The sequence below is a fragment of the Arthrobacter sp. GMC3 genome (assembly GCF_002929305.1).
Taxonomy (GTDB): Bacteria; Actinomycetota; Actinomycetes; order Actinomycetales; family Micrococcaceae; genus Specibacter.
The window spans coordinates 57,672-115,342 of sequence record NZ_PJIO01000005.1; the positions used below are offsets into that span (position 1 = coordinate 57,672).

The following is a 57,671-nucleotide window of genomic DNA, read 5'->3' on the forward strand; positions in this document are numbered from 1 at the left end:
CACCTGGCCGTGGTTTCTCGGCTCTTCGTCGAGGGCCCATTGGGCATCTTCAAGCGTCAGCCCTTCATGACCGGCCACCAGGTCAAACCAGTACCAACCGCCGTCGCCGAAGGGCTTCAGGGTTAGGTCGAAAATCGACGTGGTTGTGCCATCTACGCGAATACTCTCCACCAGTTGAATGGATCCACGGGCATTGGACTTGTGGACCGCCACCGTGCCCCCGCCGGAGGTGTTGACTTCAAGTTTCACCGAACGAACATCGGTCCAGCGGCGCCAATAGCTTGCTGGGAATGCGTTGAAGTAAGTTCCAAAGGAGACTTGCTCACCCGCACGCACGTTCATGGAGCGACGAGAGATAACGTCGTCGAAGTGTACTGTTGGCCCCCCTGAGCTTGTGAGCTGCAGCTTATCCTCTGGGAGCTTAGGAGCACGGGCCAGCTCATCGTTTTCCCGGAGTCTAATGCCGCTAGCGGATCCGGCGTCTACATACAACGGAAGGGTATCGACCTGCGAATCTGCAGGCAGAATCACCCGCTGAAGTACTGCCAATCCGGTCGTCGCTTCAACTACGCTCACGCGTCAACTCCTCCGCTTTGCAGCTTCGCTCCGCCAGTGAAGTGGGGCTTGATCTTGTTGTCGTACATGTTCAGTGCCGAGCCAATGGCCATGTGCATATCAAGGTACTTGTAGGTACCCAAACGGCCGCCGAACAGCACGTTGTTCTCGCCGTTCGCCAGGTCGCGGTAGGCAAGCAACTTCTTTCGGTCCTCGCCGGTGTTGACCGGGTAGTAGGGCTCGTCGCCCTTTTCAGCAAAACGCGAGAATTCGCGCATGATGACCGTGGCGTCCTTGGTGTAGTCGCGCTCAGGGTGGAAGTGGCGGAACTCGTGGATGCGCGTGAACTTCTGCTCTTCGTCCGGGTAGTTCATGACGGCACAGCCCTGGTAATCCTCGATCGGCAGCACTTCTTGTTCAAGATCGATGGTGCGCCAGGACAAATCGCCCTCTGCGTAGTCGAAGTAGCGGTCAACCGGTCCGGTGTAGATGACCGGGACCTGACCGGTGACAGCATTGCGGGAGTATTCGCCGTCGTCGAAGAAGTCCGTGTTCAGCACAACCTCGATGTTCGGGTGGTCCGCCATGCGCTCGATCCACGCGGTGTAGCCCTCAACAGGCAGGCCCTCATGGGTGTCGTTGAAGTAGCGGTTGTCGTAGTTGTAGCGCACGGGGAGGCGGGAAATGATCGACGCGGGCAGGTCCTTGGGATCGGTCTGCCACTGTTTGCCCGTGTAGTGCTTGATGAAAGCCTCGTACAGGGGACGCCCGATCAGCTGGATGCCCTTGTCGTTGAGGTTGGCCGGATCGGTGCCAGCCAGCTCGCCCGCCTGCTCCTGGATGAGCGCGCGCGCCTCAGCAGGGCCCATGGCGGAACGGAAGAATTGGTTGATGGTGCCCAGGTTAATCGGCATCTGGTAGACCTCACCCTTGTGGGCGGTGTACACCTTGTGCTGGTAGTCGGTGAACTTTGTGAAACGGTTCACGTACTCCCAAACACGTTCGTTGGAGGTGTGGAACAGGTGCGCTCCGTAGCGGTGCACCTCGATGCCTGTCTGTGCCTCGTTCTCGCTGTAGGCGTTCCCACCAATGTGGTGGCGGCGGTCAATGACGGCCACCTTTAGGCCCAATTCGGTGGCGGCACGTTCTGCAATGGTTAGGCCAAAGAAACCCGAACCGACGACGACTAGGTCAGCGTTCACAAACTCTCCTGATATTCCTTGCGTAGCGTTTTACAGGCACAGCGGTGCCACATCTACCTCTCTAGGTTACCCGAACGTTATCCATTTATTTCCGCGTAGAAGCTATGAGCCAAGGCACGTTGTCTGCTTCCGCAGTCATGAATGTTGCCAATGATTCCTCCACAGCCAAGGCTCCCACGGCACTTGTGGACATCAAACGACGACGCCATTTGCGGACGATTCTTCCTCCCCTAGGCTCGGGATTGGGGCTAGCGAAAGGTCGAACATGCGATTGGAAATCACTGCTGTTGCAGGGACCGGCGTTGGGCCATTTCAGCCTGTCGAGTTAAGTGTTTCGCTTCCATTGACTGTTTCGACGGAGGATTCCTCCAGCGTGGGGAGCCTTCTCTACCAGGTGCTTGCTGGCCGCTGGCCGGGCTGTTCCTTCACCGTTGCCAGCCGTGACGTTCAAGGGCTGCACCCGGGGCAACGCCCGCTCACGGACGGGGCAATAGTCGTAGTGCATGATGCTGAAGGTAGACGTCAGGGCCCAGCCCAGACCTCAACACGGGAGACGACTGAACCCTTTCATGCCTTACTGGCCGTTCGATCGGGGCCGGGTGCGGGTGCAGTCTTCCCACTTCGCCGTGGCAGCTACAAGATTGGCCGCGGCAACTGCGAGATTTCCATAGCAGACCCGGAGCTTTCCCGCCATCACGGCACCCTTGAGGTCGGTAGGCAGTCAATGTCGTTGACCCCCGCACCGGGATCTTCTGGTTTCTCCTTGCTGCGCGGCTGGCAAGAAAGGCCAACTGCGAGCCTTACAAACGTCAAGGTAACGACAACAATTGAAGTGGGCGATCTCATTAGGTGCGGCCGGTCGAGCTGTTCCATCGTGCTGGAAACACCGGGGGCAGACCCCTCTCTTCTGGCCTGGCCTGACTTGGGCCGCACCGCTGGTCTTTTGGACGTGTCCGCCTTGGAGCCCTTACCTGTGCCTCATTCAAGAGGGCCTGCGAGGGGCCGCTGGGCCATGCTGGCGGCTGGTCTGCTCCCCCTGATGATCGGGGTTCTATTTGCCTGGCTGACTGGCTCATGGATGTTTCTTGCGTTTGCCGGGATGGGAGCCGTGACCGTGCTCTTACCGCTACTCGGTGGATCCGCAAGGCGTCGGAGCTTTAGAGTGGCCATCGAAGAAGCAACTGGCCGGGATGCTGCCCGTCGCTTTGCCGCATTCCCCGGCGCGGACGAATTTGTAGTGCTGGCGCACAACTCCCACCTCTATAAAACCCCGAGTGCTGAGGGCCGAAATTTCAACCACGGAAGCGCTCCGGGGCAATCGCTGGCCTTGCGCGTTGGCACAGCAAACCAGCCCGCATTGCTGGCCCTTTCCCCTGCCATAGGCGGGTATGTTCCTCCCAACGTCGGAGAATTGCCCGTGACTGTGCCTCTGTCCGCGGGGGTTTTGGAGGTCGAAGGTCCGGGCACGGCGCGGGAGGAACTGCTGAACTACGTGCTGATGCAACTCGATGCCGCGTCCATTCCAGTGGTCGTAGTGGGGGCAGTCCCTGATTTGCCGTTGTCGGCCCGCTTCCTGCCGCTTACAGTCCTCACCGCTTCCATTCCTGCTGCCATCGCGGCAGTCGACGCCTTCATTCAGACCGGGGATGGTCCCGACCGCGCAGGGGTTTTGTCTTGTGTGTTGGTGTCGATCAACGAGACTCCTGACGTGGTCACCAGGGCTTTTCCGAACCTGCGTGTCATCCATTTCGCCCCAAGCGAGGTAGACGGGTTGAACCCGACCTACAAGAACCATGTCCAGCTCGGCGTCCGAGCAAACGGTGTCGCGGGTCGATTCCAAGGCCTGACCTTTATCCCCGATGGTGTTCCGGCAGCGGTCTTCAGCAAATACGCCAGGGATCGTGGCCCATCCGCGCACGCCGTATCACTCGATATGGCACCACACGGCATTCCCGATCCGGGGAAAAGTACCGTTGAAGGCGTCTGCGCGACTTGGCGATCGAACACGAATATGCCCCTGAGACCTGTCCCCATTGGACATTCGCAGCGTGGAGAGGAACTCTTCAACTTCTCCCATGACGGTCCACACTTATTGGTGGGAGGCACCACCGGATCCGGAAAATCTGAATTCCTGCGCACACTGGTGGGCAGCCTGGCTGCGGCGCACTCCCCCGCGGATCTGCAGTTTGTTCTGCTTGACTTCAAGGGCGGAGCCGGCCTTGCACCCTTGCAAAGGTTCCCCCACACCACCTCGATAATAACGGACCTCAACGGCTACGGGATGGAGCGCACGCTCGCCTCCTTGCGGGCGGAGATTCACCATAGGGAGGCAGTCTTGGGCCTCGCAGATGCAGCTGACGCCGACGCCGACGCCTACCGGGCCAGGATAGCCGAGACGATAGTGCCCGAACGCTCAGTGGCCGTGGAGGGAAGCGTCATCACCGGGCACGACCGACCAGGCATTGGGAGCATGGCACATCTAGTGATTGTCGTCGACGAATTCAGGGTGCTCGTAGATCAATTCCCCGACGCGATGGCGGAGCTGATGCGTATAGCCGCCGTCGGAAGGTCCTTGGGCATTCACCTAGTTATGGCGACGCAGCGCCCCCAGGGCGCCCTCAATGCGGACATCCGGGCCAACGTCACCAGTTCTGTATGCCTACGCGTGCAAACGAGCTTTGACTCCCAAGACGTCATTGGTTCAGGCGTGGCAGCGGAGATCAGTGTGGACACCCCCGGCCGGGCCTTCATTCGCCGGGCCGGAACTCCGCCCGTTGAGTTTCAATGCGGCACTCTACGTATGCCAAATTCAAACCCGGCCGAGGAACCCACCTTGGAACTGACCACCGTGGTTCTCGCCACCCAAGATGGAACGGCCCTGGCGCCGCGAGAGCATCCGGATCAACAGACTTCGGGCCGGCAGATAGAAAGCAGTGATGTGGCCTCAGTGGCCGCCATGCTGACAGATGCCTGGCACAAGCTCGCAGGCCAGGATGCGGTAGTCTCCGTGGCACCACCTATCGTTGCCGCGGAACTCCCTCCTGACCTGGACAGCAAAGGGACAGACTTCGCACTTGAGAGAATCGATCGCGAATCCATCTATATCGGGCTGGTGGATGTGCCTGAACGCCAATCGTTGGTGCCGCTCCTGTGGCGGCCGGAACAGCACTCGCATATGGCACTTATTGGCAGACCCTCCGCCACCTCACCCGTTGTGGGTCTCTTGACGGAACAATTGTTCGCGGCAAATTCCCTGCGGGACGAAGATCGGCAGCGTTTCCTTTACCTACTGGACGGCGATGGATCACTTGAGTCTTGGTCCTCTCATCCGCAAGTGGGCGGCTATGCAGCTCCGCACCACTTGCGCACAGCTGTCCGGCTGCTCTCCCGACTCACAGAGGTTGCCAGTTCCACGACATCCGATCTGGTGCTGTGCATCAGTGATTGGGGCCGTTGGGTGGGATCGCTTCGTCCTAGTCCTTGGCCATGGGCCGAAGACGCTCTTGCGGCGTTGCTCCGCCAAGGCCCGGTGACGGTTGCCATTGGCGGCGAGAGGGAATTACTCAACGCTTCATTTATGGCGGCAATCCCGAATCGGATCTTCCTGCCGCACGGGTCAAGTGCCGAATCAAGATTGCTGTGGCCCAAGATGCCACGATTCACCACGAGCCCCGGAAGAGCTGTCATCTTTGGCCCCGTCAACGCCACGGCCGCCCACGGTCCGGCAGATTCAGCCCATATCGCGCAACTTGCCCGCCTCGATCCTTCCAGTCCAGGCAATAGGCCACACGGTCGGTCAGCGTCGCCGAAGTCAGCGCCACTTCCCCTGATGATCGCTGACCTGTCGGATAATCTCTCGTTGGCTGATGCCAGGGTAGCGGTGACCACCGTTGGCGTCAAGGACACCGCTGGAGAACGGCGTCGAGAAGCCGCTTCCATTGTTGTCGGCCTGGGCGGCGATGGCTCAACGCCTATTTCCGTCGAATTCACGGCAGGAATGGTGTTGCCCGTCCTAGGCGGCCCCGGATCTGGAAAATCCACCTTTATCGAAGCCGTCAAGGCACTTAACAGCCTTCCCTTAGGCGGCAAAACAGTTGGGAGTGGCGGCCCCAACGCAATTCTCTGGGTTGACGATCCAGCGACCCTGTCCACTGCACAGCAGTGGGAGCTCACCCAGGCGTTGACGGAAGGAAAATCGCTGGTCATTGCCCTGCCCAATCATCTGCCGTCTCTGGCACGATTCCCTATGGAATGGGGCCTGCGCAACGCCGAACAGGGGGTTGTGCTTCGCCCGAGTAGGGCACAGGACGGGGAGTTGTTCGGGGCGCGCCTTGACACTGACGGTTCGGAACCGCCTGGGCGTGCAGTACTACTGGAGCGTGGCCGCTGCGTATGGTTCCAGTTTCCTCATTAGAGGACGGGGTGATCGCCGCCGGCCCTCAAGGAGAACGCCACGACTTTGGGCGTAAACAAGTAGTAGGCGGCAGCCAATGCCGGAATCAGAAGGACCAGGCCAGTCAATGTGGCCCCGCTCAACAAAGCTGGCATCGCTATCGCTACCATCAGCAATTGCCACACAAAGGCCGCAGATCGGGTCCACCGGAACCCCTTGAAGGCGTTGAAAGCCACGGCGGCCAATCCGACGGCCAAGGCGAAAACCAGCACGATCAGGAACACGGCACTGGCCACAGAATGTGGGGTCTGCGTGAATGCGCCAACCGTCAGCCCGATGCCAGCGGCGGCCAGCCCGAGGGCCTCGAGCCCAAGCACTGCGGCAATGACAAAGACCCCCAGGGGGCGGGTCGGGCGCTGTACCGACGTATGCGGGTGCTCGGCGTCGTTTGGTTGCGGTTCCGGCCGTCCCAGCGGGTTATTTGAAGGTCTTGACACAAGTGCACCTTACCCGAGATAGTCAGGGAACGCCCCATGCACACCAAAGTTGCTGTGACGTATCGCTCACGCCCTATGACGAACTAATGCACCGAAACCCCTTGTTTACAAAGAGTTAACATGACACGCTTAACTCAATGACCTAAAGGGGCCTACAAGGCCCTTTTCTTATGTGGCCAAACGTGAAATTTTTCACAAGCAGCCTCCCGTTTAATAAGGAGTGAGTGATCAGCATGGACTGGCGTAGTCGCGCAGCCTGCCTCGACAAAGACCCGGAATTGTTTTTCCCCGTGGGAAACACCGGACCGGCTTTGTTGCAGATCGAGGAAGCAAAGAGCGTGTGCCGTCGTTGCCCAGTCATCGACACCTGCTTGAAGTGGGCCATCGAGTCTGGCCAGGACGCTGGAGTTTGGGGCGGCTTGAGTGAAGACGAGCGTCGCGCCATGAAGCGCCGCGCAGCTCGCGCCCGCCGCGCCAGCTAGCCGCACACATCACTTACAACTAAGTGGCAGTGACTACCGAAACGACTTGCTTCACGCAGGTCAAACCGGTAGCCACTGCCACTTAGCTGTTTAACGTCCCTTTTTTTGGCGCCCGTTTGCTTAGTGCCGGCGGATGAGGGCCATGTCCAGTTTCACCACGGTGCCGCCGCCTTCGCGTGGCGTCCACTCGATGGTGCCGCCAAGCTCGCTGGTGACAAGCGTGCGCACAATTTGCAGGCCCAGCCCTTCGGCAATATTTCCCGATGGCAGCCCCACTCCGTCGTCGGCGATCGTCACCACCAAGGCGTCGTCACCGGCGTCATTCTTGTAGCGTTTGGCAGTCAACCATACGGTGCCTTCACGGTCCTGCAGCCCGTGTTCGACGGCGTTGGTCACCAATTCGTTAATCACCAGGGCCAGCGGCGTTGCGAAATCGCTGGGCAATTCGCCAAAGACGCCCTCCCGCTCGGTGCTCACCTTTTGCGAAGGGGAAGCGACCTCTGCGGAGAGCCGGAACTGGCGGTCAATGAGTTCGTCAAAGTCAACGCTTTGGGCCAGACCCTGTGACAGGGTCTCATGCACCAGCGCAATAGTGGAGACGCGGCGCATGGCCTGTTCAAGACCTTGCTTGCCCTCTTCGCTGTGCATGCGCCGGGACTGCATACGCAACAAGGCCGCCACCGTCTGCAGGTTGTTCTTCACCCGGTGATGAATCTCCCGGATGGTGGCATCCTTGGTGACAAGTTCCTGCTCACGGCGGCGCAGTTCGGAGACGTCGCGACACAGCACCAGGGCGCCAAAGCGTTCGGTGGCATCCCGCAGGGGAATGGCCCGCAGCGAGAGGCTGACACCGCGGGACTCGATCTCCGTCCGCCACGGCATGCGCCCAGTCACCACCAACGGCAGCGTCTCATCCACCATTCGCCTGTCCTTCAACAAGCCTGTGGTGACCTCCGCCAAAGACCGGCCTTCCAAGGCCTCCCCGTCACCGAGACGGCGGAAGGCCGAGACACCGTTGGGGCTGGCGTACTGAACAATGCCGTCCACATCCAGCCGGAGAACACCGTCCCCCACACGCGGGGCTCCTCTACGTGACCCTGTGGGTGAGGCAAAGTCGGGCCACAGGCCCAACGTTCCCATCTTCAACAGGTCATAGGCACACTGGCGGTACGTCAGCTCAAGCCGGGACGGCATACGGGAGCTGGAAAGGTCCATGTGGGTGCTGATGACGGCCAACGTCCGGCCGTTGCGCACCATGGGGATCGCCTCGACCCGCATGGCCATGTCCGGGCTCCAAATGTTTGTCTCATTGGAGCGTTCAATATTCTGACTGCGCCACGCCGTGCTGACCAACGGTTCAAGCTCGGGCTGGATTGACTCGCCCACAAAATCCGTATGGAACATCGTGTGGCTGGTGGATGGTCGCACGTGTGCCAGGGCCACGTACCCCTTCTCGGCGTCCGGAAACCACAGCACCAAGTCGGCAAAGGAAAGATCGGCAATGAGCTGCCAGTCCCCCACCAAGAGGTGCAGCCATTCGGCGTCTCCTGGCCCAAAATCAGCGCCTTCCCTGATCATGTCGGCGAAGATGGCCACGTGTGGCTCCTTAGGTGTTGGGGTGATGGTGCCCGGCGACTCGAAGAAGCCGGGCACCACCGAAAGGTTTGTTGCTAGCGTCGAACAATCGAACGCAGGAGCCTCAATGCTACCGACAATGACGCCATGTCGTCTTGTTCTAGCTCGTTGACCTCGGCAAACATCTTGGTTGCCCGGGTGAGCTGCTCCTTGTTCGCCGACTCCCACCCCTCGATGCGTTCCATGGTTCCGTCACCGTGCTGTGTGCCCGCGATGACGTTGCGGGTCATATCCGCCGTGGTGGCATACAGATCATCGCGCAAGGCCGCGCGGGCCAGCGCCTGCCAGCGGTCATTGCGAGGCAGCGCCGTAATCCGCTCCAGCAGCGCATCCACCCCGTAGCGGTTGTACAGTGCGTAGTAGACGCTCGCCACCTCGTCGACAGGTTCATCGACGTGCTCGCTGACCTTGGCAATATCCAGCAGCGGGAATGTTTCAAACAGCTCAGCCCACTGCCGTCCCAAGGCATCTGGCATGCCAAAGGACTCGGCGCGCTCATACAATGAGGCCACGCGTTTGACGTCTTCGCCTTGGAAGAACCCTTCCACTCGCTGGCCCAACGAGGACACCACGGGCTTGAATTGGGCGATGACCTCGGCAACGGTGCGATGGCCGGTTCCCTCATTGACCAGCCACCGCACGGCACGGTCAAGAAGGCGTCGCATGTCCAGCTGTACCGCACACCACTGCTCAGTAGAGAACGACGGCGGCAAGTCGCGAATCGCGCTCGTCATGACGTCAAAGTCATAGATCTCATGCAACGCCACAAACGCCTTGGCGATGACCACTTCGTCGGCTGAGGACTCTTCCATGGCACGGAATGCAAACGTGATGCCGCCCAGGTTCACCATGTCGTTGGCAACCACCGTGGCTATGATTTCCCGACGCAGCGGGTGTGTGTCAAGCTCCGCGTCAAAGCGTTCTGCCACGCGCGCCGGGAAGTACCGGCGCAGGGTTTTCTTGAACCACGGGTCATCCGCCAGATTGCTGGCACTGAGCGCCTTGGCCAGTTCCATCTTGGCGTAGGCGGCCAGCACGGCGAGTTCCGGAGAGGTCAGTCCCTGGCCACCTTGCAGGCGTTCCTGCAATTCGGCGTTGCTGGGCAGCGCCTCAATTTCCCGGTCCAGGTCCCCATTGACTTCCAGCCAGTCCATGAACCTTTCATAGCTCGGGCTCCACTCCACCACACGCTGACGGTCATTGAGCAGCAGAATGTTTTGGTCAATGTTGTCTTCAAGCACCAGACGCCCGATTTCATCTGTCATCGACATCAGAAATTCGGTGCGTTCAGCCGGTTCAAGCTTGCCGGCAGCCACCATGCGGTCAACAAAGATCTTGATGTTCACCTCATGGTCGGAGCAATCCACTCCGGCAGAGTTGTCAATGGCATCGGTATTCAAGATGACACCATGCAGCGCAGCCTCGACGCGTCCGCGCTGGGTCATGCCCAAGTTCCCGCCCTCACCAATGACCTTCACACGCAGATCCCGCCCGTCAACGCGGATACCGTCATTGGCCTTGTCACCGGCGTCGGCATGGCTTTCGGTGCTCGCCTTGATGTAGGTCCCGATGCCTCCGTTGTACAACAGATCGGTGGGTGCCAGCAGGACGGCCCGCAACAGTTCCGGCGGGCTCATTCTCACCGTGCCCTCGGGCAGGCCAAGGACCACACGCACCTGCTCGGAGATCGGGATCGACTTGAGCGTGCGCGAATACACGCCGCCGCCGGCACTGATCAGATCCGTGTTGTAGTCCTGCCATGACGACCGGGGAAGGTCGTACAGTCGCTGGCGTTCGTCAAAGGCGACACCCGGCTGCGGATTCGGGTCAAGGAAGATGTCGCGGTGATCGAACGCTGCCACCAGCGCAACATGCCGCGTCCGCAAAAGCCCGTTACCGAAGACGTCGCCTGACATGTCCCCCACACCAACGGCGGTGAACTCTTCCGTCTGGGTGTCGACGTCGAACTCGCTAAAGTGCCGCTTGACGGATTCCCAGGCGCCACGGGCCGTGATACCCATGGCCTTGTGATCGTAGCCAACCGAGCCTCCGGAGGCGAAGGCATCACCCAGCCAGAAGCCGTACTCGGCCGAGATGGCGTTGGCGGTATCGGAGAACGACGCGGTCCCCTTGTCGGCAGCAACCACAAGGTAGGTGTCATCGGTGTCGTGGCGCACCACATTCTCTGGCGGCACAACCACCTGACCGGCATCGGTGGTCACCAGATTGTCGGTAACATCGAGCAGTCCGCGGATGAACGTCTTGTAGCTTTCCTTGCCCTCCGTCATCCATGCGCCGCGGTCGAGCGCCGGATTGGGCAACTGCTTGGCGAAGAAACCACCCTTGGCGCCGGTGGGCACGATGACAGCGTTCTTGACTGTTTGTGCCTTCACCAGGCCCAAAACTTCGGTGCGGAAGTCCTCCCGCCGGTCGGACCAGCGCAGCCCGCCGCGGGCCACCTTGCCAAAGCGCAGGTGCACACCTTCGACGCGCGGGGAGTAAACCCAGATCTCGTACATGGGGCGAGGGAACGGCAAACCGTTGATCGCGGACGGATCCAGTTTCAGGCTGAGGTAGTCCCGGCCCCGGTAGTAATTGGTCCGCAAGGTGGCGTCAACCAAGTTGGCGATGGTACGCAAAACCCTGTCGGCGTCCAAGGTGGGGACACCCTCAAGCGCCGCGTTCAGGCGCGCCCGGACCTCCTCTACCCTGGCCGCACGGGTGGCGTCATCACCTCGAGGATCGAAGCGTGCCTCAAAGAGTTCAATCAAGGTGCGGGTGACAGTGACGTTGTGCAGGAGAGTATCGGCGATGAACCCAAAGGAGTTGGTATTCCCCATTTGGCGCAGGTACTTGGCGTAGGCACGCAGGATAATGATCTGGCGCCAGTCCATGCCCTCGGTCAGTACCAGCCGGTCAAAGAGGTCCGATTCGCTGGCTCCGGTGTTGGCGGCCCCAAAGGCGTCACGCAGCAGCGATGCAGTCGCCAGGGGGTCCACCCCGGCCGGGTATTTCAGGCCAAGGTCGTATAGGAAGAAATCTCGTTTATCCGCCGTGCCAATCTCAAACGGGCGTTCGTCAATGACTTCGATGCCCAGATTGTGGAAGTACGGCAGGATCTTGCTCAGGCTCTGGGGGTGCGCCATGTAGAGCTTGACGCGGGCGTCTTCTTGCAGCAGGTCTCCGGCACCGGTGGGCAGGTAGACGTGCATGCCCGGCGCGCATTTATCGGCACTGAGCCCGGCACCAAGTACCTGCTTGTAGCTGGTGTCAAAGTCCTCGAAGCGTTTGATGTCTTCCAGCGCGTCTTCTACCTCAAAGTCCACGCGGTAGCTGTTGGGGAATGCTTCGGACCACTTCTCGCCAAGACGTTCGGCGATTTCCAGCGGGGCGGACTCGCGCAGTACCTCGGAGATGCCTTCGGGCCAAGACCTGGCGGCCATGACAAGACGTTGCTCAAGGTCCGCGGTTTTAAGGTCCGCAGGCACAAAATAGTCCTTGGGCAGGCGGATGCGGAAGAACAGGCGGGCCAGTACGGACTCGCTCATCCTGGCTTCAAAGTCGATGGAAACAGCGTTGAAGGTGCGGGTGAGTTCGTCCTCAATGCGGCGGCGTACTGCTGTGGTGTAGCGGTCACGGGGGATGTAGATCAAAGCGGACATGAAGCGACCGTAGATGTCAGGGCGCAGGAAGAGCCGTGTCCTGCGGCGTTCGGCCAGCCGCAGAATCCCGTCGGCCGTTTCGATCAGATCCTCTGTTTCCATTTGGAACAGCTCGTCACGCGGGTACGTTTCAAGGACGGCGAACAAGTCCTTACCCGAGTGCGAGTTTGGCGGGAAGCCAAAGTGGCGCAGCACGGCGTCGACCTTTTCGCGCACCACGGGAATGTTGCGTACCGAACCGGTGTACACGGCGGAGGAGAACAGACCGATGAAACGCTGTTCGCCATTGACGTTGCCCTGGGAGTCGAAGGACTTGATACCGATGTAGTCAAGGTACGCGGCCCTGTGCACGGTTGACCGGGAATTGGCCTTGGTGATGACCAGGACCCGCTTCTCGCGGGCCTTACGCTGGCCTGTCGTCGTCAGGTGCTGGATGGTCGGGTGGCTGGAACCATCACGCAACAGGCCAAGGCCGCTGCCTTCACGGTTGACCAGTACATCTTCGCCGTCCTTCTTAAGTAGGTCGTACTCGCGGTACCCCAGGAAAGTGAAGTTGTCCGCGTCCATCCAATGCAGCAAGTCTTCTGCCTCACGAATGTCCGTCAGCGACTCCCCTGCAAGCTGGGTGGCCAGGACTTCGGCGCGACTGAGGGCTTTCTCTCGCATCGCAGGCCAGTCCTCCACGGCGGCTCGAACGTTTTCCAGAACCTTGGTCAGCCCGGACACAAGCGCCTGCTTTTCGGCGTCGTCGGCCTTTTCAATTTCTACGGCGATCCAGGACTCAAGATGGGATGAGTTGTCACCTGCCGCGATCAAGTGCGCGATGCTTGGCATGGTGGAGGTGTCCCCGCTGGCCACGCCGGCGTGGGAGGGAACCTTATTGATGCCCGTCAGGGTGTGGGACTTTCTGTCCCGGGAGACCACGAACATGGGGTGTGTGACCAGCCGGATGGCCAAGTTTTGGTGGACTAGCTCCGCACTGACCGAATCGACCAGAAACGGCATGTCATCGGTGACGATGTACACGACGCTGGCATCGCGTTCGTCAAGCACGTCGACCTTGATGGTGCCCGGCGCCCGGTCCATGGCAACCCTCTTGTGGGCCAGTGCCCGCGCGTTGAGGATGGCCGGAGCGTAGGCAGCGGCATCTTCTTGCGCCAGATGGACGTAGTAGTCGGCAATGAGCGCCAAGTCACCAGCGCTCAACTGTTCGGGGACTTGCACAGAATCGGTCGTGGATGAGCTAGACGACATAAAACAAACGCCTCCGTCAAAGAGTAAAGGACCGCCTCTTTGCGGTCCTTTACCGAGCCTAGCCCGGATTTTACGCCTTCGCTGTGGCGTTTGATACAGCAGTTTTTTGGTTTCGCTGGACAGGTGCACAACAGATCGAACGGATCGCTTTGCGCAAGGTGGAATCCGGGGCAATTTCCACCAAGAGCCTTCCCTCCAGCAATGCCTTGTCCAGAACGTCGGCGTCCCACGGCAGGAAATGGCTGATGGGCAGGCCCGGCCCAAAACGGTCCCAAGCCTGTTCGAGCGCCTTTTGGGGCTGCGTGCCCGCCGCCTTCCGTCGCACCTTATTCAGCACAACCTCAATGCTGGTCCCTGCACACAGCTCAGGGAGTTCCGTCAGGGCACGGATCAACCGCGGGATGCCGATGGTGTCGCTGCCGCCAATGGCGTAGATGACATCAGCCTGGCTCAAGGCACTCAACGTCGCCGCATTGCGCCTTGGCGCTACGGTGTCATAGCTGAGCTCCTCATCCGCTTCCAGGCAAAAGCCACAATCGATCACCACCACATCGGCAATCTTCCTGGCGGTTTGCAGTACCCGTTCGACGGCGGCGGCCCGGAGCTCCGGCCACCGATCGGCTCGGGTCAGGCCCGTCAACAAGGCAAAGGCGCCTCCGGAGAACACCACTTCGGAGGAAATGCGCTCCAGTTCGGTTGCCGTGAGAACCCCTTGATCGGCCACCCGGCAGGCTTGCGCGAAGGAGGCCGACTCATCGAGCAAGCCAAGCGTCGCCGCGATGCTCGCACTGTAGCTGTCTGCGTCGATGACAAGCACCCGCAATCCCTGGGCGGCGTACTCGGCGGCCAAGTTGATGGCGAGAGTGGTTCGGCCCGGCGAGCCGGCCGGCCCCCACACGGCCAGGGTCCGGGGCCCCGGTTGCCCATCGTGCCCTGAGGTGCCACCAGGCACGCCTCCGGCAGCCTCGGACTTGGCAGCGCGCCTTGAACCAGTGCGGGCGGGTTCACCGGAATCCGAGAAGGCCGCGCGAAAACGGGAGAAGACTCCTGGCCGTCCACCGGCGCTGGGCAGCCCTGCCCGGGCAACGCGCGTCGCAGATGAGGCGCCGGGCGCGAGCGTCGATGGGAACTGCGGACCTCCCAACGCGGTGTCCCCGTCTGCACCACGGGAACCAGAGGGCGGAACCACTGAACGGCCGGGATCGGCGTCGGCCTGATCCGCTGAAAGCTCACCCCTAGATGTACCAGGCGTTGCGGCGGGAACGCCAAACCCGGTCGTCGATGGGAACTGGCGGGCACTCAGCGCACCCAACACTGCCTCGACCAGCATGTCCGGCGTGGGAAGTGCAGCAATTGGAAACACACCGATACCGCGGAGGCGGGCAGTCTCGGCAGGGCTTGCGGCCGCCGCCACCACGCTGACGCCCACTGCCGTTAGCCTGTCCACCAAAGTAGCGGTGAGTTCTTCGGCTGAACTGGCAACAACCGCCACTCTGGCCAGGCCGCTTTGGCAGGCCGCGAGCAGGTCCAGCAGTTCCGGACAACGCCTGATCACTCGGACGGAGCCCCGGCGTTCTTCCAAAGCATCAATGACATGGTTCTCCGTGTCCCCCACCGTCACAACATTGACTGGGTTCATCGAGTGGCGCCCGGATTCCATACCACCGAGACCTTGGCCTTGTTGGCGATCGCACCAAGGAATTTCGGCATTTGAGCGTCCGTGACGAGGACCATCAGTTGGGTACCTTTCCCCGCCCCCAAGCCACTGGAGGTTGCATTCACGGCGGCAACCTCCACCCCCGGCAACATCAGCACCGGTTCGTCATATCCGTTGCGTTCATTGGGGAGGGCAACCCAGACATCGACGGAGGATCCAACCACCACTTCCTTGGGCAGCGGTTCGCCGACAGTCACCGAGGCCGGCTTCCTGTCCAAGGCATCAGTGCTGCCGATACTCGAGCGCGCCACCAGCTCGCCTTCTTGCACCATGCGAACGGCCACCGGGCGTTCCGGAAGAGAAATTCCCGGGTGCATGTATTTGCCATCCACATCACCAAGACGCACTTGGACAATCTCGAAGGAGTCAACGGATATCGGCTGCCCCACCATGATGGCGTCCTTGGCGACGTACATGGGGATACTCTTCTCCGCTGCCCCAACCAGTGAAACAACCGAGGCAACAGAAGCCAAAACTAGCAAGATGCCGACAAAGAGCCGCGGGTCCTTCCACGAGGGGGCGCCGATCCGTGACGACTGCACCCGTTCCATTCCGCTCACAGTTTCTCCCCCCGGGCCCGGGACTGCCGATCCTTGATCGTGGACCAGGAGGCAGGTTGACTTGTGCACCCTTTTGCGCGGACCGTCTTGACCCTATTTCTACCGCCGAAACCCGGCGGTTGGAAGCCCCCGGGGAACAATTGCCGTGAATCTGTGGAAAACGCCGGGTCCATTGGCAACGGCAATGTTGAACAAACATTGAATAAACGCTGCTATTGGTGGCAAAGAGGAGGATACTGGAACCATGCCCAGATTTCTGACCTTGGCCGATGTGGCCGAACAACTTCAAATCTCCGCCGCCGCTTGTTACGCCCTGGTCCATAGCGGCGAGCTTCCCGCATTTCAGATTGGTGGCCGTGGGCAATGGCGCATCGATGAAGCCAAATTTGAACAATTCATTGAAGACCGCCATGCCGCTGCGCGACTCATGCTGGCCGCGGAGAAACCCGTTGTCAAGGGCGCCTAGAACTCATTCTCTCCTGAGGACATGACGGCAATCACTGCCGTGAATGGCACGATGATCCCGCCTTGCTGGTTCGCCCGTCCCCGCCCTACGCCGTCGGCCAACTGGGTGAGCACCACAAAATCGGCACCCACTTGGTCCACGACGCCGCGCACCGCTGCCGTCTGCGGCGAGTCAAGCTCCACGACAACCTCGGCCCTGTTGCGCGCCAAGATCCGCAAGGCAGAACTCAAGGTGTAGCGAATCCGGCCCTGTTGCTGCGCCCTCGCCGGCCCCAAGCCCTGCACCTTGACGATCTTAGCCAGTGGCAGGATCAGCGAGCGGCGGCTCTCCCGCAAGAGGATCCATTGGTCCTCCACACGGGCCACCACACCATGGTGGACGACGCCGTTACGCATGAGGGCGGCAATCTCCCCACCAAGCGCGCCCCGCAACGCATCAGCGATACTGACCAGCGCCGCCTCCACCCTGGCCCGCTCATTGATTTCGCGTTCCAAATCCTCCTGCGAGGCAGCATGCCACTGGGCATCCAAGTCACCAAAAAGCCCGTCCCATCGCATGCCGTCACGCTAAGGGGTAGCCCCGGCAACGTCAACCGAGCGGCAATCATCTTCCAGCAAACCCTAGACAAATACAATCGAGTGGCGTCAAAATGATCTATACATCATCAAACGATGACAAACAGCATCAAAAAATGATTGAACGGCAGGTGAACATGATGAAACGCCAAACCGTTGCCGACCTCGCCATGGCGGCGGCCATCCTCGGATTGGGGGCATCGCTGGTATTCGCCGGCTCCTCAATGCTCCAGCGCCGACTCCTGGCAACCAGGCCTTACGGGCCCGTGGGACTCGATGAGGTGGTTGGTGCCGCAGCGGCCGGCATCGGCATCGCGGTTGCACTGTGGTGGCTATTGGCCCTGGGCTGCGCCATCGCTTCGGCCGTCGCCGAACATCGAGGGGCCTGGAAATTGGCTTCCCGCACGGCCGCTTGGTCACCTGTTTTCATGCGACGACTGGTGGCCACCGTTGTTGGCCTGAACCTCCTAGGCGCACCTATGGCCCTGGCAGCGGCCCCCGGCAGCGGACCCGACCACCAGTCGCTGCACGCCATATCGTCGTCAGCGGCAGCCACGTACACCGCTGCGTTACCTGTCTCGGCCTGGTCCGGCTCTCCGCCCAGGGCCGCCGGGCTGTCTTCAATTGCACCCCTGGATGACCCCATCAACCCCGCCTGGACGCCCCGGAGCCCGGGAGTCGATCCCGGCCCTATAGTTTCCCCGCAGACCCGGCCCGCCCCGGAGGCGGTCCAGAAGGATGGGACAGGATCCGGCGTCGTCGGTTCGTGGGTGGTGGTTCAAACAGGTGACACGCTGTGGTCGATTGTGACCACCGTCTTGGGACCCTATGCAACCGATGTTGAGGTGGCACTGGCGTGGCCGCAATGGTACCGGGCGAATCGTGACGTCATCGGCGCAGATCCCAACTACATCCTGCCTGGCCAGGTGCTGCATGCGCCCGGCAGCTGAGACAGCCCTCCACAGACAAAACCTGCACTACCTATTCACAGTTCAAAGGACACGGTTATGAACACCTTGGCGATTACAGAAGCCAGCACGCCAGTGACACGGCTTATCTCACGTCCTGCCCCGGTCAGGTCGGGCTCCCCCGGGAACGGCGTGGACACCGCAGCCACTGTGGTGAAATTTCCCCAACGGGCGGTTGGCAAACGGTCCCCCGAGGACGTTCGGTTCGCATCCGCGGACAGCAGCCTGGCTCTGGACACGCAAAGTACCGAAAAGGCTCTGCTTGCGGAAATGTCGCGCAGAATCTCTCAGGCAGCGCTGGAGGTGCTGAGTGGTTCGAGGTCGGTTCAACAGTTGGCGCGCTGGCTGGATGTCAGGTGTTTGAATGCGTTGACAACCCGGGCGCGGCTTCACGCCGAGGCCTGTCAGGCCGAAAGCCGCCACCCCAGTCAGAGCGAGCCGGGAGGGAAAGTACAGATCCTGCGCCATCAGCCCATTGTGCACTCGACCCACGTCTGTGCCGTCGCCCCGGGCATCTTCGAAACGAGTGTGGTCATCGCCGACAAAACCCGTTTCCGGGCTATAGCCATGCGGTTCGAGGAGACCGGCGGGTTATGGAAAGTCACTGCCCTGCAGATCGGCTAACTGAGCCGGCATAAAAAACATGCCAGTGGGTTCGCCGCACAGCAGTTGTTGAACAACTACCGGTATGCGGAAAAGCCACTGGCATGCGGAAGGGGGCTAGGTCAGCGCTTTTTCTTCTTCTTGGTGTTCTTGTTTGCCGGACGCTTGGCCGACGGCGGCAACCCGCCACTGTTGGAGCGGCGTTCCACATGCGTTTCTGCCTGCCCTTGGGCGTCCGGCGCAGTGAATTGCAGCTGGGCGGGCTTGGCAGGGGCTTCCAGTCCGGGAGCGGTGATGCGCGGCGCGTGGTGGTGTTCCTCGGCGGGCTTCCCGGCTCCTGCGACCCGGTCCAGCAAGGCAGATGGTGCGTCGGAGACGGCGCCTACAGCCGTTTCGGGGGCGTTTTCAACCTGGACATCCAAGTTGAAGAGGAAACCGACGCTTTCCTCACGGATGGCAGCCATCATGGCCTGGAACATTTCAAAGCCTTCGCGCTGGTATTCCACCAGCGGGTCACGCTGGGCCATGGCGCGCAAGCCAATGCCTTCCTTGAGGTAGTCCATCTCGTAGAGGTGCTCTTGCCATTTGCGGCCAACAACGGAAAGCACGACGCGGCGTTCAAGCTCGCGCATGGTTTCAGATCCCAACGCCGCTTCGCGCTCCTGGTAGGCCACCTTGGCGTCGGAGAGCAACTCGGTCTTGAGCATTTCTGCTGTGATGCGTCCGAGTCCGCCAGCTTCTTCGGCAATGTCATCGATGGTGATACTCACCGGGTAGATGGTGCGCAGGCTAGTCCAGAGGGCATCCAGGTCCCATTCACCGGCGTGTCCCCCGGCAAGGGTGGCCTCAATGATCTCATCGACTGTGTCCTCGAGGAAGAACTGCACCTTCTCGTGCAGGTCATCGCCCTCAAGAATCCGGCGGCGGTCACCATAGATGGCTTCGCGCTGACGGTTCAAGACGTCGTCGTACTTCAACACGTTCTTGCGTTGTTCGGCGTTGCGGCCTTCAACCTGTCCCTGTGCCGAGGCGATGGCCTTGGAGACCAGCTTGGATTCCAGGGCCACGTCATCGGGCATGGAGGAGCGTGACATCAGTCGCTCGGCGGCACCGGAGTTGAACAGGCGCATCAGGTCATCGGTCAGCGAAAGGTAGAAGCGGGATTCACCCGGGTCACCCTGACGCCCGGACCGGCCGCGGAGCTGGTTGTCAATGCGGCGGGATTCGTGGCGTTCGGTGCCCAAAACATACAGGCCACCGGCTTCCAGAACGGCCTCGTGCTCGTCCTTGACGGCCAGCTTGGCGCCCTCGAAGGCTTCGTGCCAGGCGGCCTCGTACTCTTCGGGGGTCTCTTCCGGGTCAAGGCCCTGGGCGGCCAGCGTGGCCACGGCGTTGAACTCGGCGTTGCCGCCGAGCATGATGTCAGTACCGCGGCCGGCCATGTTGGTCGCTACGGTTACGGCGCCGCGACGTCCGGCCTGGGCCACGATGGCGGCCTCTCGGGCGTGGTTCTTGGCGTTCAGAACCTCGTGTTTGACACCCTTTTCGGCCAGCTTCTTGGAAAGGTACTCGCTCTTTTCAACGCTGGTGGTACCCACCAGTACCGGCTGGCCGGTTTCGTGGCGGGCGGCGATGTCCTCGACAACGGCGTCGAACTTGACGATCTCGTTCTTGTAGACGAGGTCGGCCTGGTCGGCGCGCATCATGGGCTTGTTCGTGGGGATGGGCACCACACCCAAGGAGTAGGTGCCCATGAATTCTGCGGCTTCGGTTTCGGCCGTACCGGTCATGCCGGAGAGTTTGTCGTAGAGGCGGAAGTAATTCTGCAAGGTCACGGTGGCCAGGGTCTGGTTTTCGGCCTTGATCTCCACCCCTTCCTTCGCCTCGATGGCCTGGTGCATGCCTTCGTTGTAACGCCGGCCTGCCAGGATACGGCCGGTGTGCTCGTCAACGATGAGGACTTCACCGTCCATGATGACGTAGTCTTTGTCGCGCTTGAACAGTTCCTTAGCCTTGATGGCGTTGTTCAGGAAGCCGATCAAGGGTGTGTTGGCCGACTCGTAGAGGTTGCTGATACCCAGGTAATCCTCGACCTTTTCGATGCCGTTTTCCAAGACGCCCACGGTGCGCTTCTTCTCATCGACTTCGTAGTCTTCCTCGATGTTCAGGCGCAGCACCACCTTGGCGAATTCGCCGTACCAGCGGTTGGCATCCCCCGACGCGGGGCCGGAAATGATCAGGGGTGTACGGGCCTCATCGATGAGGATCGAGTCAACTTCATCGACAATGGCAAAGTTGTGGCCGCGCTGAACCAGCTCGTCCTGGCTCCAGGCCATGTTGTCGCGCAGGTAGTCGAAGCCAAACTCGTTGTTGGTGCCGTACGTGATGTCGGCAGCGTACTGGGCGCGGCGCACGGCCGGGTCCTGGTTGGAAATGATGCAACCACTGCTCTGCCCGAGGAAACGGAACACCCGCCCCATGAGGTCGGACTGGTACTCGGCGAGGTAGTCGTTCACCGTCACCACGTGAACGCCCTTGCCCGTCAGGGAGTTTAGGTATGCGGGGGCCGTGGCCACCAGGGTCTTACCCTCACCGGTTTTCATTTCGGCAATATTGCCAAGGTGCAAGGCGGCCCCACCCATGAGCTGTACCCGGAAGTGGCGTAATCCGAGCGTGCGCGAGGATGCCTCCCGCACGGCGGCAAAAGCCTCAGGCAGCAAGTCATCCAGGGTCTCGCCGTCCTGGTGGCGAAGTTTGAGCTTGTCCGTCTCTTCTCGCAGTTCGGCGTCGGTGAATGTCTGGAATGGCTCTTCCAGTGAATCAATGGCGTCCGCGAGCACGTTGAGTCGTTTGAGCGTCTTGCGATCGCCTGTTCGAAGGACTCGCTCAAAAAGTGATGGCACGAAATTGCTCCCAATCTATTGCTACCTAAAAGTGGCGTTTCCAGTCTACGTGAGACTAGGCACACTGCCGCGCCAGTGCAGGGGAAAGGTCCCCGTTCTCAAGGACGACGACGGAGTCTAGTCCCAGCCAGCGTGCCATGAGTGCGAGTTCATCGGCCAGCTCTGCTGCCGTATCCGCTGGCGCGCCGGGCTCTGCGAAGGCCCCCCTGACCAAAAGTTGGCCGCCCGCCCGGTCCGCCTTGAGGTCAACGCGGGCCACAATGTTCTCGCCCAGCAGAAAGGGGAGGACGTAGTAACCGTACTTTCTCTTCTCGGCGGGGGTGTAAATCTCCAGCCGGTAGTGGAAATTGAAGAGTTGCTCAAGTCGGCGGCGTTCGAAAACCAACGAATCGAAGGGGCTGAGCAGGGCCCGTCCGCGAGCCTTCCGGGGAATCTTGGCCCCCGCGTGGAGATAGGTGGGAGCATCCCAACCGGAAACACTCACGGGGGTCAGGATTCCCTTCTCAACCAGACTGGCCACCGATCGCGCCGCATCCTTGGCAGGAAGGCGAAAATAGTCGGCAAAGCAGCGCACTGTGCCAATGCCGTGCGCCTGCGCCGCGGCCTCAATGAGCCTGTCCATGGCAGCTAGTTGTTCGGAAGTGTATTTACTCTCCTGGGCCCGCGAAGCTGCGGGTAGGTCCGAAGGGGCGCCGTCGCCGTTGATCACCATCCGGTGCGCTGGTGGCAAGACCGCAGCCACCAGGGAATAGCGGCGCTCAAACTGCTCGTTCCGCGACGCCGCACCAACCACACCGCGTTCAAAAAGTCCCTCCAGGGTGCGTTTAACGGCACTCCAGTTCCAGCCCCACTCGTCACGATTCTTTTCTTCCTCGTGGCCAATCCTGTCCTTGACCTGGCGGGCTGTCAGTGGCCGACTGTGGGCCAAAAGCGCCAGGATCTTTTCCTCCAGGGAGTCACGCAGCACCGGGTCAAGCTGGCTGGAGCCCACCCATTGGCGGTTTTGCCACAACTTGAGGTCGTGGAAGTGATCTGGACGGATAAAGCTGGCCTCGTGCGCCCAGTACTCCATCATTTTCCGCGGCGGGGTTCCTGCAAGGGTGGCCAGAATGCTGCGGTCGTAGTCGCCAAGGCGGGAAAAGAATGGCAGGAAATGGCTGCGGGAGACCACGTTGACGGAGTCGATCTGGACCAGTTGTAATTGGGCAAAAGTCCGGCCCACCATCCGTGCGTTGACGGGTTGGGCGGGCCGGACTCCTGCGAGTCCTTGGGCATTAAGTGCGATGCGCCGGGCCTGTGACAGGCTCAGGCTTGCGGTCATGCCTACTTGCTCCTCGGACTCATTTGCTTATTTTAGATACGGTGTTGCCGGACTGACTTAGACGCGGACTGGCTCGTCCGCCGACCGGTACGCACTGACTTCCTCAACACCGGCGGGCTCCTGCGCGTCCGGGTCCAAGGAGATGACCCCGTACGTCCAGCCGCGCCGACGGTAAACCACCGAGGGTATGCCGGTGGCCGAATCGATGAACAAGTAGAAATCGTGTCCCACGAGTTCCATGTTGTCCACGGCATCATCCAGGGTGAGCGCCGTCGCCGGGAAAACTTTGCGGCGGATCAACACGGGTGAATCACCGGCCGGGATGTCGTTCTCAATGTCGTAGGGTGAGACTTCCACCGCAGGCTCCGGCGTGCTCTGGGCGTAGATTGGCTCGGAACTGCTCACGGGTGTCAGCGAACTCGTTGCCTCGTTGACGGCGACCGGCGCATGGCGTCCGTGGTGGACCTTCCGCTTGTCCTTGACCCTGCGCAAGCGCTCAAGCAACTTCCCATGCGCCAGATCGAAAGCAGCGAACTTGTCGGCGGCGGCCGCTTCGGCGCGGATCACCGGACCACGTCCGACCACGGTCAGCTCGACCGTGAGAGGGGCCTCTGATGCACGTGAGTTGGTCTCCTTGGAAACCTTGACATCGACTCGCTGAACCTTGTCGCCCAGCTGCTCAATCTTTGTGAGCTTTTCACCGGCATACTCGCGGAATCGGTCTGAAACACTCAGGTTGAGACCTCTGATCATGAACTCCATGGTGCCCTCCAAATAGCTTCGGTGACACGGCGGCCGACTAGCAATCCGAGCTACGCTCTTGGCCGCCGACGGGTGGCTCCCTCTTGAAAGAGGTACCCGTTCATTCACGTTAGTTCACCTCATCCGTATATTCATCTTTTGCACAAAAATATTTTCCAGGTGTCGCTCTATTGACGTCTCCGCGGCGAGCTGATCGGGTGCCCGGGCGGCCGCAAGAACGACGGCGGCGCACACGATTGCACCCGCCTTCTCCAAGGTTTTTGTTGCTTCGGCAAGGGTGGATCCCGTTGTCAGCACGTCGTCAACCACCACCACCAGGGCCCCGGCCAGATTCGCTGACCGCCGAAAACCCGGGCCAAGATTTCCTCGCATTCGCAGAGTGTTACGTACGTTGGCGCGCCGGGCCGCCCTCCCCAGGCTCTTCTGGCGGCGACTGCGCCAGGGTGGCCGCATTTTGACGGCCAGTGCCGGTATCACCTGCATCCCTGCCGGCAGTCGGTGCTCGCGCGCAATGGCTCGCAGCATCAGCGCCACAGGGTCGTAGCCGCGGCGGCGCCAGCTGGCCCCGGAGCTGGGGACAGGGACCAGTACCAGCTCCCTGTCAGCTAGGTTGGGCAGCAGCTGAGGCAAGGCGTCCAGTCCGCCCGCCAGGGCACGTCCCAAGTGGCTGCCGAGACTGGTGCGACCATGGTTCTTAAACGCCAGGATCGCCACTGACGTGGCGTCCCGATAGACTCCGGCGGCAACCACGGGAAGTAGCACTTGTCCCCAGGCGCTCACCAGGGCGTCCGCTGACGACTCGGCACGGTAAGGAGTGGCGCACTGCTGGCGCAGCAGGCGGGCGCAATCCCGGCACAGTGCGGCATCGTCGCGGCCGCAGACCACGCACTCGCCGGGCATCACAAGGTACAAGAAATCCCACCAGGCAAGCTCCCACCACAGCAAGCAGCGGACCCACAACTGGCCGCCCGTGCCGCGGTGCCGGCCGCCCGTCTGCGCACCGCTGGCCGTGCTGTTTTGCTTCCCATTAATCGCACTCACACCTTCAGGATCAGCCCGGCCAACCGCCGTCGCCAGTGTCATTTTCCGCAATGTGGAGGCAGGCGCAGGGCCGCAGGCCTGTGGAGGGACCTTGCCTGCCCTGCTGGGGCACCAGGCCGGGTATTAGCCCGCGAACGATGCCTGCGCCAGGTCCTTGCCCGTGAGATCCCAGTTGTTGCCCACCAGCGAATAGATCTCGTTGCTGGTTTGCGCGTGGACGTTGCGCACACCGGAGCCGGCACTGAGCCATTGGACCCCGCCAAGCTCGCTCAAGGAGGCCGGTGCCCTGGCTAGGTCCAGAATCTCGATAACAACCGGCTCCGTTGCGGAAGGGGCCATGACGGCCACACTGCTGTCATCCACCCAGACGCCCAGGACGGGGCTTCCCGTGTGCACCAGGTTGTTGGGCGCCGTCAGTTCCTTGGGCACATCCGAAGACTTGAAAATGCCAGTGATCGACACCCGATTCACCCCATTTGCCTCTGAAATGATCAGAGCACGTGTGCCATCGCGGGAAATTCGCAGCGTGGTCACGTGTTGGCCAACCAGCCATGGCACGGTCAATATTACCGGTGGGGCGTCCTTGACCCCGGCGTTGGTGTTGATGGCCACGACAGTTCCAGAGCCGTCCCCCGCGGCCGACCACAACCAGCCGTTGGGTGCAAAGGATGGCGGGGTGAGGCCCACGCCATTGGCCGCAACGGCGACCGGCTGCCCCGGGGCCACCGTGTAAAGCTGGGTAGCCGCGGCATTGAGGAAGGCAAAGTTCTTGCCTGAATAGGAGATTGCCGGCGCCGTCGGGGCTAGATGCGCCACCGAATCCATCCCGGTGATGGGCGTGGTCTTGCTGCCGTCATAGCTGACTAGCTCATTCTTGGCCACGGCCACCTGAACATTGGGCACCGGGTTATCGATCACCATGGGCGGCACCGAGTCGGCGGACCCGCCCATGTCCACTTCACGGTCGTCCGCAAGGAACTGCACCTCCGTGACCGTGTTCAGGCTCTTTTGCAAGGTGACCAGCAGTTGCGCATGCATTTGTTGGCGTTGCTTGACACTGGTTTCCAGCAGCGGTTGTGCCGTCAAGCCGACCTTGGCCAGCCCGTTGTTGACGGGCACCGAGTCGCGTTCCAGGGCGATGCCATTGGGGAACGAACTGACAACAGCGCCCTTCAGGTACGGTGCCGGCCCGGCGAGCATGGCCCGGACAATCGCCGTCGCCGTGCGGGAAGTACGCCCCGCCAGCCATCGGACGTCGGGGACGCCGAAGGTGAAACTTGGATCGTAAAAATACAGGGCCACGGGGTTGTACAGCGTTTGGAAGGTCGCCTCCGTCAGCACCACACCGTCGGGGGTCTTCGAGATGCGCCATTGTCCCTCGACCTGAACAAGGGTCATCTCGACGGTTTCCGTGGCGTTTGGTGCGGCAGGGGTCAAGACGCCGGTGGCGTCCACAGTGGAGACGACGTCGAACGTTGCCTCAAAGGTGTCCTTGTTCGGTCCGGGGGTCACGGTGAACGCGTTCTTGTAGACGAGGGTTCGCTTATCCGCCGCCCAGGACTGTGCCAGACCCGTGGTCAGGTACTGCCGTGCCACCTGAAAATCGTCGGAAATCCCTGTGCCTGAGTCAATGAATCCGCGAATGATGCTCTCGGGAGAGGCACCATCCACGGGTGCGAACTGCTGAAAACTGATGTTGACCGAGTTGTTCCGGGGGCTCAGCGGGTCGCTCTTTCCGACGGGACCATAGGTGGGGATCGTGGCGCAGCCGCCAGCCGTCAAGAGTACGACGACGGCCATCACCAGGGCTGCCAGCAGGGCCGCACGCTGCGGCCGGGTGGGGCGGGCCCGGTTTGGGCGACCCCGCCCGGCAGAGGGGAGGTCGCCTGGATTCCTTGATTTCGCCGTGGTCATGAGGGTCCAGCCTTAGAGGTGCCGTCGTCGGAACTGCCGTCGGGCGACGTCGGATCCTTATGCCTGTTTTCGGCCTTCCCAATCTCGATCACCTGGGCCGGGTTAAGGCTGCCCAAGGCGCCCACCACCCCGAATGTTCCGGTAATGGTGGTGATCGGGCCGGTATTTAGGTTGATGTACGAGGCAGCCGCACCACCGTCAGGCGGGAGCGGAACCGGGGAATGCGTGAGCACCCCGCCTCGCTTGCGCGGCAGAGTCAGCCGGAAACAGGAGCCCTCCCCCGGGGCGCCCCACGCCTCAAGCCAGCCATCGTGCAGCCGGGCGTCTTCGGTCGCAATGGAAAGTCCCAGCCCACTGCCTCCCGTGGTGCGGGCGCGGGCGGGATCTGCACGCCAGAAGCGGTCAAAGACGTGCCCCAGGGAGTCCGGGGACATCCCCACGCCGTAGTCTCGCACGGCGATGGCGACAGCATCTTGATCTGCGGAGACAAAGATTTTCACGGGTTTTCCCTCGCTGTGCTCGAGCGCATTGAGGACCAGGTTGCGCAGGATCCTGTCGATGCGCCGCGAATCCATTTCCACAATGCACTTGTGGTGGCGGATGCGGGTGACCACCACCAGCTCACTGTGGTTGGCCTGCGCCACGGGGGTTGCGCCGTCGATCACCGAATGGATGACGGAGAAGATATCCAGGGACTCCGCATCCAGATCGGCAACACCGGCGTCAAAGCGGGAAATCTCCAGCAAGTCAGCCAGAAGCAGCTCAAAGCGCTCCACCTGGTGGAAGAGCAGCTCGGAGGAACGCTTGTTGATCGGGTCGAAGTCGTCCCGGGCGTCATAGAGGACCTCGGCGGCCATACGCACGGTGGTCAGGGGTGTTCGCAGTTCGTGAGAGACGTCCGAGACAAAGCGCTGCTGCATCTCTGAAAGCGTGCCCAGCGCCGTGATCTGGTCCTGCAGGGACGTGGCCATCTTGTTGAACGAGGTGGCGAGTCTGGCCATCTCGTCCTCCCCCACAACTTGCATGCGCTCCTCAAGTTCGCCGGCAGCCAACTTTTCCGAGACGGCGGCGGCCTGGCTGACGGGCTTAACCACGGTCCGCGTCACGTACCAGGCGATGGCCCCGATCAGGAGCAACAAGATGCCCCCGGCCAACCACAGCACCGATTGGATGTAGTTCAACGTCAGCTGGGCGCTGTTGAGGTCGTAGATCATGTACAGCTCATAGTTGGTCTTCAGCAACTCAACCTGGCTGCCCACCACCACTGCTGGGTGGATTCCCGAGCTGCCCGTGGGAAGGCCGATCGACTGCCAAAACTGGCCGTCAGGGTCGCTGCGCACGGCTGCCCGGAGCGCGTCAGGGATGATGGCGGCGGTGACACCACCGGAGTCGGAGGAACTCACAGCAAGTTTGCTCGTCTGCCCCGGGATCTTGACCATCAGATACTTGCGGTTGTCATCCGCGCCGCCTACCTCCAGCAGACGCAGGGTGTCCTTGACGTAGGTGGAGACTCGTGGTTGGTCGCTGAGGCTGGCGTTGGAAAAGCTCTCCTGCACCTGGGTGGCACCCCGTGCGGATTCCTGTTGTGCCTGGGCCAGTCGCTCCTTGAACAAGCCGTCGGAAATCTGACCGGCCAGGTAACCGCCCACTCCAACCACGGCGATGGAGGCGATGACCAGTGTGGTCAAGATTGTCCTAAATTCCAGCGAAGTCCGCCAGCGCCTCAGCAAGAAGCGACGAACACGATTTACCCCGTGCCAGATCGCCTTGCCCGTGGCCAGGAAGGCCCGGGCGAGCCGCTCCCACACCGAAGGTTTGTCTGCGCTTTCGGGACCCACGGCAAGGATGCGTTCGGGCACGGTCCAAGGACCGGCGTCAGACGGGTGTATTTTCCCTGCGCCGGGCTCATCGTGCTGGTTAGTCATCTAGCTTCGCCATTGGTTCGGGCACTTTTTTCTGCGACTTTATGTACGGGGCTGGGCAGTCTATTGACCGGCCTTGTAACCCACACCGCGAACGGTGAGGACAACTTCAGGGGCCTCGGGATCGCGTTCAATCTTCGAGCGCAAGCGTTGCACGTGCACGTTGACCAGGCGGGTGTCGGCCGCGTGGCGGTATCCCCACACCTGTTCAAGCAGCAGCTCACGGGTGAAAACCTGCCAAGGCTTGCGGGCCAGTGCCACCAGAAGGTCAAACTCCAGCGGGGTGAGCAGGATTCGCTCACCGGCACGGCGCACCGAATGGCCGGCCACGTCAATGGTGATCTCTCCGATGACAAGCGTCTCCGGCGCCTTGACGTCACCTGGCCGCAGCCGGGCACGCACCCGAGCCACCAATTCGGCTGGCTTAAAGGGCTTGGCCACATAGTCGTCGGCACCGGATTCCAGTCCGCGCACCACATCCGAGGTGTCCGATTTTGCCGTCAGCATCACGATGGGCACATCCGATTCGGCGCGGATCAACCGGCACACTTCGATGCCGTCAAGGCCCGGCAGCATCAAATCCAACAGCACCAGATCCGGCTTGTGGGTGCGAAACACCTCCAAGGCCTTGGCGCCATCGGCGCAGAAAACGGGATCAAATCCGTCATTGCGCAGCACAATGCCGATCATCTCTGCCAGTGCTTCGTCGTCGTCAACAACTAAAATGCGTGCCTTCATGGTTCTATATTTGCCTATTGGCGGCACAAAGTCCCCATCGGCGCTCCGCAGCCTTCTCACCGATGGCACTAATTGGGCAAGCCTGCGATGCGGTCCGGCAACATTCGACGGCCCGCTACGGCCCTTTCTAAGGAAGTTTTGCGGTTCTTCCCGATAGGGTTTGAAGAAGGCCGCGCTTTGGGGCGTCTTGCCCGACGGCCGTTTGCTCTTGGCCGCTGCGGACATCGCAACTCCGCGAGGCTGACGATTTTCCGGACGAGATTCCGGGGCAATTCATAGGGGAACATCATGTCGCAGGAACCACAGCAGCCACCGCTCGAGCCCACGCCTGGGCAACCGGCGCCTCCCACCGGCCCGGCTGGCACGGCGCCGATCGCGCCCGGACAGCTTCCGCCCGCACCGCCGGTACCCCCGCAGCCCCAATGGGGGCAGTATTCGCAGCCCCAACAGCCAGCACAGCCCCAGTGGGGCCAGTACGCGCAGCAGCCTCAACAACCACAGTGGGGCCAGTATTCTCAGCCCCAGCAACCCGGCTACCCGCAGCAATATCCGCAGCAGAATCAGCAGCAGGGGTTCAACCAACCCGGTTACGGTTACAACTACTACGTTCCGCCACCCAAGCCGGGCGTCATCCCCCTGCGTCCGTTGCGCCTGGGCGAGGTCCTCGATGGCGCGTTCCAGGCCGCCCGGCACAACGGAAAAGCCATGTTTGGCTCGGCGTTGATCTTCCAGATCCTCACCTCCACCCTGACATTGCTGGTGGTGCTGGTGGGCTTTGGCCAGTCCGGGCTCAACATTCTGGGCGGCACCTACCTTCAGGGACAGCCAACGGAGGCCGAACTCAGCGGCCTGCTCACCACCGGCCTGCGGGTCTTTGGGGCGTTGGCGGTGGTTTCATTCCTGAGCGGCCTTGCCCAGATGGTCCTGCAGGGTGCCCTGGTCATTCCAGTCTTGCGCGCCGTACTTAACCGCAAAACCGGCTTTAGCGAAATGTGGCGCCTGGTCCGGCCCCGCATCGGCACGCTGATCTTGCTTGCCCTGTTCTACGCTGCGGCAGCGTTGCTGGCAACAGCACTCTTCTTCGGCATCCTGATAGGCATGCTATTCGCCGTGGGCGGCCGCAACGGCCCCGGCGCCAACCTGGCATCCTTGGGTTTGGGATTGCTCATAGGCCTGGCGTTCCTCGCCGCAGCCATCTGGGTGGGAACTAAAGTCCTGCTGGCCCCGGCGGCCATCGTGGTCGAGAACATCGGTCTCCTGGCCGCCATCAAGCGTTCCTGGCAGCTGACCAGCAGGAATTGGTGGCGCACCTTTGGCATCACTGCATTGGCCGCCATCATCGCCTCGGTCATCGGCGGCATCATTTCCACCCCCGTGAGCCTGTTCCTGGGCTTCTTACTTCCTCTCCTGACACCGAACGCCACCCAGGAACAACTCCTTAGCCAAGCCATCATCGCCCAGGTCATCTCCACCTTCATCGGCGCCATGATTGGTGCCATCACCTTGGCGTTCCAAAGCGGTGTCATGTCACTGATCTACGTTGATCTGCGAATGCGACGGGACGGTTTTGACGTCACCTTGCTCAAGGAATCCGAAGAGGGCAAGGACGACGGCGGGATCCCCGGCCGCGGTACGCCCCTTCCCCCTGCCGGGGGCCAATACCCTCCGGCGGCATATCCGCCTGCGCCCTTCAACGGGCAATAGGGACAGCACCGTTCATGACAGTTTCCGGAATAGTCCTGGCAGCCCTAGGCGCAGATGTCCCTGTCACCCCGGGGGCGGACGAGGCGCGCCGCTGGGCCGCCGAGGAACTGGCCAAGAAGGCCTATCAGGATGCCAAGCCCGGCCTAGCCGAGACTGTTCTGAACTGGCTGGGCCAGACCCTGAAGGAACTGCTCGATGGGATGGGGTCCCTGCCGGGCTCCACCGGACTACTGGTGGTTCTTGGCCTGTTGCTGCTGGCGATTGTTGCCGCCGTCGTCATCATCCGGCCCCGGCTGAATCGTAGGAAACCCAGTGACGATCACATCTTTGATGGCACCACCACGCAATCGGGGGCCGAGCACCGGGCCATGGCACGGGCCGCCGTCGAACGTGGGGACCTTGAAATGGCCATCAGTGAGCAGTTCAGGGCGATAGTGCGCGCCGCCGAGGAACGCAGCATCATTACACCGACGCCCGGTCGAACAGCCGCCGAGGTGGCTGCGGACCTCCGGCTGGCGTTCCCGGCACGAGCACCGGATTTGTGGCGGGCGGCAGAGATTTTCAACTCCGTCCGATACGGTCACGCACACCCCACGCTGTCCCACTACCAGGAGCTGGTCGCCACGGACGCTGCCTTGGCCGCCGCCAAGCCTGTCTACGCAATTGAAGTGGTGGCACAGTGAGCACGTCTGTGAAAGTCGGTTCGGAATCGTTCCGGGCCGACGGCGGAACCCGAGCCGAGCGTCTGCGCGCCAGCTGGGGAAAGCACAAGTTTTGGCTGATTCTGGGGACAGTCTTTGTGGTGGTGACAGGTGGAGGGCTGATCTTGGGTACCAACGGCCAGCGGAGCGCCGGGGAACTTTCCATCACCAACCCGGCTCCGCAGGGAGCCCAGGCGGCAGCAACTGTGCTGGCCGGGCAGGGCGTGGACGTCTCCGCCACGGACTCCCTGGCCGCAACAACCGCGGCCTTGTCCGCCAACGGCCACGGATCCAGTACCGTGCTGGTATTTGACCCACAACAGTTGCTAAGCCCGGAACAGGGAGCCGAACTGGCCCGGTCCGCGTCGGAAAACGGCAGCAAGATTCTCGCCATTGCGCCCGGCCCGCTCATGGTCAAAAGTCTTAGCCAGGAGATCGCCAGTGCCGGTACTTTCAGCGCCGGCGACCAAGCCGTTAGCGCCGATTGCACCCAAGCCGATGCCGGTGCCGCCGGAACAATCAGTACCTCCGCTGGCACCGACGTCAAGATGTATCAAGGACCGATAACCTGTTTCCCGCCGTCCGGAACCGGCAGTGGGGCTGGCATGATGGCGAGCACCGCCAATGGCGAGGTGACAGTGTTGGGTAGTGCCGACGTCGTCAATAACGACGGGCTTGCCCAGGCTGGCAACGCGGCGCTGACATTCCGGCTGCTGGGGAGCCGCGAGCACCTGCTCTGGTACACGGCCACGGCTAAGGACATTCCGGTGGCCAGCCAGCCGCCGACCCTTGCCGAGTTGACTCCCCCGTGGGTCTTCCCGGCGTCCGCCTGGCTGTTGTTGGTGGGCGTGATCGGCATACTGTGGCGGGGCCGTCGCTCCGGGCCCTTAGTGGTTGAGCCGCTGCCGGTCATTGTGAAGGCGTCGGAAACGGTGACCGGCCGGGCCCGGCTGTACCAGGATGCCAAGGCCATGGACACAGCCGCGCGAACATTGCAGCATGCAACGCTTAACAGGCTGGCCCACGCACTGCGGCTGGGCGGTGCGGCGCCGCCGGAAGCGGTGGTCGAGGCCGTGTCAGTTCATCTTGGCCGTGACCGCCAACCATTGTTAGCCCTGCTGATCCGAGACGTCCCCCGCAATGAAATCCAGATGTTGACCATGGCCACCCAGCTGGCTGCCCTAGAGGAAGAAGTAGCCCAACGATGAGCGCACCACACCCGGAAACCGTCGCACCCCAGTACAACCCGGCAACAGCGCTGTTGCAGGTCCGTGCCGAGGTGGCCAAGGCTGTGGTGGGCCAGGACACCACCGTCACAGGGCTGCTCATTGCCCTGCTGGCCGGCGGGCATGTACTGCTGGAAGGCGTTCCCGGCGTGGCGAAAACCCTGCTGGTGCGAGCCCTGTCCACGGCCCTGAGCCTGGATACCAAACGCGTGCAATTCACGCCTGACCTGATGCCCGGGGATGTGACAGGGTCTCTGGTGTACGACGCCCACACCTCCGATTTCACGTTCCGGGAGGGGCCGGTTTTTACCAATATTCTGCTGGCCGACGAGATCAACAGGACCCCGCCCAAGACACAGGCCTCATTGCTGGAGGCCATGGAGGAACACCAAGTCTCGGTGGACGGAGTGTCCCGCCAACTCCCGGCGCCCTTCATGGTGGCGGCCACGCAGAACCCCGTGGAGTACGAGGGCACCTACCCTTTGCCGGAGGCGCAGCTGGATCGATTCTTGCTGAAACTCACCATGAACCTGCCGGCCAGGGACGAGGAAATTGAGGTCATCCGGCGGCACAGCCTCGGCTTTGACCCGCAGGACTTGCACGCGGCGGGGGTCCGTCCCGTGGCTGGTGTGCACGATCTCGCGCAGGCCCGGGAGGCCGTGGCGCAGGTCAGCGTCGCCGCGGAAGTCTTGGCCTACATCGTTGACCTGGCCCGTGCAACCAGGAATGCGCCGTCGTTCCAGCTGGGTGTATCGCCGCGAGGGGCCACGGCCTTGCTGAAATGTGCCCGCGCCTACGCGTGGCTGTGCGGGCGGGGTTTCGTGACGCCCGATGACGTCAAGGCCCTGGCCCTGCCCGCGCTACGGCATCGGGTGGCGCTGCGTCCCGAGGCCGAGATGGACGGGGTGTCCGTGGACGGAATTTTGCTCTCCATCCTGGCCACGGTCCCGGTTCCGCGCTAGGTATCCGTGGCGATTTCGGGGCGGTTCTTTCTTCTGGCGGTACTAGCCGTGGTGCCGATTATTGCGGTGCCCGGGGCGGTCTCCTGGCTGTGGGCCCTGACCGTTCTGCTGCTGGTGCTTATTATCGACTTGGCGCTGGCGGCCTCCCCACGGCGGGTTTCGTTGCGTCGCGAACTACCGGCCAGCGTCCGCCTGGGTGAAAGCACCGCGGCGCAGGTCATCGTGTTCAACGAATCATCCCGCCTTCTGCAGGCCCAGATAAAGGATGGGTGGCAGCCGTCCGCCGGTGCGGTCAATCCCCTGCAACGGCTGCGCATTCCCGCACACGAGCGGGCTACCCTGCGGGTTTCCTTGGTCCCTACCCGCCGCGGCGATTTGGGCAGCGCCCACGTCAGCATCCGCTCCTACGGACCGTTGGGCATGGCTGCGTGGCAGAAAACCATTGCAGCCCCCGGGACACTAAGGGTGCTGCCACCGTTCCACTCAAAACGGCATCTGCCTTCCAAACTGCGCAAACTGCGTGAACTCGACGGCAAGGCTGCCGTGCAGATCCGCGGTGCGGGCACCGAATTTGATTCGCTGCGTGACTACGTCCGCGGCGACGACGTCCGCTCCATCGACTGGCGTGCCACCGCACGGCGCCGCGACGTAGTGGTGCGCACGTGGCGCCCGGAACGCGACCGCCGCGTTGTCATCATCCTGGACACCTCACGCACCGCAGCTGCCCGGATCGATGATGAACCGGCTCTAGACACCGGGATCGAGGCGGCCCTGCTGCTGTCGGTACTGGCCGAGCGCGGGGGTGACCGGGTCAGTCTCATCGCCTACGACCGACGGGTGCGCACCCGTGCCTCCTCTGCGGGCAAGGGCAATATGCTCAATGCGATGGTGGAGGGGCTGGCCCCGCTTGAGCCTGAGTTGATCGAACTGGATACCTCGGCCATTGCCAGCCAGGTCGGCTCCGTCACATCCCACCGGTCCCTGGTCGTCTTGGTGACGAGCCTCGATGCAGGCGCAGCCGAGGAGGGCCTGCTCCCGCTGGTGGCGCAGTTGGCGCGAAAGCATGTGGTGGTCGTCGCCTCTGTGCGCGACCCTGCCCTGGATGAGGCCCGACTAGAACGCTCGAGCACCACTCTTGTCTACCGGGCCGCCGCCGCCGAGCATGCGCTGAACCGGCGAGCCGCCATCACCGCGGTCATCAAGTCCTACGGTGCGGAGGTGGTGGACGCCCAGCCCCACCAACTCCCGCCAGAGCTGGCCGACATGTACATCCGGCTCAAGGCAGCAGGCCGGCTCTGACGCAGCGCCGCCGTCGCCGATTCCGGCACGATGTGCGCAAGCGTTGGCGAAAAATCGACCAGTTCTGATACAGCGTTGGCCAAAAACCTGCCAAAACTGATACGGCGTTGGTACTGGGGTTAGGCGTGGCGGAGATCGGTCAGGGCGGCGGCGACCTCAAGGGTGCGGGCCAGGATGGCTCGCGCCTCCTGCGGGGAGACGGCCGCCAGGCCGGTTTCCGGGGTGATCCGCAGCCGGTCCAGCATCAATACCGGCAGTCCCAGCCCCTGCCAAGGGCGCATGATCCGCTCGACAAGGGCAGAGTACGACGGCGGCAGCTGGCCCGTGCGCACCGGGACGGTTCCGGCCCATACGCCAACACCGGACTCCACGGCACCTGCCAGCTGTTCCCAGTGACCGGTGTCGAGATTGTTCAGGGGTAGGGCGATGGCGTCGATGCCCGATTCGAGGGCGAGCTCGAGCGCCTTGCGCCACGCTGTAAGCTCGACGGCGCGTTCCTCCCGATCGGATTCAGGCCCCGAGACCTGCTCAAGCATGAGCGGGGCAGCCAGGTTGATGGCGACGTGCGCAAAGCCGGCACTGCGGGCCGCGGCGACAAAGTCGGCCCACGTTTGGCGCAACTCGGAGGCCGATACGGAGCGCAGGGTCCGGTAGCCGGAAACCGTGGGAATGGTGCCAGCCAGTGCCCTGGCCGCCTCGGGTTCATCAATCTGCAGCGTCAACGCAGCCCCCGGGACGGCAGCTTGCACCTTCGCCACATGAGTGGCCAGCCCCGCAGCCAGCGACTGGGCAATGTCACGCCGGGCACCGTAGTCACGCAAGGCCCGCTCACCGTAGTGCAGGTGAATGGCGGCGGCCAAGGTCAGAGGACCCGTGATATGAAGTTTCAGGGCCGCCGGCGCCAGGCCTTCGGCCCCGGCAACATCAGCGAGCACGTTGATGTCCGTAGACAGTGCCGAGACAGCTCTGCGGTGGTCGTTGCCCGGACGGTCAACGAAACGCCACCCATAGGGCTGGACGTCGACGGGCAGTTCCACCAGCATCCCGGCCGTCCGCCCGATGGCGTCAGAGCCAATCCCCCGGGCGGGAAGATCCACCAGCGACGGCAGGTGTGGAGCCGTGAACAACCCCAGCGAAACCTTGGCAGCCTCCACCGGGTCGGTGCCGGGCCAGGGTCCAAGCGAGGTTGCACCCACCTGTGGGGAACTGCTCACGGGTGGTGCGTGCCGGCGTCGGACGCGCCAGCGAGAGCATCCGTAGACGCCACGAATCCCTGGCCGTCGCTGCGCGGCACCGGGATAACACCGGTTGCCGCAACGGCCGAGTGGCTTTGGGAAATCGCCTGGTGATGGTGAATGACCTCACTGATGATGAAGTTCAGGAACTTCTCCGCGAACGCGGGGTCCAGGTGGGCCGACTCGGCAAGGGCCCGCAGGCGCTGGATCTGGGCCAACTCACGGTTAGGATCCCCGGCCGGGAGCTGGTGGGTTGCCTTCAGGATTCCGACCCGCTGGGTTGCCTTGAAGCGTTCGGCCAGCAGGTATACCAAGGTGGCGTCAAAGTTGTCGATGCTGGAGCGGATGGACAACAACTCCGCCATGACGTCCGGGTCAACAGTGCCTGTCAGGGAACTGGCGGCCGGGTCAAAGTCTTCAACGGACAGGTGCTCTGAGGCGTGGCTCGGTTCGGTCATGAACCCAGTTTAGGTGGTGTGCGTGGTGGACAAAACCGTTGTCCACCACACACACCACCTGCGGCAGCTACCGTGAGGCGAGCAACTCCTGGTGCAATGCGCGGCGCTGTGCCTGTTCGGCAGGATTTGGTACCGGCAGTGAGGATAGGAGCCGCTTGGTGTAGTGGTGCTGGGGTTTGCCCATGATCTGGTGGCCGATCCCCTGCTCCACCATCTTGCCCTTGTACAGCACGCCAACCCACTCGGCCAGAATGTCCACCACGGCAAGGTCATGGCTGATAAACAGTGCCGCGAAGCCCAGCTCTGACTGGATCTCCCTGAACAGTTCCAGCACCTTTGCCTGGACGGAAACGTCGAGAGCAGAGGTCGGCTCGTCGGCAATCAGCAGCTTCGGGGACAGGGCCAGCCCACGGGCCAGGGAAGCGCGCTGGCGCTGCCCTCCTGAGAGCTCATGCGGGAACCGTTTGGCGTAGGCCCTGGGCAACTGCACCGACTCGAGCAAGTCCTCCACTTTCCGATTCACGGCCGGGCCCGACATGTCCGTGTGGATGATCAGCGGCTCGGCAACACACTCACCAATAGAAAGGTGCGGGTTGAAGGAGGCAGCCGGGTCCTGAAAGACAAAGCCGACGTCCTTGCGATGCTTGCGGAAAGAGCGTTCCTTATAGTGGAGCATCTCGTAGCCGAGTACTTTCAAGGAGCCGCCCGTGGTCCGATTGAGCCCGGCAATGGCCCGGCCAATGGTGGTTTTCCCGGATCCGGACTCCCCCACCAGACCAAACACTTCTCCGGCACTGATGGTGAAGGACACCTTGTCCACGGCACGGAACGCGGGGCTGCCAAGCCTGCCCGGGTATTCAATCTCCAACTCCCGCGCCTCAACCACCACCTCCTTATCCTGGAAGGCCCGCTCACTAAATCCTGCCGAGGCAGAGTTCCGGCCAAGGTGCGGCACGGCGGCCAGCAACTTTTGCGTGTAGTCCTTCTTGGGGTTCGCAAAGAGCACCTCAGCGGTAGCCTCCTCCACGACGTCGCCCTGGAACATGACCACCACCCTGTCCGCCAAATCCGCCACCACGCCCATATTGTGCGTGATCAGCACAATGGAGGTGCCGAACTTATCTCGAAGCTCCCGCAGGAGTTCCAGGATTTCTGCCTGGACCGTCACATCCAGTGCCGTGGTGGGTTCGTCGGCGACGATCAGGCCCGGGTTCAGCGCCAATGCGGCGGCAATGACCACGCGCTGCTTTTGCCCGCCGGAGAACTGGTGCGGGTAGTAGTCAACCCTTTTTTCCGGGTCCGGGATGCCCACCTTGTCCAGCGCCTCGATGGCCAGCTTGCGGGCTTCCTTCCTGCCCACACGTTTTCCTTCGGGGCGGTGGGCGCGAAGCCCCTCGGCGATCTGCCAGCCCACGGTGTAGACCGGGTTCAAGGCCGTCGAGGGCTCCTGAAACACCATGGCCACATCGCGGCCACGGATCTGGCGCAGCTGATGCGGGCTGACGCTGATCACGTCATTGCCGCTGATGATCACGGCGCCACTGCTTTGCGCGGTTTCCGGCAGCAGCCCCAGAATGGCCTTTGCGGTCACGGTCTTACCGGAACCGGACTCCCCCACGATGGCCACAATCTCGCCCGGTGCCACGTTGAAGGAGACATCCTTGACCGCAAAGACATCCCCCGCATCGGTGGCGAAGGTGACCTTCAGATCCCGGACATCAAGCACCGGGCGCAGGCCTGCTTCCGGTGCAACACCATTTTCACTGTGCCGACTCATGCGTCCACCAACTCCTTGTCTTTGCGTGCCCGCTTCTTGCCAGCGCGCTTGCGCCCGCGCAGGCGCGGGTCGTTGAGATCGTTCATGGACTCGCCCAGCAGGGTCAGCCCCAGCACTGTCAGCACAATGGCCAGGCCCGGGAACAGGCCGGTCCACCAGATGCCTGAGGTGGCGTCGGACTGGGCGTGGTTGAGGTCGTAGCCCCACTCCGCCGCGGAGGACGGTTCGATTCCGAAGCCCAGGAAGCCTAGGCCGGCCAGGGTCAGGATGGCCTCGGAGGCGTTGAGGGTGAAAATCAGCGGCAGGGTCCGGGTGGCGTTCTTGTAAATATGCCGGGCCATGATCCGCACACTGGAGGCCCCCACCACAATGGCCGATTCCACAAACGGTTCGGCCTTCAACCTGATGGTTTCGGCACGAATAACCCTAAAGTACTGCGGAATGAACACCACGGTGATGGAGATCGCCGCGGAGAAGATGCCGGACCACAGGCTGGACCGGCCCTGGCTGATGGCGATCGACATGACCATGGCCAGCAGCAGCGTGGGGAAGGCGTAGATCGCGTCGGCCACCACCACCAGGACCCGGTCAAGCCAGCCACCGAGGTAGCCAGACACCAGGCCAAGAATCACGCCAAGGAAGATGGAGAGCACCACGGCAACCACGATCACCAAGAACGCGGTCTGGGCCCCCCACAGGGTGCGTGAGAGGACGTCGTAACCTCCCGCCGTCGTACCCCACAGATGGGTGGCCGACGGCGGGGCCTGGGTCTGATCGAAGCGTTGGCTGAAGCCGTACGGGGCAAGCCACGGCGCGAAAGCGGCCGTCAGCAAAAAGGCAATAGTCATGACCAGGCCGGTGACAAGCATTCCGCGCTGGAGACCCACACTCTTTTTGAGCTGGGAAATGACCGGTAGACGGCTAAAAAGTGACTGTTTCGTTTCCAAGATCAGTACCTCACCCTCGGGTCGATCAGCGCGGCAATGACGTCAACAATGAAGTTTGTCAGCGCCACAATGACGGCCAGCAGTGCCACAATCCCTTGCACGGCCACAAAGTCTCGCGCCGTGAGGTAGTGGGCCAGCTGGAAGCCCAGGCCTTTCCATTCAAAGGTGGTCTCGGTCAGCACGGCACCACCAAGGAGCAAGGCGATTTGCAGGCCCATGACGGTGATGATGGGGATCAGGGCGGGCTTGAACGCGTGCTTGGTGAGCAGGCGGTACTCGCTGACTCCCCGGGAACGCCCGGCCTCAACATAGTCCTTGCTGAGCGTGCCAATTACGTTGGTGCGTACCAAGCGCAAGAAGATGCCGGCCGTCAACAAGCCCAGGGCGACGGCGGGCAGGATCGAGTGTTGGACCACATCCCAGAAGGCGTCCATATTGCCGCTGCGCAAGGCATCGAGCCAATAGATGCCTGTGGGGCTGGCCAGCTGGGTCATGAATATTTCGGTTGACACACTGGCCCGCCCGGCAACGGGAAGCCAGCCCAACCAGATGGAAAATATGAGCTTCAGCAGCAACCCGGCAAAGAAGACAGGGGTTGCGTAGAAGAGGATGGCCGCTACGCGCAGCACGGCGTCGTGCCACTTGTCGCGCTTGGACGCGGCCATCATGCCAAAGGGGATACCGATCAGAAGCGCCACCACGAGGGAGTTTACGGCCAGTTCCAGTGTGGCCGTGCCGTAGGTGGCGAGCATGCCGGCGATGGGCAGGTTGTCCGAGATGGTGCGGCCAAAGTTGCCGGTCAGCATCTGGCCCAGGTACTCAAAGTATTGGATGAAAATGGGGCGGTCGTAACCGGCCTGGTGGATGCGGATAGCCAGCTGGTCAGGTGGCAGGCGTCCGCCCAGCGCCGCCGTAATGGGGTCCCCGGTCAGGCGCATGAGGAAGAAGACCATGGTGACCAGGATCAAGATCGTGGGGAAGATCAGGGCGAAGCGGATGAGCAAGTATTTACCCAGGCTGCCGCCGGCCTTGTTCTTGCGTTGGGGTGCCTGCACGGGTGGTTCTACGTCAGGCAGTTCAATCAGTGCTGTCATGTTTTCCTGCTTCTCGCTGCAAAGAAATTCTTGGGTGCCGTGCAAGAAGGCGGGGCGTCCTGGTGGAGGCCCCGCCTTCTTTCGTCCTTACATGTTCAGAGCCAAGAAACTACTTGGACAAAACACCCAGACGGAACTTGAACGAAGCATCAAGGGTGTCCTTGGTGCCGCTGACGTCCACGTTCGAGACGGCCACCTGTGCACCTTGCAACAACGGGAGTGTGGAGAGATCCTTGGCTTCGGCCGTCTGGATGTCCTCGATCAGCTTGGTGCGCTTGGCCGGGTCATTCATGGTCAGCTGCTCGGTGATCATGCTCTGCACGCTCGGGTTGCTGTAGTGGTTCTTCAGGAAGTTATCGGTGCTGAAGAACGGGGTCAGGTAGTTATCGGCATCCGAGTAATCCGGGAACCAGCCCAACTGGTACATCGGGTAGGCGTCGGCCGTGCGCTGCTTGGAGTAGGAGACCCACTCCGTGGACTGCAGGTTCACCTTGAACAGCTTGGTGGCCTCCAGCTGCGCCTTGATGGCCGCGTACTCATCGCCCGAGGAGGAACCGTAGTGGTCCGGGTTGTACTGCAGGTCCAATGTCACGGGGGTGGTGACGCCGGCGTCGGAGAGTGCCTTGGTTGCCTTGGCAACATCCGGGCCACCCTTGCCGTCACCGTAGGCCGTCTTCAGCGGCTCAATGGCGCCGGTGAATCCGGCCGGTACGTAGGAGTACAGCGGCAGGTAGGTGCCCTTGTAGACCTGGCTGGCGATGGCGGCACGGTCAACGGAATCGGCCATGGCCTGGCGAATGGCCAGTGACTTCGCCGCATCCGGGGTATCCGTCTTTGCACCGTACGGCATGGTGTCAAAGTTGAAGACGATGTAGCGGATTTCGCCGCCGGGGCCAATGTCCACCTTGACGCCCTTGTCCGTCTTCAGGCTTTCAATGTCCGTGGCCGTCAGGCTGCGCCAGGCAACGTCGATGTTGCCCTTTTGCACGTCAAGCTTGAGGTTAGTGGAGTCGGCGTAGTACTTCATGGTCACCGATTCGGACTTGGCCGGACCGAGCAGGCCTGCATAGGCAGGGTTCTTCTTGAAGGAGATGAGCTCATTCTTCTTGAAGGAGTCGATGGTGAACTGGCCACCAAAGGACTTACCCGCGATGATGGCCTCATCGTCGGTGACCTTGTCGGCGCTGAACACCGTGTCATCGACGATGGGTGCCGCAGGGCTGGTCAGCACCTGGGGGAAGGTTTGGTCGTTGCCCAGCTTCAGTGTGAACACCACGGTGGTGGGGTCGGGGGCGCTGACACTCTCAAGGTTTGCCAGAAGCGTTGCCGGGCCGTTTTCGTCGTTGATTTTCAGCTGCCGGTCGAAGGAGAACTTCACGTCCTTGGAGTCAAGGTCAGTTCCGTTGGCCCACTTCATGCCCGGCTTGAGCTTGACCGTGTACTCCGTGGGAGAGGTGAACGACGCCGACACGGCCATGTCCGGCTTGGGGTCGGCACTGCCTGGCATGGAGTTCAGCACAAACGGATAAATCTGGTTCATCACCATGAATGAGCCATTGTCATAGGAACCTGCCGGGTCCAGGAATGTGGTCTTGTCAGTGGTACCCACAATGACCGGAGCCCCCGACGCTCCGCCCGAGGTGGCGCTGGATCCCCCGGTGGGACCCGTGCAGGCCGTCATGGCCAGTACCGAGACGCCTGCAACGGCGATCACCGAGCTTAGTCCAAATTTATTCTTAGCCATCAGCAAACTTTCTCTAGTGCCTGATCGCGAAACAGGCCACACTACGTTGTGTGACCTGCACCACTTACTTGATGACCAATTTGTATCAGACTTGTAGCTTAAGCTGCGTCTTGTGCGAGAAGTTGCAACCAGATGGTTACCTAATTCTTTTTCACGACGTCACGGAATCGCTGCGATTCGCCGGGGCAAATTCGGGATCACGCCCAAACCAGCCCGCCAGCCGACCATAGGCGTCGGCGGTAAGAGGAACCCGAACCTCGTACCCAATCCCCTTCTCCGGCCCTCGATATTCGGGCTTCATAACTCGCTGCGACCAAGCCAGCGACTGGGCCGCCAGGACCGGGTCCAGGGTCACGGGCACACCCGTCGCCGTGGCCAGATCCCAAGAATGCATGGTGAATTCGGCTATTTGCAGGCCAATCCGGCCGCGCAATGGCGCCTCACCACCTCCCGGAAGCGCCACCTGACGACTCAGGTCTGCGGCGTTCCAAGCCCTCATCAGCATGGCGGAACCGTCACCAAATCGCGTGGACCAGTCGGCGCCCACAGTTGCGTTGGATGCGTGCGGATCCACGGTGGTCCCGCGCGCCATGACCGTGTAATTGTGCAGATCGGCCACCACCAGATGATGCAGAAGATCCTGCACGGTCCATTCGCTGCACGGCGTGGGCCAGCGCGCCTGATTTGAGGAGATCGCGGCAATCACCTCATAGCACTGCTCAAGGGCGCGTTCAAGAAGTTGCAACGGGTTGGGAATCAAGTGCGGGGGCATAATAGTTACCTTCCGTGATCAAAATCACCTTCTCATGGAAGTTTACGCCAGCGACACAAGCCTTGGGCTGAGGAGTCCCCCTCCGCCCCCGACGCGGTATCACTTTTGGCGCAAAAACGACCGACGCCGTATCACCAAGGTGATACGGCGTCGGTCGAAATCAAGCCAAAAGTGATACGGCGTTGCTGGCGGCTACGGGAGTTCGGGGCGCGCCAGGGAGCGCGCCGAGTCGATGGTTGCCTGGCCCAGGACCCTTGATCCCTGGTAAAGGACCACGGTCTGTCCCGGGGCCACGCCGCGCAGCGGCTCGCCCAGGGTGACGGTCAGGCCCTGGCGGGTCACGCCGTCGTCTTCGGTTTCGGTGATGAAAGCACGGGCCGGAACGGGGTCGCCATGGGCACGAACCTGGGCGTAACAATCGAATTCTTCGCCCGTTGCGACCTCGGCGATGGGCAGCCCGGCCCAGGAAACCTTGATCCCCTTGAGCTCGTCAATAGCCAACAACGCGTGCGGGCCGACAATGACTTTGTTTTCCTTGGGCCGAATTTCCAGCACAAAACGGGGCTTGCCGTCCGCGGCCGGGGTGCCCAGCTTCAGGCCGCGACGCTGGCCAACCGTGAACTGGTTGGAGCCCGTGTGACCACCGACCTTCGCGCCCGTCTCGTCGACGATGTCGCCGTCAGTCATTTCAATTTTCTCGGCCAACCAGCCGGCCGTGTCGCCGTCGGAGATGAAGCAGATGTCGTGGCTGTCAGGCTTCTTGGCCACTGACAGGCCGCGGCGCTCCGCCTCGGCGCGCACCTCGGCCTTGGACGGGGTGTCGGCCAGCGGGAACATGGAGTGCTTGAGCTGTTCGTGGGTCAGGACGCCCAGCACATAGCTCTGGTCCTTGGCCCAGTCGGCGGCACGGTGCAGTTCCGGATTGCCATCGGTGTCCGTGATGACCTTGGCGTAGTGGCCGGTGCAGACGGCGTCGAAGCCCAGCGCAATGGCCTTCTCCAGCAACGCGGCGAACTTGATGCGCTCGTTGCAGCGCATGCACGGGTTGGGGGTGCGGCCGGCGGCGTACTCATCGATGAAGTCCTGGACCACGTCCTCCTTGAACCGTTCGGAGAAGTCCCAGACGTAGTACGGGATGCCGAGCTTGTCGCAGGCACGCCACGCGTCGTTGGAGTCCTCCACGGTGCAACAGCCGCGACTGCCGGTGCGCAGGGTTCCGGGCATGCGGGAGAGCGCCAGGTGAACGCCGACGACGTCGTGCCCGGCCTCCACTGCGCGGGCTGCTGCTACGGCGGAGTCAACTCCACCACTCATGGCGGCCAATACTCGCATTACGTACCTTTCAATTGAGACCAAAAACTAGCTTGTGCTGGCCGTCTGAATACTTGAAACGTGCCCTGCCATGCCAGCTTTCTTGGCACTGGCGTGGGCTTGGGGCAGCGCCTTCACGAAGGCGTCAACGTCTGCGGGACCAGATGTATGCCCCAAACTGAAGCGTTGTGCGCCACGTGCCGTGTCTTCATCCAGACCCATGGCCAGCAAAACGTGCGATGGCCGGGGCACACCAGCGGTGCAGGCAGATCCGGTGGAGGATTCCACGCCTGCCATGTCCAGCAGGAACAGCAGGGAGTCACCCTCGCAGCCAGGGAAGGTGAAGTGGGCGTTGCCGGGCAGCCGCTTTTCCGGTTGGTGGGCCGGGTCCACGCCGCGCAACACGGCGTCCGGAACTGCGGAACGAACGGCGGCGATGATGGCGTCACGCAGCCCGGCGATGCGGGCGCTTTCGGCGGCAAGGTTTTGTGTGACGTCCTGCGCTGCGGCGGCAAAGGCGGCGATGCCGGCCGTGTCCAGGGTGCCGGAGCGGACAGTACGTTCCTGCCCGCCACCGTGTAGGACAGGCATCAGTGTCACGGCGCGGCCCAGCAGGAGCGCACCAACACCGACGGGACCGCCAATCTTGTGGGCACTGATGGACATGGCCGCCAGGCCAGAGTCCTTGAAGTTCACGGGGACCGAGCCGAAGGCCTGGACGGCGTCGGAATGAACCGGGATGCCGTAGGTGGCTGCGAGCGCCACGACCTCGGCGATAGGTTCGATGGTGCCGACCTCGTTGTTGGCCCACATGCAGCTAATGAGGGCCACGGAGTCAGCGCCGCCGTCGGCCAGTTCCTTTTCAAACGCGGTAAGGCTCACGGTGCCATTGGCGTCCACGGGCAGCCAGACGGCTTGGGCGCCTTCATGTTTTTCAAGCCATTCGACGGTGTCCTGCACGGCGGCGTGCTCCACGCTGGAGACGAGGATGCGGGTTCGTTTCGGTTCGGCGTCACGGCGGGACCAGAACAGGCCCTTGACGGCCAGGTTGTCGGCCTCGGTTCCACCGGAGGTGAAGATGACCTCGGTGGGGTGGGCGCCGGCGGCGGCGGCGATGGTTTCCCGCGACGCCTCCACGGTAGCGCGGGCACGGCGGCCTGCACCGTGCAGCGAGGAGGGGTTGCCGCTACGGCTGATGACTGAGGTGAGTGCGGCGAGGGCCGGGGCCGATATAGGCGTGGTCGCCGCGTGGTCTAGGTACACGGGCACCCACCAATTCTACGGCACATGTACTGCCTGTGGCTCCGCACTGTGTTGATGGTGCCGGTATCCCGGACGAGGCCCGGAGCTCTCGCTCGGTGCGCCTGCCGAAATTTACTGGGGCGTCGGCACCAGCCGGGCGCAGCAGTGCGAGCGCTCCTCATCCGGGACGACACTGTGTGCCTTATCCCCGCAGCCAACCAGGGCACCATTGAGCAGTGATCCGTTCATGGCGCACACCACCCCGGTGTGCGCCTGAGCCAGACGGTGGAACGGGCAGTTGGCCATGATGGTGCCGCCGGTACCGTCGGGGCGAGGATCGTAGCCGGTGTTTGCCAAGAGTTGATGCACGGTACCGGCGTGGGCACCCAACTCGCGGCCGGCGTCGAACGCCACAGCGGAAAGCGCATCCTGGACATCCTGCCCCGTATCGATGGACCGCTGCACCGCGGAGGCCAGGAGCTGGGCGGCGAGGTCATAGTGCCGGGCGGGCACCGATGCGGCCACCTCGCCCACGGCCGCAGCATAGAGCTTGGTGGGCCGCCCGGATCCGGGCCCCGTGCGCCCGCCCATCTTTTGGAAGTCGACCAGTAGTAGACCCTGCGTCACTAGACGGTCCAGGTGGGTCCGGACGGTGCTCTTGGGCAGGCCCAAGGTGGCGGCGCATTCGTCGCGACTCAGTGGCTTCGCGCTAGCTTTCAACAGCTCGAAGAGTTGCTTGCGCACGGGATCGCCCAGGCAGGCGACAGCATCGAACTGTTGCGCCTGGCTCAGTGGCGCCTGCTGTGAATGATTCATTGCCGCGCCCCTTTCAGGTGGTTGATGACGACCCATGAACGAATGCCTCGAATTCGCTTGACGCTTTGAGTCTGCGCTTCTAAAGTCGAGAATACAAGATTTAGAAAGGAATAGGCCATGTCGATCTCCAACGTTGCCCTCTCGGACCTCCTCACTGCGGAAGACCCCGAGCCCGCTGCCAAGGCGGGCATCGACCTGCCAGCGGCCCAGGCAGCCATCGCCGATTTCCTGCGGGCACTGGGCAGGGATGTCCACGATCCGCACCTAGCGGACACGCCGCGCAGAGTGGCCAGAGCCTACGCCGAGATGCTGACCCCACGGGATACCTCATGGACCACATTCCCAAACGATGAAGGCTACGCCGGCTTGGTGCTGGTCAAGGACATCCCCTTTCACTCGCTGTGCCAACACCATCTGCTGCCGTTCCGCGGCGTGGCACACGTGGGCTATTTACCGGGCGAGCGCCTTTTTGGGCTCTCCAAGCTTGCCCGCGGCGTGGAACTCTTCGCCCGCGACCTGCAGGTTCAGGAGCGTCTGACACAGCAGGTGGCAGACTGGCTAGAGGCAACACTCTCCCCCAGGGGCGTTGGCGTGGTGTTGGAGGCCGAGCACCTGTGCATGTCACTGCGCGGGGTCCAGGTGGCCGGTGCCATGACGCGCACCTCCGTCTTCACCGGGGAACTATCCGACGCCGGACCCTTGCGCGGCCAGTTCCCCGAGTAGGCTTTCCCCACAATTTCATCGCAAAGACATTCATTCCCACGGAAAGAGTTTCGATCATGAGCGAGTCAGCAGCATCAGAGCCAGGGATGGTCATCATCGGCGGCGGCCTTGCCGGTGCCACGGCAGCTCATACCCTGCGCAGTGAGGGCTACACCGGACAAGTCACGATCGTCGCCGAGGAACCCGAAACTCCCTACCAGCGCCCACCCCTATCCAAGGGGTTTCTGGCAGGCAAGGAAGGCGAAGACGCGCTCCTACCGTACCCGGCAAGCTGGTACCCCGAGCACAACGTCACGCTCCGTACCAACACCGCGGCCACGGCAATCAACCCCGCAAGACATGCGGTCTCCCTAACCGATGGCAGCGAGCTTTCCTACGCGAAGCTGCTGATCGCAACCGGCGCGTCACCCCGCGTCATCCCCTTCCCCGGGGTCGACCTCGATGGCGTGCACTACTTCCGCTCGAAGGCAGACGCGGTGGGCATGAAGGAACTACTCTCGGCCGGTGGACACAACCTGGTCATGATCGGCTCCGGCTGGATCGGCATGGAAATTGCCGCCACGGCCCGCGAGCTGGGCAACAATGTCACGCTGCTGGGCTTGGAAGAGGTGCCGTTGTCCATCGCGATCGGCAACGAACTGGGCGCCGTCTTTGCCGCCCGCCACGAAGAAGCGGGCGTCAAGTTCGTGCTTCCCTCCAGCGCGGCGGAGATCAAAGGCGACGGCGGCCACGTCACAGAAGTGATCACAACCACCGGTGAGACGCTGCCGGCGGATTTGGTGATTGTCGCCGTCGGCGTTGTCCCCAATAGCGCACTGGCCAAGGAGGCCGGGCTGGAAATCAACAACGGCATCCAGGTCGACTCCAGCTTGCAGACCTCCGATCCGGACATCTTTGCCGCCGGAGACGTGGCCAATTCCCTGCACCCCGTGACCGGCGCCTACGCCCGTTCCGAACACTGGGCCAATGCGATCGCCAGCGGGAAGGTTGCCGCCAAATCGATGCTGGGCCAGGCCGCGGTCCTTGATGACATCCCCTACTTTTATACCGACCAGTTCGATCTCGGCATGGAGTATTCCGGCTTTGGCGCCCTGACCAAGAACGCCCAGGTGGTGATTCGCGGAAGCCTTCAACAGCGCGAGTTCATCGCTTTCTGGGTATTGGAGGGCCGCGTAGTGGCGGGGATGAACGTGAATGTCTGGGATGTGCAGGACGGCATCAAGGACCTCATCAGCTCCGCGCGGACGGTGGATGCCGCGAAACTCGCAGACCCGCAAACCCCGTTGGGTGAGCTCTAGTGCCGGGCCCCTCAGCGTCTGCGGCCCCGTTTTTCACGCCGCCGCTACGCCACCCCGTGCACCAGTTCGGGGCCACAACCCTGGACTTCAGCCGCCAAGTGGCCCTGATGGCCATCATCAACCGCACACCCGATTCCTTTTACGACGGCGGGGCCACGTTTGCCTTGGACGCTGCGGTTGCCGCCTCCCTGGCCGCCGTGGACGACGGCGCCGACTGGGTTGATATTGGCGGTGTCCCCTTTGCCCCTGGCCCGGCCCTTTCGGCCGAAGAGGAGGCCGAGCGGGTGGTGCCGGTGATCGAGGCCGTCTCGGCGGCCAGTAATGTCATCATTTCCGTCGATACTTTTCTGCCCGAGGTGGCCGTGCGCAGCATTGCCGCCGGCGCGCATGTCATCAATGACACCACCGGGCTGTCGAACCCCGAGATGGCGGCCGTGGTGGCTGAGTCCGGGGCGCACCTGATCATCACCCATTCACTGGCGAAGCCGCGGACCATCTTCCCGCGTCCCCGCTACGACGATGTGGTCTCCGAGGTGGCGGTCTTCCTCAACGAGAAGGTGGAATTGGCCATGTCCCTGGGCGTCCCGCCCGAGAAGATCATCATCGACCCCGGGCACGACCTGAACAAGAACACCGTGCACACCCTGGAAATCACCCGCCGTTTCAACGAAATCGCGGCGCTGGGCTTCCCCTCACTGGCAGCCGTTTCCAACAAGGACTTCATTGGGGAGACGCTCAACCAGGACAAGTCAGCGAGGCTGGAGGGATCGCTGACCACCGGTGTCATCTGCATCCTGGGCGGCGCCCGGATCTTGCGCATGCACAATGTGGCCGCCGCCAACTCCACCATCCGCATGACCGAGGCCGTGCTGGGGTGGCGTGAACCGGCGTACTTGAAACACAATATGGGCGACGTCAACGAGCCCGCCCACATCTAGCCACTGCAACACCAGGAGCACGCCATGATCGAGCGCATCTTCCCGCCAACCCCCGGCGACGCGGGCCCTGCCAGCGACGAGGACCTGCTGGGGTGGTACGGTTCGGGACTCCCCACAGATCCTGGCGCACCGTGGGTCAGCTTCAATTTTGTTTCCAGCATCGACGGCGCGGCCGCCCTGGATGGCCGCTCCGGCAAGCTCGGCAACGCCGACGACCAGCGCGTTTTTCAGCTACTGCGCCGGCACGCCGACGTCATTTTGGTTGGCGCTGCGACCGTCCGGGCTGAAGGCTACGGCGGCCACCTACTCAGCGTCGAAGCCCAGCAATGGCGCACCAACCGGGGCCTGACCGCGCACCCGCCACTGGCCATCGTCTCGGGCACACTCAATCTGGATCCCGCCCATGAGGTCTTCACCCAAGCCCCCGTTCGGCCGCTGGTCTTGACCCTTGAGTCCGCCCCCTCGGTCCGGAGGGAAGCGCTGTCCGCAGTCGCCGACGTCGTTCTTGTGGGGCAGGAATCCTTGAACGTTGAGGTCCTGATTCAGGAGCTTGCAGCCCGTGACTTGTTGCGTATCCACTCCGAAGGCGGGCCCACACTGCTGGGCACCTTCCAGGCCGCGGACCGCGTGGACGAGCTGTGCCTGACGGTATCGCCGCTACTTGTGGGTGGGGCGGGCCCGCGGATCGCCGGGGCGCCCTCAGTCGCGGGGCAGGAGGACACCCATCCCACCCCCGCCCACACCATGTCATTGGCCCACATTCTCACGGCCGACTCGATGCTGTTCCTGCGGTACTTCCGGAACCGCAGCCCCCTAAACCCACACGCGTAACGCGCCAGGGTCCACCCGAATCGTCATCGGCAGCGCGCCGACCCGCTCACCGTCGGCATAGCCCACCAGACCGGGGCTTGTCATGGCCACCTCGGTGACGCGTTCAATATGGACCACGGGGTGGCTGGTGTGTTTGCCCGAAAAGACCAGCGGAAAGATGCGCAAAAACGTGCGCCGCGGCACCGGTGAGACGACGAATAGATCCAGCTGTCCGTCGTCGTACTTGGCCTCGGGAGTGATCAGCATGCCGCCGCCAATGGAGGTCCCGTTGGAGACGGAAATGAGCAGGGCCTGGATGTCGCGGGCGACGCCGTCAACCAACAGCGAATAGTGCAGCGCCTTGAGCGTGATGAGTTCGCGCAGGATCGCCAAGTTGTAGCGTTGGCGTCCGCGCGGCCAGCGCCAGCCGTTCGCGCGTTCATTGACCAGCGCGTCGAAGCCGGCCGACAATGCGCCTATAAACCAGACCGGGGCCTGGCCCCGACGTTCGATCCGACCCAGGTCGATGGTGCGCGGCAGGCCCTGACAGGCCTTCAAGAATTGTTCGACGGCGGCGCCCGTGTCCTTCGGGTCAAGGTTCAGTCCGCGGGCGGCGTCGTTTCCCGAGCCCGCCGGGACGATTCCCAAAGGGACCTGTGTGCCGGCCAAAGCGTTCACGCCCAGGTGAACCATGCCGTCGCCGCCCACCACCACCAGGGATTGGGCCCCATCGGCGAGCGCGGCCCGGACGGCTTCCTCCAACTCGGCATAGTTGCGCCGGCGCAGCACACTGACCTGGTGTCCGGCCGCGCGCAACCGCTCCACCACCACCTCGCCAATCTGGCCCGTGGTGTTATTGCGGCGGCCCCCAAAAGCGGCGCGGGGGTTGACGGCCACGGCGATGTTCAGGGACCGTGCTGGCGCGGACGGCTGTGTCGCGGACGGCAGTTCCACGGGCGGCAAGCCGGGGCGCCCGTGGTGCGTGGCGCCGTCGTCGGCGGAAGTCGAATTTGTCATGGGGAGTCAATTATTGCAGGGTAGCGCCCGGGCCCTTAATTGAGGTTCTGCGCAGGGTGCCCGGATACACTGGGCACCCGTATACATGCCGCAAGTGAAAGGTCACCGGTGAGCGAGAAGTACCTCACGCACTATCAAGTTCTGGGCGTCTCCAGCACCGCTACCGAACGCGAAATCAAGATTGCCTACCGTAAAGCGGCCCGGATCACCCACCCAGATCACGGCGGCGACCCGGCCGTCTTTCGCAAGGTCACCGAAGCCTACGAGGTTCTCATTGATCCGGCCAAGCGGCTCGCCTACGACAAGTCGTACAGTTCCCCGGCCGGTTCCTATGGTTCCCCCCGCACCTCCGGGCCCGGCTTCGATGCCGGCTCCACCAGCTCCTTCACCACCCGGCGGACCCAGGAAAAACGTAACATTGCCGGCGATCCGGCCATCTACGTCCCCGCGTACGAGGATCTGCGCCCGGGCGAGGCACCGCTACTCCCGCGCGTTGTGGCTGCCCAGCCGGTCCATGGTGCACCCCGCAAGCGCGGCGTGTTCGGGGCCGCCTCCCGGCTGGCCCGCGAGGCGAGGACGGCACAGCTGATCATGCAACAGGTGCTCCCGGCGATCCCGGCGGCACGGCTCATCAACGGGCTCACGGCCCCCAATGGGGCCGGCTACCTGGACCATGTGCTGGTCTCGGGCTACCGCATTGCGATCGTAGGCTCCATGCTGGTGCCCGACGGCGCCTTCCGCTGGGACGGTGCAACCCTGGTCCACGGCAACAAGGTGGTGGCGCCACCGGCACTCATCCCCGCCACCCGGGCGCTGCAAAACCTGTTCCCCGAATGCAATGTGACAGCCTGGGTGTGCGTACACAGCAGCACCGGGAATCTCTTCGAGCCTGTCATCGACTACGCCCGCGGCTGCGAACCCGACGGTTCCAACGTGGTGAACGTGGCCAACGCGGCCCGCTTTGTCCGCGAAGCCAAGCATTTTCTGGCCGCAGGCCCCGTCCCCAACGTTGTTGACCTGCACGTACTGGGCCGGCTCCTGGGCGGAATGTACTAATCCCCACGCCCTCCCGTTCTTTATCGCGCGGGGCGCGATAAAGAACGGGGCCCTCGGGCGCGTGGGCCCAAACCTCGGGAACCTGGCAAGAGTTGGCCCAAACTCCGCCGACGCTGGAAAGCTGCGCCTCAACTACAGGTAGGATGAACAGCGTGTTTCGCATCCTATTTATGACCCCTGAAATCCCCGGCAATACGGGCAACGCCATCCGTTTGGCTGCCATTACCGGGGCGGAGCTGCACCTGGTGGAGCCGCTGGGCTTTGACTTCTCCGACGCCAAGCTGCGTCGGGCCGGGCTGGACTACCACGACCTCGCCGTCGTCACGGTTCACAAGACTCTGGAGGACGCTTGGGAGGCACTGGCCCCCGAGCGCGTCTTCGCCTTCACCTCCGACGGTGAGGCCAGCTACACGGACATCGCCTACCAGCCCGGTGACGTGCTGATGTTTGGCCGCGAATCCGATGGCCTTCCCGTGGAAGTTAAACACGATTCCCACATCACCTCCCGGGTCAGGCTTCCCATGCTCCCCTCCCTGCGATCACTGAACCTGGCCAATGCGGCCTCGATCGCCGTGTACGAGGCGTGGCGGCAAAACGGCTTTGCCGGGGCCCAAATCCAGGCCTAACTTTCTTGGGCGGTGGCGTCCGCTGCGCTCATTTCATCAACTGGAGGTATGCATGTCCGCTCGCGATCCTGGCCTGGCTTTCACCGACGGGGCCCTGCAATTTGAGGCGTGGTCGGACAAACTCTGGGATCCGATGGGCCGCGACGTTGTTGAGGCCGCCGTCATCCTCCCGGGCGAAAAGGTTCTGGACGCGTGCTGCGGCACCGGAGCAGCCACCATCCCCGCGGCGCTTGCGGTAGGACGGAATGGGAGCGTCGACGGCGTGGACCTCTCCACCGGTCTGCTGCGCATTGCCGCCGCGAATCTGTCCGAGCGCGGCATCTTGAACACGACGTTGACCGAAGCGGACGTCACCCAGTGGCGCGGCCACCGCACTTTTGATGCCGTGCTGTGTTCCTACAGCATGTTCTTCTTCTCCGATATGGAAGCCGGCGTTGAACACCTCGCGTCCATGTTGCGCCCCGGGGGCCGTCTTGTTACCAGCACGTGGGTGGAGGGAGCCCTGGAACCGTTCGCGGCAAAGATCCTTGAGGCCTCCATCAAGGAACGACCCCGTCTGGCCGGGGTACGCCCGCTGGCGAATGAAAACATGGCCAAGATCGCCTCCGTGGAAGCCTTGACCGCGTGGTTGAGCGATCGAGGGCTCGAGCACGTCTCGGTCTCGATGCATCCTCTCACCTTGTCGGTGGACGCCGACATGGCCTGGAACCTGGTGATGGGCAGCGGCTGGCGCACCCTACTCCCCCGCGACCCCGAGGCAATCGCCCGGGTCCGGCGCGACTTCATCGCCTCCGTGGGACCGCGGGTTCAGATGAACTCCGACGCCCTGATAGGTATCGGCTCCGTCCCCGCCTAATTTGGCCAGAAATCGGGTCCGCAACAGCCGGTGAGTGCGCAGATAACGCGAGCAAATAGCGATTTGCTCGCGTTATCTGCGCACCCAGAGTGTTGACGCCACGGCAGCAGACCCCACCATCGCACGTGTGCCGGTTACGCCCGGCGGCGCTTGATTTCCTCCACGGCCTGCGGGAGCACCTTGAATAGGTCTCCGACAATGCCGAAGTCGGCGATCTCAAAGATCGGCGAGTCGGAGTCCTTGTTGACGGCGACAATCAGCTTCGATGTCTGCATGCCGGCCTTTTGCTGGATGGCTCCGGAGATTCCCACGGAGATGTACAGCTGCGGGGAGACCTTCTTGCCGGTCTGGCCGACCTGGGCTGCGTGCGAGATCCAGCCGGCGTCGGCTGCCGCGCGGGAGGCTCCCACTGCTGCGCCAAGGACATCGGCAAGTTCCTCCACAGGACCGAAATCGCCGTCGACGCCGCGGCCACCGGCCACCACGATCCGGGCATCCTCAAGTTCGGGACGACCGGAGGCAGCCCGCGGGGTGCGCTTGGTGACGCGAGCGCCCAGGCTGGCCGGGGCAAAGGCGACCGTGATTACCTCGACGGCGGGTGCGCCGGCCTGCTCAGCAAGTGAAGCTTCCACGCTGTGCGACTTCACGCTGATGACGGCAACCGCGGAGGTGGCCCGTGCCTGCACAGTGTAGGAGCCGGCAAGGACGGATTTGTGCGCCACCAAGGCGCCGCCGTCGTACGTCAGGGCGACAGCGTCGGTGATGACCCCGGCATCCAGGGCAACGCCCACACGGGCGGCAATTTCCTTGCCCTGCGCCCCGTTGTCCACCAGGACGGCACTAGCGGAAACCGCTGCGGCGGCCTGGGCCACAAGATCGGCCTTGGGGGCGACGAGAAACTCGCCCAGCTCGGCCTGCTCGGAGGCCAGCACACGGGTTACCCCGTAGGCACCCAACTCGGCTGCGAGTTCGGCACTGACGGCACCCGCCACAACGGCAACCGGTTCACCCGCCCCACGGGCCAGCGTCAGCAGTTGGTGGTGGATGGCATGCAGCTTTCCGGGCGCGTCCACCTGGTCAATAAAAACAACAATTGCACTCATGAATTGGTCCTTAGATCAGTTTCTGCGCGGCCAAGAAATCGACAAGCTGGATGCCGGCGTCGCCCGAATCGGTAATGATGACACCTGCGGTACGGGCGGGGCGCTCGGCAGCAGCGGTGACAGTGGTCTTGGAGCCGGCAAGTCCGACGGCGTCGGCGGGGACCCCGATCTCCGCCAGTGACAGCGTGGTCACCTTCTTCTTTTTGGCAGCAAGGATCCCCTTGAAGTTGGGGTAGCGCGGCTCATTGGCCTGGTCCGTCACGGACACGAGTGCCGGGAGGGTGGCCTGGATTTCTTCTGAGACGTCATCGCCGTCGCGGCGGGCGGTCACGGTGGTGCCCTCTACCTCCAGTGAGGAAGCAAAGGTGACCTGGGGCAGGCCCAGGCGCGCGGCCAATTGGGCCGGAACGATGGAGGTTTCCCCGTCGGTGGAGGCCATGCCGGTGATGACCAGATCCACCGGGCCAAGGGTTCTGATGGCGGCGGCGAGCGCGAGGGACGTTGCGGAGGCGTCGGAGCCGGCGAGCGCGTCGTCGCTGATGTGCAGGCCGGCGGTGGCACCGATCTGCAGAGACTTTTTCACGGCGGCGGCAGCTGCGGCGGGGCCAAGGGTCAGTGCCGTGACGTTGTTGCCGGCTTTCGCCCCGCCGCGGGCATCGCTGAGTACCAGCGCCGCTTCCAGGGCGTATTCATCCATTTCGGAGAGGATGCTCTCGCTGCGGTCAAGGAGGTGGTTTTCACCTGTGAGGTGGCGGTCAAATTGCGTGTCTGGCACGTATTTGACCAGAACCACAATGTTCAGTGCTGAGTTTTCCACTACTGTCCTTTGTGTCATGGACGGCTCGCACGCGTACGTGACCCACGCTTTATTGCGCGGAGTCCGCGGGACTCGCCCTTGGCCTACGTATTGAGCTTAGTTCGTACCGGGCCTCAGCTGGAATTCAATGGGTCGAAACTTTACTCGCAGCGAACACCCACAAGATGCCTGCGCCCCGTTGGGTGCTAACGGTGCGCCACTTTGAAAGCTGCGCCACGTTCACACCAAACGGTGCGCCGGGGCCGGACGCTACGCAAAAGTGCGGGCCCCGGTTGATTGTGTTCAACCGGGGCCCGCACTCACTTATTGGTATTTGGCAGCATCAGCTGCCGGTGTAGGTGCCCAGTGTGACGTCGGCAGTCTTCGTCTCGCCATTGCGGGTGTAGGTGACCTTCACCGTGGCACCGCCGGCCTGCTGGCGGACTGCTGCCGTCAGGGAGGAGGCGTCGCTAACGGTCTCCGAACCCAGTCCGGTGATGATGTCGCCGGTCTGCAGGCCAGCCGCACCCGCCGCTGAACCGGAGCTAATGGAGGCGATCTGGGCGCCGATGGTGAACCCGGAGGAGCCGCCTGCCGTGGCGTCCTTCACGGAAACACCTAGCTGGCCGTGGCTGGCCTTGCCCGAGGCGATCAGTTCCTGCGCGATCCGCTTGGCATTATTGATCGGGATGGAGAAGCCCACACCGATGTTGCCGGACTGGCTAGTGGAACTGGAGGAGCTACTGGCGGAGGCGATGGCGACGTTGACGCCGATCACCTGGCCCTGGGCATTCACCAGAGCACCGCCGGAGTTGCCGGGGTTGATCGCCGCGTCGGTCTGGATGACGTTCAGGTTCACGGTTCCCGTGGCTGTCTGGGAACTGCCACTGGAGCCGTCCGGCGGGGAGAACTGGAATCCGCCGCCGCCACTGCCATTGCCGCTGCCGCCCTGGGAGGAATCGCTGGGCGTGCTGGGCACGGCCGAGGACGCCACCTGGATGGTGCGGTTCAGGGTGGAGATAATGCCATCCGTCACCGTACCGCTCAAGCCAAGCGGTGCACCGATGGCCACCACGTTGTCACCGACGTTGATGGCGCTGGAGTCGCCAAGGACGGCCGGGACAAGGTTGGGGGCGTCGATCTTCACGATCGCCAGGTCAGAGAGCGGGTCAGTGCCCACCACGGTGCCGGCATAGACACTGCCGTTGCTTAGCTGCACCGAGATGGTGGCGTTCGCCGCCGCCCCGTCCAGCGTCACCACGTGGGTGTTAGTGAGGATGTGCCCCTCCGTGTCCAGGATGATTCCGGATCCGGTGCCGCCTGAACTTCCGCTGCTTGCCGAGATGGTCACCACTGACGGCATGGCCTTGGCCGCCGCCGCGGTCACCGCGTTGACCGAGCTGGTGTTATTGACGATCAACGGAGCCGTCTGCGACGTTGAGGAGGCCGTGTTGCTGGAGTTCTGCTGGTCCAGCAGGAATGTGGTCCCACCTGCAACCAATGCTCCCACCAGAGCCGCTGCAACCACACTGCCACCGAACAGTCCCATACCCACCTTCTTGCGCTTCTTGGGCTGGGCCGTCACTGCCGGTGCCAGTGTGTGCGGGTAAGCGTTCGATGCCGGGTACCCGGCACCTGTGTAATGGCCTCCTTGGGTGGCATCCGGGGCCGACGCACCCATAGGTGCTGCTGGGTACTGTTGCGTGGGTGTCTGCTGCGGAGCCTGCCAAGCCGGTGCGGCATGGGCGCCGCGAGTCTCGTTCGTAACCTGCGCCGGGTTGATCGGCTGCGTCTCGTTTACGGCGTAAGGGGACGCTACTGCCTGCGACTCCATGGGGGCCGTCTCCATGGGAGCAATCCGCTCCGTTGCATAAGTATCCGGGGCAGCCGGTTCAGCGACCTCCGGGGCGGCTGCAGAAGTCATGGCCGAGGTATCGGCGTCCTGCCCTGCCGGCTCCTGTGGGCCTTGTGCCGGGACATCTTCAGAGTT

Annotated in this window: 46 protein-coding genes (2 of these 46 cut by a window edge); 17 read left to right on the forward strand and 29 right to left on the reverse strand. The window is 62.6% G+C overall.

Annotation, left to right across the window (positions count from 1 at the left end; genetic code table 11):
- A protein-coding gene (locus CXQ94_RS10150) for a glycosyltransferase (protein WP_258066965.1) crosses the window boundary here: on the reverse strand, positions 1-576 show its beginning. The gene continues 1,416 nt to the left of window position 1, outside the view; 576 of the gene's 1,992 nt are visible here — the first part of the coding sequence; it begins with the start codon at positions 574-576; the stop codon falls past the left edge of the window.
- A complete protein-coding gene (glf, locus tag CXQ94_RS10155; protein WP_104089488.1) occupies positions 573-1,757 on the reverse strand; it encodes a UDP-galactopyranose mutase in 1,185 nt (394 codons plus the stop codon). Before glf ends, CXQ94_RS10150 begins: the two co-directional genes overlap by 4 nt.
- Before the next feature lie 1,012 nt (positions 1,758-2,769).
- Here glf and CXQ94_RS10160 point away from each other — a divergent pair.
- Entirely contained in the window at positions 2,770-6,171 is a 3,402-nt protein-coding gene (locus CXQ94_RS10160; RefSeq protein WP_181034165.1) for an FtsK/SpoIIIE domain-containing protein, read from the forward strand.
- Here CXQ94_RS10160 and CXQ94_RS10165 read toward each other — a convergent pair.
- Positions 6,168-6,647 (reverse strand): hypothetical protein, encoded by a 480-nt coding sequence (locus tag CXQ94_RS10165; protein WP_104089493.1) that lies wholly within the window; start codon positions 6,645-6,647, stop codon positions 6,168-6,170. The genes CXQ94_RS10160 and CXQ94_RS10165 overlap by 4 nt on opposite strands.
- Before the next feature lie 233 nt (positions 6,648-6,880).
- Here CXQ94_RS10165 and CXQ94_RS10170 point away from each other — a divergent pair, with 233 nt between their 5' ends.
- Positions 6,881-7,129: a WhiB family transcriptional regulator gene (locus CXQ94_RS10170; RefSeq protein WP_038469266.1), complete on the forward strand. Its 249-nt coding sequence runs from the start codon at positions 6,881-6,883 to the stop codon at positions 7,127-7,129.
- A gap of 120 nt (positions 7,130-7,249) precedes the next feature.
- Here the strand turns inward: CXQ94_RS10170 and CXQ94_RS10175 are convergent, their stop codons facing one another.
- The 4 genes from CXQ94_RS10175 to CXQ94_RS10190 form a co-directional block, all read right to left on the reverse strand.
- Positions 7,250-8,725: a sensor histidine kinase gene (locus tag CXQ94_RS10175; protein ID WP_104089496.1), complete on the reverse strand. Its 1,476-nt coding sequence runs from the start codon at positions 8,723-8,725 to the stop codon at positions 7,250-7,252.
- 74 nt (positions 8,726-8,799) lie between these two features.
- Positions 8,800-13,680 (reverse strand): NAD-glutamate dehydrogenase, encoded by a 4,881-nt coding sequence (locus CXQ94_RS10180; RefSeq protein ID WP_104089498.1) that lies wholly within the window; start codon positions 13,678-13,680, stop codon positions 8,800-8,802.
- A gap of 70 nt (positions 13,681-13,750) precedes the next feature.
- Positions 13,751-15,319 carry an AAA family ATPase gene (locus CXQ94_RS10185; RefSeq protein WP_104089500.1) on the reverse strand — a complete coding sequence of 523 codons (1,569 nt, stop codon included), beginning with the start codon at positions 15,317-15,319 and terminating at the stop codon, positions 13,751-13,753.
- Complete coding sequence (locus tag CXQ94_RS10190; protein WP_104089952.1) at positions 15,316-15,948, reverse strand: hypothetical protein; 633 nt, start codon at positions 15,946-15,948, stop codon at positions 15,316-15,318. Before CXQ94_RS10190 ends, CXQ94_RS10185 begins: the two co-directional genes overlap by 4 nt.
- Positions 15,949-16,201: 253 nt before the next feature.
- Here CXQ94_RS10190 and CXQ94_RS10195 point away from each other — a divergent pair, with 253 nt between their 5' ends.
- On the forward strand, positions 16,202-16,423 hold the full coding sequence (locus tag CXQ94_RS10195) for a helix-turn-helix domain-containing protein (protein WP_104089502.1): 222 nt from the start codon (positions 16,202-16,204) through the stop codon (positions 16,421-16,423).
- Here the strand turns inward: CXQ94_RS10195 and CXQ94_RS10200 are convergent.
- Entirely contained in the window at positions 16,420-16,980 is a 561-nt protein-coding gene (locus tag CXQ94_RS10200) for a hypothetical protein (protein WP_104089504.1), read from the reverse strand. The genes CXQ94_RS10195 and CXQ94_RS10200 overlap by 4 nt on opposite strands.
- A 134-nt stretch (positions 16,981-17,114) precedes the next feature.
- On the opposite strand from CXQ94_RS10200, the gene CXQ94_RS10205 reads away from it, so the two are divergent.
- A complete protein-coding gene (locus CXQ94_RS10205; protein ID WP_146070275.1) occupies positions 17,115-17,948 on the forward strand; it encodes a LysM peptidoglycan-binding domain-containing protein in 834 nt (277 codons plus the stop codon).
- Positions 17,949-18,005: 57 nt separating this feature from the next.
- Positions 18,006-18,590, forward strand: coding sequence for an Rv3235 family protein (locus tag CXQ94_RS10210; RefSeq protein WP_104089508.1), 585 nt, complete (start codon positions 18,006-18,008; stop codon positions 18,588-18,590).
- A gap of 101 nt (positions 18,591-18,691) precedes the next feature.
- Here the strand turns inward: CXQ94_RS10210 and secA are convergent, their stop codons facing one another.
- From secA to mtrA, 7 genes are all read right to left on the reverse strand, one after another.
- Entirely contained in the window at positions 18,692-21,472 is a 2,781-nt protein-coding gene (gene secA, locus CXQ94_RS10215) for a preprotein translocase subunit SecA (RefSeq protein WP_104089511.1), read from the reverse strand.
- Positions 21,473-21,527: 55 nt separating this feature from the next.
- Positions 21,528-22,793, reverse strand: a complete 1,266-nt coding sequence (locus CXQ94_RS10220; protein WP_104089514.1) for a winged helix-turn-helix domain-containing protein — start codon at positions 22,791-22,793, stop codon at positions 21,528-21,530.
- Positions 22,794-22,850: 57 nt separating this feature from the next.
- Entirely contained in the window at positions 22,851-23,555 is a 705-nt protein-coding gene (gene raiA / locus CXQ94_RS10225; protein ID WP_104089517.1) for a ribosome-associated translation inhibitor RaiA, read from the reverse strand.
- Positions 23,556-23,669: 114 nt separating this feature from the next.
- Positions 23,670-24,596, reverse strand: coding sequence for a ComF family protein (locus CXQ94_RS10230; protein WP_181034166.1), 927 nt, complete (start codon positions 24,594-24,596; stop codon positions 23,670-23,672).
- Between the two features lie 123 nt (positions 24,597-24,719).
- The gene (locus CXQ94_RS10235) at positions 24,720-26,510 is read right to left on the reverse strand and encodes an LpqB family beta-propeller domain-containing protein (protein WP_104089523.1); all 1,791 of its coding nucleotides are present in this window, start codon (positions 26,508-26,510) and stop codon (positions 24,720-24,722) included.
- Complete coding sequence (gene mtrB, locus CXQ94_RS10240; protein ID WP_104089526.1) at positions 26,507-28,435, reverse strand: MtrAB system histidine kinase MtrB; 1,929 nt, start codon at positions 28,433-28,435, stop codon at positions 26,507-26,509. Before mtrB ends, CXQ94_RS10235 begins: the two co-directional genes overlap by 4 nt.
- A gap of 60 nt (positions 28,436-28,495) precedes the next feature.
- Positions 28,496-29,170, reverse strand: coding sequence for an MtrAB system response regulator MtrA (gene mtrA, locus CXQ94_RS10245; protein ID WP_104089529.1), 675 nt, complete (start codon positions 29,168-29,170; stop codon positions 28,496-28,498).
- 288 nt (positions 29,171-29,458) lie between these two features.
- Between mtrA and CXQ94_RS10255 the strand changes: the two genes are divergently transcribed.
- From CXQ94_RS10255 to CXQ94_RS10275, 5 genes are read left to right on the forward strand one after another with little or no spacing between them, the layout of a single operon-like run.
- Positions 29,459-30,874: a hypothetical protein gene (locus CXQ94_RS10255; protein ID WP_146070276.1), complete on the forward strand. Its 1,416-nt coding sequence runs from the start codon at positions 29,459-29,461 to the stop codon at positions 30,872-30,874.
- 14 nt (positions 30,875-30,888) lie between these two features.
- Positions 30,889-31,557, forward strand: a complete 669-nt coding sequence (locus tag CXQ94_RS10260) for a DUF4129 domain-containing protein (protein ID WP_104089538.1) — start codon at positions 30,889-30,891, stop codon at positions 31,555-31,557.
- Positions 31,554-32,783: a DUF4350 domain-containing protein gene (locus CXQ94_RS10265; protein WP_104089541.1), complete on the forward strand. Its 1,230-nt coding sequence runs from the start codon at positions 31,554-31,556 to the stop codon at positions 32,781-32,783. The genes CXQ94_RS10260 and CXQ94_RS10265 overlap by 4 nt, the downstream gene beginning before the upstream one ends.
- On the forward strand, positions 32,780-33,763 hold the full coding sequence (locus CXQ94_RS10270; protein WP_104089544.1) for a MoxR family ATPase: 984 nt from the start codon (positions 32,780-32,782) through the stop codon (positions 33,761-33,763). The genes CXQ94_RS10265 and CXQ94_RS10270 overlap by 4 nt, the downstream gene beginning before the upstream one ends.
- A gap of 6 nt (positions 33,764-33,769) precedes the next feature.
- A complete protein-coding gene (locus CXQ94_RS10275; RefSeq protein ID WP_104089547.1) occupies positions 33,770-35,062 on the forward strand; it encodes a DUF58 domain-containing protein in 1,293 nt (430 codons plus the stop codon).
- A 119-nt stretch (positions 35,063-35,181) separates the two neighbouring features.
- Here CXQ94_RS10275 and CXQ94_RS10280 read toward each other — a convergent pair whose 3' ends face one another.
- From CXQ94_RS10280 to CXQ94_RS10325, 10 genes are all read right to left on the reverse strand, one after another.
- Positions 35,182-36,276, reverse strand: coding sequence for a hypothetical protein (locus CXQ94_RS10280; RefSeq protein WP_104089550.1), 1,095 nt, complete (start codon positions 36,274-36,276; stop codon positions 35,182-35,184).
- Positions 36,273-36,755: a chorismate mutase gene (locus CXQ94_RS10285; RefSeq protein WP_104089553.1), complete on the reverse strand. Its 483-nt coding sequence runs from the start codon at positions 36,753-36,755 to the stop codon at positions 36,273-36,275. Before CXQ94_RS10285 ends, CXQ94_RS10280 begins: the two co-directional genes overlap by 4 nt.
- Before the next feature lie 67 nt (positions 36,756-36,822).
- Positions 36,823-38,532, reverse strand: coding sequence for an ABC transporter ATP-binding protein (locus tag CXQ94_RS10290; RefSeq protein WP_104089556.1), 1,710 nt, complete (start codon positions 38,530-38,532; stop codon positions 36,823-36,825).
- On the reverse strand, positions 38,529-39,482 hold the full coding sequence (locus CXQ94_RS10295; protein ID WP_258067016.1) for an ABC transporter permease: 954 nt from the start codon (positions 39,480-39,482) through the stop codon (positions 38,529-38,531). Before CXQ94_RS10295 ends, CXQ94_RS10290 begins: the two co-directional genes overlap by 4 nt.
- On the reverse strand, positions 39,482-40,573 hold the full coding sequence (locus CXQ94_RS10300; protein WP_104089563.1) for an ABC transporter permease: 1,092 nt from the start codon (positions 40,571-40,573) through the stop codon (positions 39,482-39,484). The genes CXQ94_RS10295 and CXQ94_RS10300 overlap by 1 nt, the downstream gene beginning before the upstream one ends.
- A gap of 109 nt (positions 40,574-40,682) precedes the next feature.
- Positions 40,683-42,317: an ABC transporter substrate-binding protein gene (locus tag CXQ94_RS10305; RefSeq protein WP_104089566.1), complete on the reverse strand. Its 1,635-nt coding sequence runs from the start codon at positions 42,315-42,317 to the stop codon at positions 40,683-40,685.
- A gap of 151 nt (positions 42,318-42,468) precedes the next feature.
- Entirely contained in the window at positions 42,469-43,089 is a 621-nt protein-coding gene (locus tag CXQ94_RS10310) for a TIGR03086 family metal-binding protein (protein ID WP_104089569.1), read from the reverse strand.
- 192 nt (positions 43,090-43,281) lie between these two features.
- Positions 43,282-44,421 (reverse strand): tRNA 2-thiouridine(34) synthase MnmA, encoded by a 1,140-nt coding sequence (mnmA, locus tag CXQ94_RS10315; protein ID WP_104089572.1) that lies wholly within the window; start codon positions 44,419-44,421, stop codon positions 43,282-43,284.
- A 27-nt stretch (positions 44,422-44,448) separates the two neighbouring features.
- Positions 44,449-45,669 carry a cysteine desulfurase family protein gene (locus CXQ94_RS10320; RefSeq protein WP_104089575.1) on the reverse strand — a complete coding sequence of 407 codons (1,221 nt, stop codon included), beginning with the start codon at positions 45,667-45,669 and terminating at the stop codon, positions 44,449-44,451.
- Between the two features lie 105 nt (positions 45,670-45,774).
- Positions 45,775-46,458 (reverse strand): metalloregulator ArsR/SmtB family transcription factor, encoded by a 684-nt coding sequence (locus tag CXQ94_RS10325; protein ID WP_181034167.1) that lies wholly within the window; start codon positions 46,456-46,458, stop codon positions 45,775-45,777.
- 117 nt (positions 46,459-46,575) lie between these two features.
- On the opposite strand from CXQ94_RS10325, the gene folE reads away from it, so the two are divergent.
- Genes folE through CXQ94_RS10345 form a run of 4 tightly spaced genes read left to right on the forward strand, consistent with a single transcriptional unit; the run spans position 46,576 to position 50,248 of the window.
- Positions 46,576-47,181, forward strand: a complete 606-nt coding sequence (gene folE, locus CXQ94_RS10330; RefSeq protein ID WP_104089580.1) for a GTP cyclohydrolase I — start codon at positions 46,576-46,578, stop codon at positions 47,179-47,181.
- 56 nt (positions 47,182-47,237) lie between these two features.
- On the forward strand, positions 47,238-48,479 hold the full coding sequence (locus tag CXQ94_RS10335) for an NAD(P)/FAD-dependent oxidoreductase (RefSeq protein ID WP_258066978.1): 1,242 nt from the start codon (positions 47,238-47,240) through the stop codon (positions 48,477-48,479).
- Positions 48,479-49,417, forward strand: a complete 939-nt coding sequence (gene folP, locus CXQ94_RS10340) for a dihydropteroate synthase (RefSeq protein ID WP_258066979.1) — start codon at positions 48,479-48,481, stop codon at positions 49,415-49,417. Before CXQ94_RS10335 ends, folP begins: the two co-directional genes overlap by 1 nt.
- A 24-nt stretch (positions 49,418-49,441) precedes the next feature.
- Positions 49,442-50,248: a pyrimidine reductase family protein gene (locus CXQ94_RS10345; protein WP_104089586.1), complete on the forward strand. Its 807-nt coding sequence runs from the start codon at positions 49,442-49,444 to the stop codon at positions 50,246-50,248.
- Here CXQ94_RS10345 and CXQ94_RS10350 read toward each other — a convergent pair.
- Positions 50,231-51,244 carry a diacylglycerol kinase family protein gene (locus tag CXQ94_RS10350; protein ID WP_104089588.1) on the reverse strand — a complete coding sequence of 338 codons (1,014 nt, stop codon included), beginning with the start codon at positions 51,242-51,244 and terminating at the stop codon, positions 50,231-50,233. The two genes, CXQ94_RS10345 and CXQ94_RS10350, sit on opposite strands and share 18 nt — an antisense overlap.
- 108 nt (positions 51,245-51,352) lie before the next feature.
- On the opposite strand from CXQ94_RS10350, the gene CXQ94_RS10355 reads away from it, so the two are divergent.
- The 3 genes from CXQ94_RS10355 to CXQ94_RS10365 all read left to right on the forward strand — a co-directional run bounded on the left by CXQ94_RS10355 (position 51,353) and on the right by CXQ94_RS10365 (position 53,782).
- A complete protein-coding gene (locus CXQ94_RS10355) occupies positions 51,353-52,300 on the forward strand; it encodes a J domain-containing protein (protein ID WP_104089591.1) in 948 nt (315 codons plus the stop codon).
- Positions 52,301-52,452: 152 nt separating this feature from the next.
- Positions 52,453-52,926, forward strand: a complete 474-nt coding sequence (locus tag CXQ94_RS10360; RefSeq protein ID WP_104089956.1) for a tRNA (cytidine(34)-2'-O)-methyltransferase — start codon at positions 52,453-52,455, stop codon at positions 52,924-52,926.
- A gap of 52 nt (positions 52,927-52,978) precedes the next feature.
- Positions 52,979-53,782, forward strand: a complete 804-nt coding sequence (locus tag CXQ94_RS10365) for a class I SAM-dependent methyltransferase (RefSeq protein ID WP_104089593.1) — start codon at positions 52,979-52,981, stop codon at positions 53,780-53,782.
- 134 nt (positions 53,783-53,916) lie between these two features.
- Here CXQ94_RS10365 and CXQ94_RS10370 read toward each other — a convergent pair whose 3' ends face one another.
- The 3 genes from CXQ94_RS10370 to CXQ94_RS10380 form a co-directional block, all read right to left on the reverse strand.
- Entirely contained in the window at positions 53,917-54,885 is a 969-nt protein-coding gene (locus tag CXQ94_RS10370; protein ID WP_104089595.1) for an electron transfer flavoprotein subunit alpha/FixB family protein, read from the reverse strand.
- Between the two features lie 10 nt (positions 54,886-54,895).
- Entirely contained in the window at positions 54,896-55,687 is a 792-nt protein-coding gene (locus CXQ94_RS10375) for an electron transfer flavoprotein subunit beta/FixA family protein (protein WP_104089958.1), read from the reverse strand.
- A 337-nt stretch (positions 55,688-56,024) separates the two neighbouring features.
- A protein-coding gene (locus CXQ94_RS10380; protein WP_258066980.1) for a S1C family serine protease crosses the window boundary here: on the reverse strand, positions 56,025-57,671 show its 3' portion. Its footprint extends 30 nt past the window's final position; only the last 1,647 of its 1,677 coding nucleotides appear in the window; its start codon lies beyond the right edge, outside the window; its stop codon occupies positions 56,025-56,027.

What these genes read in the sequence shown, in the direction of transcription:
- CXQ94_RS10170 (WP_038469266.1), top strand. Translation starts at nt 6,881, where the DNA reads ATGGACTGGCGTAGTCGCGCAGCCTGCCTCGACAAAGACCCGGAATTG.
- CXQ94_RS10235 (WP_104089523.1), bottom strand. Translation starts at nt 26,510, where the DNA reads ATGACCACGGCGAAATCAAGGAATCCAGGCGACCTCCCCTCTGCCGGG.
- CXQ94_RS10160 (WP_181034165.1), top strand. Translation starts at nt 2,770, where the DNA reads ATGCTGGCGGCTGGTCTGCTCCCCCTGATGATCGGGGTTCTATTTGCC.
- CXQ94_RS10200 (WP_104089504.1), bottom strand. Translation starts at nt 16,980, where the DNA reads ATGCGATGGGACGGGCTTTTTGGTGACTTGGATGCCCAGTGGCATGCT.
- CXQ94_RS10335 (WP_258066978.1), top strand. Translation starts at nt 47,238, where the DNA reads ATGAGCGAGTCAGCAGCATCAGAGCCAGGGATGGTCATCATCGGCGGC.
- CXQ94_RS10350 (WP_104089588.1), bottom strand. Translation starts at nt 51,244, where the DNA reads ATGACAAATTCGACTTCCGCCGACGACGGCGCCACGCACCACGGGCGC.
- mnmA (WP_104089572.1), bottom strand. Translation starts at nt 44,421, where the DNA reads ATGCGAGTATTGGCCGCCATGAGTGGTGGAGTTGACTCCGCCGTAGCA.
- CXQ94_RS10345 (WP_104089586.1), top strand. Translation starts at nt 49,442, where the DNA reads ATGATCGAGCGCATCTTCCCGCCAACCCCCGGCGACGCGGGCCCTGCC.
- CXQ94_RS10290 (WP_104089556.1), bottom strand. Translation starts at nt 38,532, where the DNA reads ATGAGTCGGCACAGTGAAAATGGTGTTGCACCGGAAGCAGGCCTGCGC.
- raiA (WP_104089517.1), bottom strand. Translation starts at nt 23,555, where the DNA reads ATGGAGTTCATGATCAGAGGTCTCAACCTGAGTGTTTCAGACCGATTC.
- folE (WP_104089580.1), top strand. Translation starts at nt 46,576, where the DNA reads ATGTCGATCTCCAACGTTGCCCTCTCGGACCTCCTCACTGCGGAAGAC.
- mtrB (WP_104089526.1), bottom strand. Translation starts at nt 28,435, where the DNA reads ATGACTAACCAGCACGATGAGCCCGGCGCAGGGAAAATACACCCGTCT.
- CXQ94_RS10365 (WP_104089593.1), top strand. Translation starts at nt 52,979, where the DNA reads ATGTCCGCTCGCGATCCTGGCCTGGCTTTCACCGACGGGGCCCTGCAA.
- CXQ94_RS10210 (WP_104089508.1), top strand. Translation starts at nt 18,006, where the DNA reads ATGAACACCTTGGCGATTACAGAAGCCAGCACGCCAGTGACACGGCTT.
- CXQ94_RS10370 (WP_104089595.1), bottom strand. Translation starts at nt 54,885, where the DNA reads ATGAGTGCAATTGTTGTTTTTATTGACCAGGTGGACGCGCCCGGAAAG.
- CXQ94_RS10190 (WP_104089952.1), bottom strand. Translation starts at nt 15,948, where the DNA reads ATGGAACGGGTGCAGTCGTCACGGATCGGCGCCCCCTCGTGGAAGGAC.
- CXQ94_RS10185 (WP_104089500.1), bottom strand. Translation starts at nt 15,319, where the DNA reads ATGAACCCAGTCAATGTTGTGACGGTGGGGGACACGGAGAACCATGTC.
- CXQ94_RS10325 (WP_181034167.1), bottom strand. Translation starts at nt 46,458, where the DNA reads ATGAATCATTCACAGCAGGCGCCACTGAGCCAGGCGCAACAGTTCGAT.
- CXQ94_RS10305 (WP_104089566.1), bottom strand. Translation starts at nt 42,317, where the DNA reads ATGGCTAAGAATAAATTTGGACTAAGCTCGGTGATCGCCGTTGCAGGC.
- CXQ94_RS10310 (WP_104089569.1), bottom strand. Translation starts at nt 43,089, where the DNA reads ATGCCCCCGCACTTGATTCCCAACCCGTTGCAACTTCTTGAACGCGCC.
- CXQ94_RS10180 (WP_104089498.1), bottom strand. Translation starts at nt 13,680, where the DNA reads ATGTCGTCTAGCTCATCCACGACCGATTCTGTGCAAGTCCCCGAACAG.
- CXQ94_RS10270 (WP_104089544.1), top strand. Translation starts at nt 32,780, where the DNA reads ATGAGCGCACCACACCCGGAAACCGTCGCACCCCAGTACAACCCGGCA.
- CXQ94_RS10205 (WP_146070275.1), top strand. Translation starts at nt 17,115, where the DNA reads ATGATTGAACGGCAGGTGAACATGATGAAACGCCAAACCGTTGCCGAC.
- CXQ94_RS10220 (WP_104089514.1), bottom strand. Translation starts at nt 22,793, where the DNA reads ATGACCGCAAGCCTGAGCCTGTCACAGGCCCGGCGCATCGCACTTAAT.
- mtrA (WP_104089529.1), bottom strand. Translation starts at nt 29,170, where the DNA reads ATGAAGGCACGCATTTTAGTTGTTGACGACGACGAAGCACTGGCAGAG.
- CXQ94_RS10195 (WP_104089502.1), top strand. Translation starts at nt 16,202, where the DNA reads ATGCCCAGATTTCTGACCTTGGCCGATGTGGCCGAACAACTTCAAATC.
- CXQ94_RS10300 (WP_104089563.1), bottom strand. Translation starts at nt 40,573, where the DNA reads ATGACAGCACTGATTGAACTGCCTGACGTAGAACCACCCGTGCAGGCA.
- CXQ94_RS10285 (WP_104089553.1), bottom strand. Translation starts at nt 36,755, where the DNA reads ATGACCGAACCGAGCCACGCCTCAGAGCACCTGTCCGTTGAAGACTTT.
- CXQ94_RS10255 (WP_146070276.1), top strand. Translation starts at nt 29,459, where the DNA reads ATGTCGCAGGAACCACAGCAGCCACCGCTCGAGCCCACGCCTGGGCAA.
- CXQ94_RS10260 (WP_104089538.1), top strand. Translation starts at nt 30,889, where the DNA reads ATGACAGTTTCCGGAATAGTCCTGGCAGCCCTAGGCGCAGATGTCCCT.